The 57,671-nt window shown below is 61.8% G+C and carries 41 protein-coding genes (1 of these 41 running past the window's edge); 14 read left to right on the plus strand and 27 right to left on the minus strand.

Features of this window, described 5'->3' with window-relative positions; translation table 11 throughout:
- Positions 1-225: 225 nt before the first annotated feature.
- From VJR68_RS09640 to VJR68_RS09660, 5 genes are all read right to left on the minus strand, one after another.
- Positions 226-1,635 carry a GGDEF domain-containing protein gene (locus tag VJR68_RS09640; protein WP_324147458.1) on the minus strand — a complete coding sequence of 470 codons (1,410 nt, stop codon included), beginning with the start codon at positions 1,633-1,635 and terminating at the stop codon, positions 226-228.
- A gap of 456 nt (positions 1,636-2,091) precedes the next feature.
- A complete protein-coding gene (locus VJR68_RS09645) occupies positions 2,092-2,397 on the minus strand; it encodes a DNA-binding transcriptional regulator (protein WP_324147459.1) in 306 nt (101 codons plus the stop codon).
- 4 nt (positions 2,398-2,401) lie between these two features.
- Positions 2,402-2,764, minus strand: a complete 363-nt coding sequence (locus VJR68_RS09650) for a type II toxin-antitoxin system RelE/ParE family toxin (protein WP_324147460.1) — start codon at positions 2,762-2,764, stop codon at positions 2,402-2,404.
- Positions 2,765-2,966: 202 nt separating this feature from the next.
- Positions 2,967-3,794, minus strand: a complete 828-nt coding sequence (gene fghA, locus VJR68_RS09655; protein WP_324147461.1) for an S-formylglutathione hydrolase — start codon at positions 3,792-3,794, stop codon at positions 2,967-2,969.
- Between the two features lie 66 nt (positions 3,795-3,860).
- Positions 3,861-4,970 carry an S-(hydroxymethyl)glutathione dehydrogenase/class III alcohol dehydrogenase gene (locus tag VJR68_RS09660; protein WP_324147462.1) on the minus strand — a complete coding sequence of 370 codons (1,110 nt, stop codon included), beginning with the start codon at positions 4,968-4,970 and terminating at the stop codon, positions 3,861-3,863.
- 316 nt (positions 4,971-5,286) lie between these two features.
- Between VJR68_RS09660 and VJR68_RS09665 the strand changes: the two genes are divergently transcribed.
- The 3 genes from VJR68_RS09665 (at position 5,287) to VJR68_RS09675 (ending at position 9,338) form a co-directional block, all read left to right on the plus strand.
- Positions 5,287-6,630 carry a hypothetical protein gene (locus tag VJR68_RS09665; protein ID WP_324147463.1) on the plus strand — a complete coding sequence of 448 codons (1,344 nt, stop codon included), beginning with the start codon at positions 5,287-5,289 and terminating at the stop codon, positions 6,628-6,630.
- Between the two features lie 93 nt (positions 6,631-6,723).
- A complete protein-coding gene (locus VJR68_RS09670) occupies positions 6,724-8,091 on the plus strand; it encodes an ectonucleotide pyrophosphatase/phosphodiesterase (protein ID WP_324147464.1) in 1,368 nt (455 codons plus the stop codon).
- Positions 8,092-8,318: 227 nt separating this feature from the next.
- On the plus strand, positions 8,319-9,338 hold the full coding sequence (locus tag VJR68_RS09675) for a glycoside hydrolase family 16 protein (protein ID WP_324147465.1): 1,020 nt from the start codon (positions 8,319-8,321) through the stop codon (positions 9,336-9,338).
- A 30-nt stretch (positions 9,339-9,368) separates the two neighbouring features.
- Here VJR68_RS09675 and VJR68_RS09680 read toward each other — a convergent pair whose 3' ends face one another.
- The 4 genes from VJR68_RS09680 to VJR68_RS09695 all read right to left on the minus strand — a co-directional run bounded on the left by VJR68_RS09680 (position 9,369) and on the right by VJR68_RS09695 (position 15,259).
- Entirely contained in the window at positions 9,369-10,904 is a 1,536-nt protein-coding gene (locus VJR68_RS09680) for a glycosyltransferase family 39 protein (protein ID WP_324147466.1), read from the minus strand.
- 286 nt (positions 10,905-11,190) lie between these two features.
- A complete protein-coding gene (locus VJR68_RS09685; protein ID WP_324147467.1) occupies positions 11,191-12,492 on the minus strand; it encodes a cytochrome c in 1,302 nt (433 codons plus the stop codon).
- Complete coding sequence (locus VJR68_RS09690) at positions 12,489-14,759, minus strand: xanthine dehydrogenase family protein molybdopterin-binding subunit (protein ID WP_324147468.1); 2,271 nt, start codon at positions 14,757-14,759, stop codon at positions 12,489-12,491. Before VJR68_RS09690 ends, VJR68_RS09685 begins: the two co-directional genes overlap by 4 nt.
- Entirely contained in the window at positions 14,756-15,259 is a 504-nt protein-coding gene (locus VJR68_RS09695) for a (2Fe-2S)-binding protein (RefSeq protein WP_324147469.1), read from the minus strand. Before VJR68_RS09695 ends, VJR68_RS09690 begins: the two co-directional genes overlap by 4 nt.
- 232 nt (positions 15,260-15,491) lie before the next feature.
- On the opposite strand from VJR68_RS09695, the gene VJR68_RS09700 reads away from it, so the two are divergent.
- The gene (locus VJR68_RS09700; protein WP_324147470.1) at positions 15,492-16,589 is read left to right on the plus strand and encodes an XdhC family protein; all 1,098 of its coding nucleotides are present in this window, start codon (positions 15,492-15,494) and stop codon (positions 16,587-16,589) included.
- Between the two features lie 114 nt (positions 16,590-16,703).
- Here VJR68_RS09700 and VJR68_RS09705 read toward each other — a convergent pair whose 3' ends face one another.
- On the minus strand, positions 16,704-17,819 hold the full coding sequence (locus tag VJR68_RS09705) for a hypothetical protein (protein ID WP_324147471.1): 1,116 nt from the start codon (positions 17,817-17,819) through the stop codon (positions 16,704-16,706).
- A gap of 136 nt (positions 17,820-17,955) precedes the next feature.
- On the opposite strand from VJR68_RS09705, the gene VJR68_RS09710 reads away from it, so the two are divergent.
- The 4 genes from VJR68_RS09710 (at position 17,956) to VJR68_RS09725 (ending at position 21,670) form a co-directional block, all read left to right on the plus strand.
- On the plus strand, positions 17,956-18,732 hold the full coding sequence (locus VJR68_RS09710) for a helix-turn-helix transcriptional regulator (protein WP_324147472.1): 777 nt from the start codon (positions 17,956-17,958) through the stop codon (positions 18,730-18,732).
- 63 nt (positions 18,733-18,795) lie between these two features.
- The gene (locus VJR68_RS09715) at positions 18,796-19,413 is read left to right on the plus strand and encodes a nucleotidyltransferase family protein (protein ID WP_324147473.1); all 618 of its coding nucleotides are present in this window, start codon (positions 18,796-18,798) and stop codon (positions 19,411-19,413) included.
- A gap of 221 nt (positions 19,414-19,634) precedes the next feature.
- Positions 19,635-20,213: an acetate uptake transporter gene (locus VJR68_RS09720; protein WP_324147474.1), complete on the plus strand. Its 579-nt coding sequence runs from the start codon at positions 19,635-19,637 to the stop codon at positions 20,211-20,213.
- Positions 20,214-20,242: 29 nt separating this feature from the next.
- Positions 20,243-21,670: a hypothetical protein gene (locus VJR68_RS09725; RefSeq protein ID WP_324147475.1), complete on the plus strand. Its 1,428-nt coding sequence runs from the start codon at positions 20,243-20,245 to the stop codon at positions 21,668-21,670.
- A 99-nt stretch (positions 21,671-21,769) separates the two neighbouring features.
- Here the strand turns inward: VJR68_RS09725 and VJR68_RS09730 are convergent, their stop codons facing one another.
- From VJR68_RS09730 to VJR68_RS09755, 6 genes are all read right to left on the minus strand, one after another.
- Positions 21,770-24,112, minus strand: coding sequence for a winged helix-turn-helix domain-containing protein (locus VJR68_RS09730; RefSeq protein ID WP_324147476.1), 2,343 nt, complete (start codon positions 24,110-24,112; stop codon positions 21,770-21,772).
- A 230-nt stretch (positions 24,113-24,342) separates the two neighbouring features.
- Entirely contained in the window at positions 24,343-25,788 is a 1,446-nt protein-coding gene (locus tag VJR68_RS09735; RefSeq protein ID WP_324147477.1) for an efflux transporter outer membrane subunit, read from the minus strand.
- Between the two features lie 7 nt (positions 25,789-25,795).
- Positions 25,796-26,818, minus strand: a complete 1,023-nt coding sequence (locus VJR68_RS09740; RefSeq protein WP_324147478.1) for an HlyD family secretion protein — start codon at positions 26,816-26,818, stop codon at positions 25,796-25,798.
- Positions 26,819-26,843: 25 nt separating this feature from the next.
- Positions 26,844-27,041 carry a DUF1656 domain-containing protein gene (locus tag VJR68_RS09745; RefSeq protein WP_324147479.1) on the minus strand — a complete coding sequence of 66 codons (198 nt, stop codon included), beginning with the start codon at positions 27,039-27,041 and terminating at the stop codon, positions 26,844-26,846.
- Positions 27,031-29,157 carry an FUSC family protein gene (locus tag VJR68_RS09750; RefSeq protein WP_324147480.1) on the minus strand — a complete coding sequence of 709 codons (2,127 nt, stop codon included), beginning with the start codon at positions 29,155-29,157 and terminating at the stop codon, positions 27,031-27,033. Before VJR68_RS09750 ends, VJR68_RS09745 begins: the two co-directional genes overlap by 11 nt.
- An 11-nt stretch (positions 29,158-29,168) precedes the next feature.
- Entirely contained in the window at positions 29,169-29,660 is a 492-nt protein-coding gene (locus tag VJR68_RS09755; protein WP_324147481.1) for a MarR family transcriptional regulator, read from the minus strand.
- 659 nt (positions 29,661-30,319) lie between these two features.
- On the opposite strand from VJR68_RS09755, the gene VJR68_RS09760 reads away from it, so the two are divergent.
- Positions 30,320-32,149 carry a hypothetical protein gene (locus VJR68_RS09760; protein WP_324147482.1) on the plus strand — a complete coding sequence of 610 codons (1,830 nt, stop codon included), beginning with the start codon at positions 30,320-30,322 and terminating at the stop codon, positions 32,147-32,149.
- 133 nt (positions 32,150-32,282) lie between these two features.
- On the plus strand, positions 32,283-35,258 hold the full coding sequence (locus VJR68_RS09765) for a TonB-dependent receptor plug domain-containing protein (protein WP_324147483.1): 2,976 nt from the start codon (positions 32,283-32,285) through the stop codon (positions 35,256-35,258).
- A gap of 216 nt (positions 35,259-35,474) precedes the next feature.
- On the opposite strand, the gene VJR68_RS09770 is transcribed toward VJR68_RS09765, so the two are convergent.
- Both VJR68_RS09770 and VJR68_RS09775 read right to left on the minus strand, forming a co-directional pair.
- On the minus strand, positions 35,475-36,881 hold the full coding sequence (locus VJR68_RS09770; protein ID WP_324147484.1) for a sensor histidine kinase: 1,407 nt from the start codon (positions 36,879-36,881) through the stop codon (positions 35,475-35,477).
- On the minus strand, positions 36,878-37,537 hold the full coding sequence (locus VJR68_RS09775) for a response regulator transcription factor (protein ID WP_324147485.1): 660 nt from the start codon (positions 37,535-37,537) through the stop codon (positions 36,878-36,880). The genes VJR68_RS09770 and VJR68_RS09775 overlap by 4 nt, the downstream gene beginning before the upstream one ends.
- Before the next feature lie 281 nt (positions 37,538-37,818).
- On the opposite strand from VJR68_RS09775, the gene VJR68_RS09780 reads away from it, so the two are divergent.
- Positions 37,819-39,279, plus strand: a complete 1,461-nt coding sequence (locus VJR68_RS09780; RefSeq protein WP_324147486.1) for an MFS transporter — start codon at positions 37,819-37,821, stop codon at positions 39,277-39,279.
- Positions 39,280-39,668: 389 nt separating this feature from the next.
- Here VJR68_RS09780 and VJR68_RS09785 read toward each other — a convergent pair whose 3' ends face one another.
- A complete protein-coding gene (locus VJR68_RS09785; RefSeq protein WP_324147487.1) occupies positions 39,669-40,658 on the minus strand; it encodes an LLM class flavin-dependent oxidoreductase in 990 nt (329 codons plus the stop codon).
- Positions 40,659-41,218: 560 nt separating this feature from the next.
- Between VJR68_RS09785 and VJR68_RS09790 the strand changes: the two genes are divergently transcribed.
- Entirely contained in the window at positions 41,219-42,196 is a 978-nt protein-coding gene (locus VJR68_RS09790; protein WP_324147488.1) for a hypothetical protein, read from the plus strand.
- A gap of 91 nt (positions 42,197-42,287) precedes the next feature.
- Here the strand turns inward: VJR68_RS09790 and VJR68_RS09795 are convergent, their stop codons facing one another.
- From VJR68_RS09795 to wecB, 4 genes are read right to left on the minus strand one after another with little or no spacing between them, the layout of a single operon-like run.
- On the minus strand, positions 42,288-43,190 hold the full coding sequence (locus VJR68_RS09795; protein ID WP_324147489.1) for a DUF4434 domain-containing protein: 903 nt from the start codon (positions 43,188-43,190) through the stop codon (positions 42,288-42,290).
- Positions 43,184-46,087 (minus strand): NfrA family protein, encoded by a 2,904-nt coding sequence (locus VJR68_RS09800; protein WP_324147490.1) that lies wholly within the window; start codon positions 46,085-46,087, stop codon positions 43,184-43,186. Before VJR68_RS09800 ends, VJR68_RS09795 begins: the two co-directional genes overlap by 7 nt.
- Complete coding sequence (locus VJR68_RS09805) at positions 46,084-48,309, minus strand: glycosyl transferase family protein (RefSeq protein WP_324147491.1); 2,226 nt, start codon at positions 48,307-48,309, stop codon at positions 46,084-46,086. Before VJR68_RS09805 ends, VJR68_RS09800 begins: the two co-directional genes overlap by 4 nt.
- Before the next feature lie 16 nt (positions 48,310-48,325).
- Positions 48,326-49,441 (minus strand): non-hydrolyzing UDP-N-acetylglucosamine 2-epimerase, encoded by a 1,116-nt coding sequence (gene wecB, locus VJR68_RS09810; protein ID WP_324147492.1) that lies wholly within the window; start codon positions 49,439-49,441, stop codon positions 48,326-48,328.
- Positions 49,442-49,850: 409 nt separating this feature from the next.
- Between wecB and VJR68_RS09815 the strand changes: the two genes are divergently transcribed.
- Positions 49,851-51,644, plus strand: a complete 1,794-nt coding sequence (locus tag VJR68_RS09815) for a polysaccharide deacetylase family protein (RefSeq protein ID WP_324147493.1) — start codon at positions 49,851-49,853, stop codon at positions 51,642-51,644.
- Positions 51,645-51,789: 145 nt separating this feature from the next.
- On the opposite strand, the gene VJR68_RS09820 is transcribed toward VJR68_RS09815, so the two are convergent.
- Positions 51,790-52,812, minus strand: a complete 1,023-nt coding sequence (locus VJR68_RS09820) for a cupin-like domain-containing protein (RefSeq protein ID WP_324147494.1) — start codon at positions 52,810-52,812, stop codon at positions 51,790-51,792.
- 175 nt (positions 52,813-52,987) lie between these two features.
- Here VJR68_RS09820 and VJR68_RS09825 point away from each other — a divergent pair, with 175 nt between their 5' ends.
- Entirely contained in the window at positions 52,988-53,479 is a 492-nt protein-coding gene (locus VJR68_RS09825; protein WP_324147495.1) for a DUF6496 domain-containing protein, read from the plus strand.
- Positions 53,480-53,552: 73 nt separating this feature from the next.
- Here VJR68_RS09825 and pgm read toward each other — a convergent pair whose 3' ends face one another.
- From pgm to VJR68_RS09840, 3 genes are all read right to left on the minus strand, one after another.
- A complete protein-coding gene (pgm, locus tag VJR68_RS09830; RefSeq protein ID WP_324147496.1) occupies positions 53,553-55,202 on the minus strand; it encodes a phosphoglucomutase (alpha-D-glucose-1,6-bisphosphate-dependent) in 1,650 nt (549 codons plus the stop codon).
- Positions 55,203-55,433: 231 nt separating this feature from the next.
- Positions 55,434-56,117: an HAD family hydrolase gene (locus VJR68_RS09835; protein WP_324147497.1), complete on the minus strand. Its 684-nt coding sequence runs from the start codon at positions 56,115-56,117 to the stop codon at positions 55,434-55,436.
- On the minus strand, positions 56,114-57,671 hold the final stretch of the coding sequence (locus VJR68_RS09840; protein WP_324147498.1) for a GH36-type glycosyl hydrolase domain-containing protein. The gene runs 7,070 nt beyond the window's last position; 1,558 of the gene's 8,628 nt are visible here — the last part of the coding sequence; its start codon lies beyond the right edge, outside the window — the gene reads right to left on this strand; it ends in the stop codon at positions 56,114-56,116. The genes VJR68_RS09835 and VJR68_RS09840 overlap by 4 nt, the downstream gene beginning before the upstream one ends.

A 57,671-nucleotide genomic window follows, 5' to 3' on the forward strand; every position in this document is an offset into this window, starting at 1 on the left:
AGGAACATCTGCGGTGCGCCGCCGCTGATGTATTGGCATTCGCGGCAATGGCATTGGCCTTTCATCATCGGCTCGCCTTCCGCCGCGTAGCGCACCGAACCGCAATAACATCCGCCTTCGAACGTCATGGTGTTTCCTCGAGCCTGGTTTGAGAGGAGTGCGAGTGTAGTGCACGTGTCCACGGGCCGAACGGATATTTCGGGCTACGGCGAAACATCCACCGATTCAGGGCTCGCCGTGCGACGGTTGCGATTCAACACGCTCCGGTTCGACCAGCACGTGCTCGGCGCGCTGGCGTTCGCGCCGCATGATGCCGGCCCTTTCCACCAGCTCGCGAAACGATTCATGGGCATCGGGATGGCTGGTGGCTTCGCCGACGCTGAAGCGCGTCTTGTACGAGCCGCCTGCCGCATTCAATGCTTCCATCGCCTCGCCCATGCGCATCAGGGCGATCACGCCGCCGGTGTTTTCGTCCTTGGTGATCACCGTGAATTCGTCGCCGCCGGTACGCGCAATGATGTCCGCCGGCTCGAAGCTCTCGCGCAACATGCGCGCCATGTCCTGGATCAGATGCGCGCTGGCTTCGGGGCCGTAGGTATCGCTGATGTCCTTGACGCCCTCGACGTGGAACACCAGTACCGTCAGCACGGTGTGGCTGCGCTGCGCCTCGCGGAATGCCTGCTCGCCGAGCAATTCAAACCCGCGGTAGTTGAACACGCCGGTGGGCTGATCGCTCAACGACAGTTCGCGCAGTTCTTTCTCCAGCGAGTTGATGCGCCGCCCCATCAGCGAGACCAGCGCAGCCAGGGCAGCCGCCATCACCGCGACAGACAAGCCCGCGGCCACCGGCGGCGAAAGCCAGCCCACGCTGGCCATGGCGGTACCGGCAAGCATCAGCACGAACGGCAACAGCAAGGCAAAGGGCATCACCTGGCGCGCGAGCCGGCTGCCAAGCCCACTCCCGGCCAGCACGAAGAAATACCCATGCTGCATGCGCCAGATGATCAAGGCGCCAGCCAGCAACAGCATGCACAGCAACGTGTGGGGCGAGGTACGCGTGGCCATGCTTTGCCCAAACAGCTGCGCTGCCTTGAAGCAGTAGCCGGAGAAAATGATCAGGGCATGCAAGCTGAGCAGCATCGTCAACACCGCCACCGTCATGCCGTAGACCGGATGCCGCAACGTGGCAAGCAGCAGGCTCGATGCAAACAACAACAGATAAAACGCCGTCTGCACCGACATCACGCCAGGTTCGGCATTGCCGGGGTCCGCCACGATCAACGTGTCGAACCCCGTAAAGTCGCCACTGAGATGCTCATACAGCGGTACCACCGCCAGCAACAACACCAGCAGCGCCAGCGCACGGCCACAGCCCACGCGCCATGGCGAGGGTGTCGCAGACAGCAGCGCAAGGCTCACCACGCTCAACAGCATGCCGGCGGCCGTGTCGAACTTCATCAGATCCCAGCCGTGCGGATAACCCGGTCGCAGATCCTTGAAGAGCCACGCGAGCAGAATGAGAAACGCAATCAGCGCCGCAACAGCCAGGCAAGCGCTTTGCACGACAGCCAGGCGTTTGAGAAGAACAGCGTCGGACTGGTTCGTTGGCAGGACGATCAAGTCGTTTATGTTCATGGGCATGGCCCTGGCAGTGGGCGGTGCTTCAGCTGGAACGCTCGAACCGACGCGACCCTAGAACACTGCTTTCTTCCCCGCTGGGTCGCTGGCGTAGCATACATCCAGCAAGGATGGGCGAATGGTGTGCGAGTCGTGGATTGGGGCGCGTAATGTGAAGGTTTTGTGCAGGCCGCGCTGCTTTGTAGGCAGGGGTGAAATCCCAGCATGATCATGCATGGCGATGCTGGGGTTCGCACCCCAGCCTACATTCACTCCAGCCTACGCAGGCATTACCGCGGATTGTGGATGGCGATGTTGGAGTTTGCACCCCAACTGTCATGCCGCCATCCGGCACCCGCCAAGATGAAAGTTTTCCGGACCGTCATTCCGGCGAAGGCCGCCGGAATGACGACCACCGAGATCGCGTTCTTTCATGGCAACCTCGTATCTATGCGCTTCTTGCGAAGCGTGTGATCAAATCAGAATCTCCAAGCCTTTGTTGGCTACCAGATTCAGCAGCTTCAGCGACGGGCCATTCGGATGCTTCTGCCCCTGCTCCCATTTCTGCACTGTCGATGGGCTTGTATTGAGATAAGCCGCAAACACCGCTTGACTGGCACGGCAGCGCAAGCGCAGCCGCTTGATTTGTGTCGGAGTGAAATTTTTGACCGGCGGCAGGCACAAAGCGTCGAACTCACGCATGGTCTGCGCGTCGATCAAGCCACTATCGGCCAGTCCCTGAGTGGTTTGATGAAGGGTTTTCAGCAGTCGGCTTGCCATGGTTTCATACCTCGATCAATTCTTCTTCGGATTTCGCCTTTTCCAATCGTGCGGCGTCAAAACCAAGATAGATGGCAGCCAAACGCTTCAAGGCCTTCAGTTCTCTATCGCTGATATTGTCGCGTTCGTTCTTGGTGAATCCATACACAAAGATGGCGCGGTCGCGTAAACGATAGGCCAGGAGGGTACGTGCGCCGCCACGCTTGCCACACCCAGCCAGTGCCACCCGTTTCTTGACCACATGACCTCCCAGGTCAGCATCAATCAAGCCTGCTTCCATCTCGGCAACGGCCGTTCTCAGTTCGCTGTCGGTCAGGCCCTCCTTCAGTGCCCATTTGGAGAACTGTCGGGTCTTATAGATCTGCATACGCGTCCGTGTCGTTTTTCGGGTGAAAGTGTAGCACGTAGTGCCATGCTAATAACTTGGTCCATTATGTAACCCACTGGATTCAGGCGCAGAAAAGGGTTTTAGTTGATTCCATCCGACCGCAGGTTGGGGCCAGGCGCAGCCGAACCCCAACCTGCGTGCGGATGGCCGAGCGTTGGGGTTCGCGTTCGCTCACCCCAACCTACGACAGCGCTGCGGCGTGGTAGGCGATGTGCTCGCCGATGAAACTCGCGATGAAGTAATAGCTGTGGTCGTAGCCGGCGCGCATGCGCAACTCGAGTGGATGTCCCACGGCCTTGGCGGCTTCCTGCAACCGTTCCGGCTGCAATTGCGTGGATAGGAATTCATCTGCGTCGCCCTGGTCGATCAGCAGCGGCAGTTTTTCGTTGGCGGTTTTCACCAGTTCGGTGGCGTCGTAGGCACGCCAGGTTTCGCGGTCGCTGCCGAGATAAGCGGTGAAGGCTTTTTCGCCCCAGGGCACGCGTGAGGGTGCAACGATGGGCGAAAACGCCGACACGCTGCTGTAGCGGCCGGGATTCTTCAACGCGACGATCAATGCGCCATGGCCGCCCATGGAGTGCCCGCTGATGGCGCGCTTTTTCGTTACCGGAAAATGCTGCTCGATCAAGGCAGGCAACTCGTGCGCCACGTAGTCGTACATGCGGTAATGCTGCGACCAGGGCGACACGGTTGCATTGACGTAGAAGCCGGCGCCCTGCCCCAGGTCATACGCATCATCGTTCGCCACCTGCTCGCCGCGCGGGCTGGTATCGCATGCGACGATGGCCAGGCCATGCTCGGCGGCATAACGCTGCGCGCCAGCCTTGGTGATGACGTTCTGCTCGCTGCAGGTAAGGCCGGATAGCCAGTACAGCACCGGTACCTTGCCTTGCGCAGCCTGTGGCGGCAGATAGATGGCGAAACGCATCTCGCCGTCCACCGCTTTTGAACGATGGCGATGAACCTCTTGCCAACCGCCGAAACAAGCGTGACGTTCGATGCGTTCCATGATGCTGCCTCTCAAAAATACATGACGGTGTTGTAGCCCTCTCCCAAGGGGAGAGGTGGGCTTCGCTTAGAAGTAAATAACCGTGCGGATCGACTTGCCTTCATGCATCAGGTCGAACGCTTCGTTGATCTGCTCCAACGGCAAGCGATGCGTGATGAACGGATCGAGCCGGATCTCCCCGCGCATCGCCTGCTGCACCATGCCCGGCAACTGGCTGCGCCCCTTCACGCCGCCGAAGGCGCTACCGCGCCACACGCGGCCGGTGACCAACTGGAACGGACGCGTGCGGATTTCCTTGCCCGCGCCGGCCACGCCGATGATGATGCTTTCGCCCCAGCCTTTGTGGCAGCACTCCAGTGCAGCGCGCATCACCTCGACATTGCCGATGCACTCGAAGCTGTAGTCCACGCCGCCGTCGGTCATCGCCACGATCACGTCCTGGATCGGCTTGTCGTGATCCTTGGGATTGACGCAATCGGTAGCGCCCATGTCGCGCGCCAGCGCAAACTTATCCGCGTTGATATCCACGGCGATGATGCGCGCGGCCTTCGCCTGCACCGCACCTTGAATGACCGCCAGGCCGATGCCGCCGAGGCCGAACACCGCCACCGTCGCGCCCGCTTCCACCTTGGCCGTGTTGTGCACCGCGCCGATGCCGGTGGTAACGCCGCAACCGAGCAGACATACCTTTTCCAGCGGCGCCTGCGTGTCGATCTTGGCCAGCGAGATTTCCGGCACCACGGTGTATTCGCTGAAGGTGCTGGTGCCCATGTAGTGGTAGATCGGCTGGCCCTGGTAGGAGAAGCGCGTGGTGCCGTCCGGCATCAGGCCCTTGCCTTGCGTGGCGCGTACCGCCTGGCACAGGTTGGTCTTGCCGGAAAGGCAGAACTTGCACTTGCCGCACTCGGCCGTATACAGCGGAATCACGTGATCGCCCGGTTGCAGCGTGGTCACGCCCTCGCCCACTTCCACCACGATGCCGCCGCCTTCATGGCCTAGCACGGCGGGAAAGATGCCTTCGGGATCCTCGCCGGACAGCGTGAAGGCGTCGGTATGGCAGACGCCGGTGTGGGTGATCTTCACCAGCACTTCGCCGGCCTTGGGCGGGGCGACGTCGATCTCGACGATTTCCAGGGGTTTGCCGGCGGCGAACGCAACGGCGGCGCGTGATTTCATCGTGGAGCTCCTGCATGCCGAGAGATAAGGCGGGGATTATCGATGATGCGGCGCGATGGCCGAATACATAAAACTCCGTCGTGCTCCCTCAAACCCCGTCGCCCCGGCAAAGGCCGGGGCCCAGTGACTTTGAGGATCAAAGAAGTCGCTTACGTCCCAGCCTTCGCCGGGACGACGAGTGAAGATTTTTCGTCGTATTCAAGCGGAGCGCGGCCGCGCAAAATGGCTGTGCCTGGCCGCGCAAAAGTGGCTATTGGGGCCACGATTCCGGCAAGCGCATCATGTTGGCGAGCCGCCCAGGCGAATGGAGAGGGCCATGAGCTTACGCCGCAGCATCCTGTTGGGGTTGATCGGGCTTGCCGGCACCGCGCCGGCCGCACATGCGCAATCGACGGCCGAATGGCAGGCACAGCAGGTGGCCGCCGAAGCCAAGGCGGACCGGATCATGGTGGAAGCCAACCAGCAGAAAGGCTTGCTCAGCCAATACATGACGATGCGCCAGGCCTATGCCGGCGACGACTCGCCGGCGTTCCGGATGATCTTCGGGCAGTACATCGGCTGGTATCTGAGCTTTCTCGGCGACTACCCGCTGGCGGTGCAAAGCTTCTCCATCGCGGAACCGGCGCGGCCCGGCGACAACGCTTCGCCGCTCGATGGCGGCTATGCCGCGCGCCCGGCGCTGGATGAGATTCCCGCGCTCGCCAGCAACTACCAGATCGTGATGCTCAACGAGGCGCACAACGTCGCGATGACGCGCAGCCTTACCGTGGCGCTGCTCAGCCGCCTGTATGCGCAAGGCTTCCGTTATTTCGCCGCCGAGACCTTGTCGCAAAAAGATGCCCAGCTGCAGACGCGCGGCTATCCCATCGACGACAGCGGTTTCTACACGCAGGAGCCGGTGTACGCGGAAATGGTACGCACGGCGCTCAAGCTCGGCTACAAGGTCATTGCCTATGAAGCGACATCCACCATTACCCGCCCTGACCAGCGCGAGGCCGAGCAGGCGCGTCATATCTACGAGCAAGTGTTCAAAGAGGACCCGCACGCGCGGCTGGTGATCAATGCCGGTTACGAGCACATCGTGAAAGCCGGCGTCTATCTTGGCGGCGAATCGATGGCCGAGCATCTGCACAGGCTGACCGATGCACCGATCCTGGCCATCGACCAGACGGCCATGTACCCGCGCCCTTCCAGCCAGAACAATCATCCGTATTACACGGCGGTGATGAAGCAGCTGCATCCGGACGCGCCCATCGTCTTCGTCGATGCGAAGGACAAACCATGGTCGCTGCGCTCCGCGTACGACGCCAACGTGTTCTTCCCACCGGAAAAACTGGAACGCGGACGGCCGACGTGGCTCACCTTGTGGGGCTTGCGGCAACCGCATTGGGTAAGCGGCGACGGTTGCCGCGGCCATTACGCCTGCCTGGTGGAAGCGCGCTACAGCAACGAGGGGCCGGATGCGATTCCCGCCGACCGCATGCTGCTGCAGCAGACGCCGATGACGGTTTCCATTTCCGGCGTGGAGGCATACAGCAGCACGCAAGGGGTGCCATCGGGCGTGTTGTATCTACGGCCGGGCAGCTATCAGATCAGTTTCATCGTGGGCGGGGAGAAAGTGCTGCACAAGGACACCATCACCGTGCCGCCCCAGCCCTGAGCGATGCAGCACAGGGCGCGCAGGCACCCGTGAGCTGTTCTGCAAAACTCGTCCGCTAGAATCGGCCTGTTTTTGCCCAGCCTCCGGTGAATCATGCGCAACCTGCTCGCCCTGGCCTTCGCCCTTGCGATGGCTTCCATCCAGCCTGCCCACGCCCAGACATCCCATAACGACGGCACCGCTGCCACGCATGGCCCGATCGTCGTGCTGATCACCATCGACGGCTTTCCCGCCCGCGCCCTGCAGGACCCACGCTTGCCGATGCCCGCGCTACGCAAGCTGATGCACGATGGCGCGTATGCGCAGGGCATGCAGCCGATCAACCCTTCGGTGACCTGGCCCAACCACACCACGCTGATCACCGGCGTCAACGCCAGCGAGCATCACGTGATGGCCAATGGCCTGATCACCTTTCCGCAGGACGGCAGCGTGCCCGAAGTGAAACCGTGGACGCCGAAGGATCAGCTCGTGCATGCCCGCACGCTGTACGACGTGCTGGCGGAAAAAGGCATGAGTACCGGCCAGGTGGATTGGGTGGCGATCTACGGTGCGAAAAACGTGCAGTGGGCGTTTGCCGAACAGCCTGAGGTCGACAGCCCCATTGCGCAGGATCTGATCGCACAAGGTCTGGTTACGAAAGAACAGGTCGCAAGTTTTGGCGACGACAGCACGCCGGCATGGCGCGATGAAATATGGACGGATGCCGCGATCGACATCCTCGTCCATCACACGCCTAATCTGTTGCTGTTCCATCTGCTGCAAACCGATACGCTGCAACACGAATACGGCGCGCTCTCGCCGGCGGCCTATGCGGCGTATGCGTATGCGGATACGCGCATCGCGAAGTTGATCGACGCGGCGCGCAAGGCCGGCCTGCTGGATCGCATCACCTTCGTCATCGCGTCCGATCACGGCTTTACCGATTACACCCACGCCGTGCATCCGAACGTCGAACTGGTGCGCGCCGGTTATCTGCATCAGGAAAAAGGCAGTTATCGCGGCGATGTGTGGATTCAACCGGAAGGCGGCGAAGCATCGCTGTATATCCGCGACAGCGCCAAGCGTGCGGAGCTGTTGCCGAAACTGAAAGCCGATTTCGCGAAGGTACCGGGCGTTGCCGCGATCTACACCGCCAGCGAGGCGAATCAGCTCGGCCTTCCGGCGCCAGGTTCCACCGACCAGGCACCTGATTTGTATCTCATCGCCAAAGCCGGCTACTCCTTCACCGATGGCACGGACGAGCCGCTGGTGACGGATTTCGAAAATGCACGCGGCGCGCACGGCTACCTCAACACCAACCCGGACATGCAGGCGCTGTTCGTGGCGTCCGGGGCGCATATAAAACACGGCGTGAGGCTGGGTGCCATCAGCAACCTGCGCGTCGCGCCGACGATTGCAAAGCTGCTTGACGTGTCATTGCCGGCAGCCAGGCAGGCGCCTCTCACCGACATATTGCAGTGAATAGCTTGCCGTGAGACCTGTGCTGCAGATTTGCCTGTGAAAGGCGGACACATTAAAAACCGTGCAGGGGCGTATCATTCCCGTGTTTTTTTCGCAGAACGCGGGATATTTCAGTCACGGGAAACCCCCATTCGTCATTCCAGCGAAAGCTGGAATGACGGATTTGGGTTCTGAGGCGACTGGAAAAATCTTAAGTTCGGAGCATTGTTCCTCATCCTCGGTAGTCTATGCAGATCAAACTTTTTTTCTCCCGCACCATCGCTGCGATTTGCGCCCTCAGCGTGGGGCTCACGGGCTTTGCCAATACCGCGCAAGCCATCGACATTCCTGCTCCGGCCGGTTGGCAGTTGCAGTGGGGCGACAATTTCGCCGGCGCCACAGGGTCCCTGCCTTCGTCCACCAACTGGCGCATCGATACCGGGCACGGTTATCCGAACGGACCGATCAACTGGGGCACATCGGAAATCGAGAATTTCACCAACGATCCGGCCAACATCCATTTGGACGGCCAAGGCCATCTGATCATCACGCCGCAGCGTGATGCCGCCGGACAGTGGACCTCCGGCCGCGTGGAAACCGTGCGCGGTGATTTCGCCGCACCCGACGGCGGCGAGCTGCGCATGGAAGCACGCATCCAGATGCCGGACGTGACCGGCCCGCGCGCGCTCGGCTACTGGCCCGCTTTCTGGGCGCTAGGCAGCGATTACCGCACCACCATGGTGTGGCCCAAGTCCGGCGAGTTCGACATCATGGAAAGCGTCAATGGACTGGACGCGGTGTGGGGCATTTTGCATTGCGGCGTGAATCCCGGTGGCCCGTGCGGCGAGCCGATCGGCATCGGCGCGCGCCTGCCCTGCCCGCACGAAGCCTGCACGGCCGGCCCGCACACCTTTACCTTCGAGTGGGATCGCAGCGTCACGCCGGAACGGTTGCGCTGGTTCGTCGATGGCCAGCAAATCAACCAGGTCGCGGAGAACCAGCTTTCCGCCGATACCTGGCGCGAACTCACCGGCGAACACGGTTATTTCATGTTGCTGGACGTCGCGATGGGTGGTGGGTTCTCGTTCGTGATGGCCGGCTGGAAACCCACACCGACGCCGGAGACGGAACCGGGGCATTCGATGGTGGTGGATTACGTCGCCGTGTGGACCAAGCCTGGCACCGGCAAGAAAACACCGCAGCCGGTGCAGCCGGAGATGTCGGCGGATGCGAAGAAGCTGGGGCAGAAGGCAGCAGCGAAGAGTTGATGCGTAGGTTGGGTTAGCGAAGCATGCGGCTCATCCAAAGCGTCGATCTTTCTGCCAAAACTCAGGCCACGGCATGCGCGGCGCGCCACAGACAAAAATATCCGGATGATCCCGGCTCTCTTCGTTCTGCATGCCATACGGATGGCTGATATGGCCGGCCAAATGGCAATCGGTGAGGTAATGCTCCGCCCATTCACGCGATGAACCCAGCACGATCAACGTCGTCGGCGGTGGTACGGGATAACCGCGCAACCACGCTGAATTGGTGCGACTGATCGGGGCGGGCAGGTGGTAACGCGATCCGAGCATTTCGACCGCGCCCTGCTCGCCATAATTGCCCACCAGTATGCCGGCATGCGCTTGTTGTGCGGGCGGCAACTTATCGCGAATGCTCGCAACGGTCTGCACGATATCGCCCCAACCGAGTTCTTCGCGCAGATCGCCGTTGTAATGGAGCGCAAAACGCATCAACGGGCCGGTGGCCGAGAGTGGAAGAATCGCCGCCGCGGCGCCAAGCCCGTACGCCGAAAACCCGACGAAGAAAACACCGGCAAGCACCCGTCGCAAACGTTGCGGCCGCGACGCCAGCCAGCGCAGCACCAGCACCGCGCCCATGGCAAACAGCATCGGATACGCCGCGCCCAGGTAATACCCTCTTCCCTGCCCAGCCACCAACAATGCGAGCGGCATGAGGTACATCCATGCCAGCAGGCGATAGCGTCGTTCCTGCAGGTAGCCATACAAACCGGCCAGCCACAGCGGCAGCGTGAACGGATTCGTGCACCTCGTCACTTGATTGAAGAAGAAATGGTCGGCGCGCCCTTCACTCACGTCGCGCGCGTGAATGGCCTGGAGAAAACGCCAGTAAACAAAATCATGCCGCGCCTGCCAGATCAGATTGGGCAGGAAGATCAGCAGTGCAAGCGCGATACCCGCCCAAAGCCAAACGCTGCGAAAATAGCGACGCGACGGCGTGAACAGCAGCCCGGCAAATATCCCGGCCGCAAGAAAGAAAATGGTGTACTTGGTCTGCGTGCCCGCACCCATGGCTGCACCGATTGCCAGCCACCAGCGCGGGTTTTCCGTCGTCAGCAGGCGAATCACGAAATACGCGGTCAGCACCCACCACAAATAATCAAAACTGGTGTATTGGAATTCCGTGCCTTCGAACAAGGGCAGCGGCGAAAGCGCCACGGTCATCGCCGCCATCAACTGCCCCTTGCGTCCACCGCCGAGTTCGCGCGCCATCAGGCCCGAGACCACCACCACGATGGCCTGCGCGATCACGGAAAATAGACGCAGGCCAGGCAGCCATAGACCGAACAGCATCAGCCCGATACGCTCGATGAAAGGCGTAAAGGGCGGATACGGCACGAATCCCCAATCCAGATGCAACGCGTCGCTCAATACCTGCCATTCATCGCGATGAAAACCGAAGCGCACATTGGTGAACAAGTGAACGAGCGCGACGATGCCTGCGCATAAGAGCAACCATGCCAGGTCCGACCGCGCGCCTTCCTGTGTCGATACCAGGCCTTGTTGCTGTGAAACGACGCTGATCTGCATGAGGCTTGGCTATGGCATCCGCCGTGTGCGAGGCCTCTGCATGGTCCGACATGGCAGCGCATGCCGGAGTGAAAACCAAGCTTGTGAAACGCTGATCATTCATAGGCTGGGATGACAATCCCAGCTTGAGGATGGCGGTGCTGGGATTGTCATCTCAGCAGAGGGGCTGAGGTATCCCCACGTTTTCTTTCCGCCAGCCCGCGTAAATCCAGCGATCACAACGACGGCAAAAACGTGGGAATACCTCAGGCCTATGGGATCATTGTCACCCGACCTTCACGGCAACCTATTGGGCTCGTCGCTGTGCCACGTCATCCGGCGTAACGGTGCCTTGCTTGTTGCCGAAATGACCGATCACATAATTGCTCAGCTCGGCAATTTCCGTATTCGAATACGCATCGCCGAAACTCGGCATGAACACGTCAGCGTTCATGCCGCTCAAGCTGGAGCCGTGCAGCAAAATTTGCGTGACATTGTTGCCGCGCACATCGTTCACGCCACGCGAGCCAAGCAATGATGCATACGGCGTCTGCTGCCCCTTGCCGTTCCATTGATGGCAGCTGGCGCAGGCACCTTCGAACACCTTCAAGCCTTGCGCATCGGCGTGTGCATCGCCGCCAGGTGCGTAGTCGCTGGAGGCAAGCGCAGGCGCAGGCTTGGCGTCGATCGCAATCGGATCGGTGCCCGCACGCGCCGGCACGCTGCGCAAATAGGCAACCAACGCACTCGCGTCCGCCGGCTGCAGGAAACGCAGGCTGTTTTCCACCGCCTCGGCCATCGGGCCGGACGCGGAACCATGGCCATCGGCATGACCGGTGGTGATGTAGCTGACAAGATCGCTATCGCTCCACGCACCAATGCCATGCACCGGATCGGAGGTGATGTTGTAAGCGCGCCAGCCTTGCAGCACGCTGCCGGCCAGATCATTCTTGCGGTCCAACGCAAACGCGACATTCCGCGGCGTGTGGCATTCCGCACAATGGCCGAGCGCCGTGGCGAGGTACTTGCCGCTGTTCCACTGCGCCGATTGCGAAGCATCCGGCTGGAAGCGCTGGCTCTTGAAGAACCCGGCGTTCCAGAAGCCCATCACCCAACGCTGGTTGTACGGGAAGGAAAGATCGTTGATCCGGTTCGGCTGCGAGATCTTCGGCAGGCTGAATAGATACGCCTTGATCGCCAGCACGTCGCTGCGGCTCAGCAATGTATAGGAGGTATAGGGAAACGCGGGATAAAGATGCTCGCCGTGCTTCCCGATGCCATCGTGCAGGGCGCGCACGAACTCATCGTCGCTCCAGCCGCCGATGCCGGTCGCTTCATCCGCCGTGATGTTGGATGAATAAATGGTGCCGAATGGCAAGCGGAACGCCACACCGCCGGCAAACGCTTTGCCGGAACCCGGCACGGTATGGCAGGCCGTGCAATCGGCCGCCTTGGCGAGATATTCGCCACGCGCCAGCACGTCGGCCGACGGCGGTGTGCCGGCCATGGCAGGCGAGGTGCCCTCCGAGCTGTCGGAGCGGTTCAAGTACAGATACACGCCCGTGCCGATCAACAGCAGGATCACGATAACGAGCAGGAAGCGTTTCATGCGGTCTCCCTCCTCTCAGGCGCGGCAGCGGATGCGACGGACTTGAGTGCATCCGGGCTTTGCACCAGCAGGTTGCGATCCACCGGCAGCTGGTACAGCCGCACGCCGGTAGCGGCGAAGATGGCGTTGGCCAGCGCGGGCGCGGCAATGGCGGTGCCGACTTCGCCCATGCCGCCCGGTGCTTGCGTATTGACCACGCGGTGCACTTCCACCACCGGCGTTTCATTGATGCGCAGCACGCGGTAGTTATTGAAGTTGCTTTGCTCGACCGCACCGTTCTTAATGGTGAGCCCGCTGTACAACGCCGCGCTGAGCCCGAACAGCACGCCACCCTGCACCTGCGCCTCGATCGAACTGGTGTTGACGGCAATGCCCACGTCAATCGCCGCGACGACTTTGCGCAAGCGCACTTCGCCTTGCGGCGTGACTTCCGCTTCCACGATCACGCACACATGACTGCCGAACGGATCGCCCAGCGCGATGCCGCGCCCGACGCGTGCCGGCAGCGGTTGACCGCCCCAGCCGATTTTCTCGGCGGCAAGATTCAACACACCCAGCGCGCGCGGGTTTTTCTGCAGCAGCGCGCGGCGGAATTCGAGCGGATCCTTCTTGGCATGGTTCGCCAATTCGTCGATGAAACTTTCCACCACGAACAGATTGTGTGTCGGCCCCACGCCGCGCCACCAGCCGACGATAAAACCAGGCGGCATGTCGTGGCGGATCCATTCCACATGCGCCTTGGGAATGTCGTAAGGCGTTTCCACCACGCATTCCACCGCATCGCTGTCCAGGCCATCCTTGCCCATCGCGCCCGGCGCGAACCGCGCCAGCACCGAGCCGCCGCTGGTGCGGTAGCCGTACCAGATGGGTTTGCCGCTGGCATCGAGCACGGCCGAGATCACGTCGTGATACATCGGCCGCATGTGGTCCTGGCCAATGTCTTCTTCGCGCGTCCATACCACTTTCAGCGGATACGGCACCTGCTTGGCCAACGCGACCGCTTGTTCCACCCAATCGGTTTCCAGCCGGCGCCCGAAGCCGCCGCCCAGATACTGGTTGTGCAGCACGATTTTCTCGATCGGCAGGCCGGTGATCTTCGCCGCCTCCTGCGCCGCACGCATCGGTACTTGCGTACCGGTCCAGATCTCGCATTGATCGTGCGTGACATGCACGGTGCAGTTCATCGGTTCCATCGTGGCGTGCGCGAGCATCGGCGAGCTGTATTCCGATTGCACCAGCGTACCTTGCGGACGCTCGCCATCGTCGCGCGCCACGATGCCTTTGCCGTTGCGCGCGCTGTCGGCGATGGCGTCCTGCAATTGCTGCGTGGTGAGGTTGGCGTTCACGCCGCGATCCCACTCGATCACGAGCGCCTCCATGCCTTTCTTCGCCGCCCAGAAATGCTCGCCCACCGCCGCGACGGCGTTATCCAGGCGCAACACATCCACCACGCCAGGCAACTTGCGTGCAGCCTTGTCATCGACGGAAGCCAACTTGCCGGCGAAGGTCGGGCATGCCTTGACCGTAGCCACCTTCATGCCCGGCACACGCACGTCGAGCCCGAATTGCGTGGCGCCTTTGATCTTGTCAGCGGCATCCACGCGCCGGATCGGTTTGCCGATCAGCTTGAAATCCTTGGGGTCGGTGAGTTGCACCTTGTCGGGCATCGGCAGGCGTCCGGCGACGTCCGCCAATTCGTTGAAAGTGGCGCTGCGTCCGGACGGCGCGTGATGCACCACGCCGCGATCCACCGTGCAGGTAGCCGGGTCCACGTGCCATTTCACCGCCGCCGCGCTGACCAGCATGCTGCGCGCCACGGCGCCCGCTTCGCGCAATACCGACCAGGTGGCGCGCGTGCTGGTGGAGCCGCCGGTGATCTGTCCGCCCAGCGCGGGAATGCCGTACAGATCGTCGCTCGGCGGCGAGTGTTCCACCTTGATCTGGTCCAGGCCGACGCCAAGTTCCTCGGCCAGCAGCATGCTGCAACCGGTATAGATGCCCTGCCCCATTTCCACGCTGGGCATCACCAGGCGCACCGGGCCCTCGCTGTCGATGCGGATAAAGGCATTGGGCGCGAACGGCGGATTGCCGTCGGCCATGGCCGCGGCGGTATCGGCCGGTTGCCGGCGCGCACTCATCATGGCGGACGCCGCGCCGGTGCCGCCCAGCCACAGGAAGGCGATCGCCAACCCGCCGTGTTTCAGCACGCTGCGGCGTTGCAGATCGATGCTTTCCGTGGGTTCCGGCGTGAAGGATTCGGTGCTCATGACGCAGCTCCTTCCGGCGCGCTGCCGATCGTCTGCAGGATCTCGATCTTGCCGGTGGCGGCCTGCTTGACCGCCGCGCGAATGCGCACATAAGTGGCGCAACGGCAAAGGTTGCCGGACATGGCGGCATCAATGTCGTCGTCGGAAGGATTGGGCGTGTGCGCCAGCAGCGCCGCCGCCGACATGATCTGGCCGGATTGGCAATAACCGCATTGCACCACATCGACATCCAGCCACGCCTGCTGGATTTTCTGCCCGGCGGGCGTGTTGCCCACCGCTTCGACGGTGGTGATGGCGCGATTGCCGATGGCGCCCACCGGCAGCACGCACGAGCGCACCGCCTGGCCATCCAGATGCACCGTGCAGGCCCCGCATTGCGCGATACCGCAACCGAACTTGGTGCCAGTCAGGCCGATGACGTCGCGCAACACCCACAAGAGCGGCATGTCATCGGGTACATCGACCGGGTAAGACTGACCGTTGACGGATAAGGACAGCATGAAAGCCTCCGTACTGCATCAGGAGTGGCGTGTATTGTCTAAAACTGCAGCGTTTGCCTAAAACGCGCACGCTTTCAAAAGCACGCAACCGAACATGATCCAAAATGACCTATTCAACACCGCCGACGTGATAACGGTTGCCGGCAACCCCACGACAGGATGGCATCGAACGGTAAAGGCGTGACACCATCACGGCCATCGATTCTGCTCCTTTTGTTTGTCGACAGCAAAGATGAATTCAGCCCACGAGCTAACCACCTTGATTGCGGCATTGCGCGATCTGCACGGCGAAGCTACGCCGAAAGCAGCCCTTGCCACGCTCACGCGAACGCGCGGTTCCACCTTTCGGCGCCCCGGTACGCGCATGCTGGTATTGGGCGATGGCCACGTCGTGTGCGAACTTTCCGGCGGCTGCCCGCAGCGCGATATCGTGGCGCGCGCCTTGGAAGTCATCGACAGCGGCGAGCCGAAACTGGTCAGCTACAACGCGGAATCAGGCCTGGATGTCCTGATCGAAATGGGTTGCGGCGGCGAACTGGAAGTACTGATCGAACCGCTGCTGGCGATTCACGACATGGACTTCATCGACACGCTTGCACGCTGCCTCGACGAGCGCCGCACGCTGCACATGGCCACGCTGTTTGTCGTGAATGGCAAAACCGTATTGCCGCGCCGGCTGGCGTGGAATGGCAACGGGGTGGCATACGATGGCATCGGCGATGCAGCGCTGGTGCAAGCCATGATGATGCACGCACCGGCTTGCGCAGGGCGGCGCGCCCGCACGGTGAACTTGCCTTCTGCGCAAGGTACGGTCGACGTGTTGCTGGAAGCCATCGCGCCACCGCATGCCTTGGTGGTGATCGGCAGCAGCGCCGCAGCGCGTGCACTCCTGCCGCTGGCGAGTGCGTTGGGATGGCGTACCACGCTGGTGGATTACGATCCCGCCCGGCTACGTGCCAGCGATCTTCCGGCGGGCTTGCATACGGCTTGTGCCACGCCGCAGCAACTGACGGATACCATTGCGCTGGATGCGCATAGCTCCGTCGTAGTGATGACGCATAACCTTGAACAGGACATTGCGTACCTCGGCGCGTTGCATCATGCGCCGGTCGCGTACATCGGCGCGCTCGGCTCGCGTGAACGAGTCGCACGCATGCGAAGCAGTGCCGCGCTTGAAGGTTTGCACGTGCATGCACCGGCCGGCCTGGATATCGGCTCGGAAACGCCGGAGGAAATCGCCTTGGCGATTGCGGCGGAGATCATGGCGGTGATCAACGATCGCAGCGGCGGCCATTTGCGCGACAACGACGGTGCGATTCATCCCTCGTAGGTCTCCATGAAGTGCGCGTTTCCTCTGATCCGTCGCCCCGGCGAACGCCGGGGCCCAGTGTCTTGATAGCCAAACAAAGTCGCTAGGCCCCGGCGTTCGCCGGGGCGACGAGTATCAGGCAATTCCATCACATGCGGAGATGTTGGGGTTCGCGTGCCATTTCACTGCAACCTGCAACGTCAACAGATCATCATGCGGATGCGTTCCAAACGGCGCCGCCGCTCCCAACCTCAACGCAGCGGCGACATATGCCCATAGCGCCTCGGGAGGCGGCGCGTCGTCGGGCGGCGAGCCATCGGGACGCTGGCGGCCTGCCGCACCCGTTTTCACGTATTTGCCGATAACAGTAGCCGTACCGCCTTTGGCGTGATCCGCGCCGGGCAACGTACGGCTGAATTCACCCGTGAGCAGCGTGACAACGTTTTGTCCAGGCAAGGCCATCACGCGGCGAAGAAATGTATGCAGCGCGGGGGTGATGGGCGCCATGATCTGACGCGCGGCATCGCCCGCATCATCGTGGTGCGTATCGAATTGCCGGTCTTGCCTGCCGGTATACGCAGGCTGTGCGAAAACAACCCCGGCGCCTTCGCGTACCAGCGCTTCGACGGCCGCGAACGTGTTGCGCTGGTTGTCGATCATCGCGTTGGCGCCGAACGCGCCATACGCCTCGCGGATGTCATTGAATTGCGCGATGGAGAGGGCGCGGCGTGCGTCGTCCAGTTTCACGATGTGCTCGAAATCGATGCCGTGTTCCGGCTCGGGACGAGCGGGGACGCCCACCGGCAAACCCAGATTGTTGACGATGGCGCAACGCACGGCGCTGGGTGGCATCGCCGCGGCCATGCGCAACAGCTGGCTGCGTGAACCGGCCTGCAGCACCGCGGCGCGCGAATCATTGTGCGAATAAAGACCATGCCTGAAATGCACCGATGCCATGTGCTGCAAGGCCACGGCGGGCAACGCGCCCAATGAACCGGCATCGACATAAAGCCCGTTACCCACGGATCGGATGTTGTCCGCCGTGACGCCGAAGGCACCGTTGGCAAGGAAAGCATCCGCGCTGTTGAAAAGGCCGGCAGGGCCGCCGTTCAACCAGAACACCACCAGCGTTGGCCGTTCGCTGCCATCGCGACCTTTTGCCAGCAGCCTGGCGTCACCGAGTGCCAGTGCGCCGGCCGCGGCCATGCCGGCTTTGAGCAGATCGCGGCGTGTCATCGAATACGCAGCCATGGGGTGCCTCGTTTCTGTTCGGCGTAGGTGGGGAGTTCAAGCAAGCGGGTCAGTACGCAGTGATCGCCGCGTTATTGCCCGCACTGCCAGTCCGGGCTTAGCCTAGGCCGTCCGTTTTTCGAAAGGTGGTCATCCTGTGTCGCGTTTCGGACAACCTCTTCGCTACTCTTCGGCCTGGCCGATCACCGCGCTTGCCAAGGAATACCCGCAGGGCTGGCACGTGGCGGTGCATCGGCATCGACGTGGCCAGCTGATCTACGCCACATCGGGCGTGATGCACGTGACCACCCGGGAAGGTATCTGGATCGTGCCGCCGCAGCGTTCGCTATGGATACCGGTCGGGATGCCGCATGAAATCCATATGGAAGGACAGGTGGCCGTACGCATGCTCTACCTCGATCGCGCCACGAGCGCATCGTTCGGCACGCATTGCAAGGTGCTGACAGTGTCGAACTTGCTGCGCGAACTGATCCTGGCGGCGGTGCAGGCGCATGCGGAAAAACATCGGCAGCGCATAGGCATGCTCGCACCGCTGCTGCTGCATGAATTGCAAACGGCAGACGAAGTCGCCTTCCATATTCCGATGCCTTCGGATCCCCGCTTGAAGAGCGTATGCCAGCGCTTGCTCAACGGCACGTCGCATGCCGAAACATTGGAACAATTGGCGCTACGCGCAGGAGCAAGTAGCCGTACGCTGGCGCGCTTGTTCGAAAGCGAACTGCACATGTCGTTCGTGCGCTGGCGGCAGCATGTGCGGTTGGCCAGGGCGCTTAGCCAGATGAGCCGCGGATTCTCCATCAAGGCCGTTGCGCGCGACGCGGGTTATGCCAATTGCAGCGCCTTCAGCAGCATGTTTCATCGCGTGCTTGGCGTGACGCCTACGGACTATATGCGGCATGCGGTGAAGTTGTGACGGCGATGGCAGATGGATGGCGTTGGGGTACGCTGCGCCAACCCAGCTACGATGCGTTGCCACATGCACTACGACTCGCCCGTCATCCTCCTGCTCGCCGCCGGTGAAGGCAGCCGCTTCGGCGGCGCCAAACAGTTGGCGGAGATTGCCGGCGAGCCGATGGTTCGGCGCAGCGCGCGTGTACTGATGGAAACGGACATGCCGGTGCTGGTGGTAACCGGTGCTTATGCCGATGACGTCGAGGCCGTGCTCGACGATCTGCCGCTGAGCATGGTTCGCTGCGAAGCGTGGCAGCTGGGCATGGGCCATTCGCTCGCCGCGGGCGTGCGCGCCATGGCGCATACCTTTCCACAGGCATCGGCGGTGCTGGTGTGCCTGGCCGACCAACCCTTGCTCGACAGCGTGGCGCTTCAAGCCATGCTGCAACGACACCAGGCCGCGCCCCGGCAAATTCTGGCCAGCGAACACAACGGCGTGCAGGGCCCGCCTGCCCTGTTCCCTCGCGATTGTTTCGAGGCCTTGGCGTCGCTTTCCGGTACGCATGGCGCGCGCCAACTGCTGCGACAGGAAGCAGCACGCGTCGAGCTTTTCAGCCCACCGGCATGGGTGGACGTCGATACACCGGAAGACCTGCAGCGGATACGAGCCATCCTGGCCAAATCCGGAGGCAGTCTTGGCTGACGACAAGCAGTCTGCCGGGACATCTGTTCTTTTTGCCGCATCTGAGTAAAGTCTTGAGTAGCTAGACGTTTCGCTTGCCATAATTGCTGCATCGCAATAATCCACGCAGGGCGGCGCACGATCGCGGTGTGAGCCCTTGAGGAACAGGTTGTTTTGCGGAGCCACACGCGAGGGACGAATCGGAGCACGCACTCCATCCATTTCTTTGGGGAGTTCCGGCAATGAGCAGCGAGCAAAGCATGGCGCGATTCTCGAATCCGGCGCCGTTGGGCCTGGCGGGTTTCGCGTTGACTACGTGGTTGTTGAGCATGATCAACGCTGGCTGGTTCAGCGGCGACGCGATGAACATGGTGTTGGCGGTCGCCATGGCGTATGGCGGCACGGCACAGATGATCGCAGGCGTGATGGAGTTGCCGCGTGGCAATACGTTTGGCGCGACGGCGTTCGTGAGTTACGGCGCCTTCTGGTGGTCGTTCGCGCTGTTTGCTCTGTTTCTGCATGACAAGGTGCCGGCCGCTTTCGTGGGCTGGTACCTCTTCATGTGGGGCGTTTTCACGTTCTACATGTGGCTTGGCACGCTGCGTGGCGTACGCGCGGTGCAGCTGATTTTTCTGGCGCTGTGGATCACCTTCTTCCTGCTCGCCGCCAGCGAGTGGACCGGCATGAAGAGTCTGCACGTGGCCGGCGGGTACACGGGTCTGATCACGGCGCTGCTGGCGTTTTACGTATCGGCGGCGGAAATCATCAACGAGTCGCACAAGCGGGAAGTGCTGCCGGTGGGGACACCACGCGCCACATAAAACACAGCGATAACGATAAGGAGCACACCATGAAACGACATGCCTTGTTTCTTGCTCTTGCCACGCTGGGACTTACTGCCACCGCGCCCGCTTTCGCACAGAAGAACGACAAGCGGGATGCGGAAATCAAAGCGCTGAAAGCGCTGGTCGAAAAGCAGCAGCAACAACTCAATCAACAGCAACAGGACCTGCAGCAACTGCACGATGCGCTGACCCAATTGCAGAACCAGCAGACGCAACAGCAGACCCAGATCCAGCAAACACAGCAGGTACAGGCAGCGCAGGCAAAAACCATTGCGGCCGTGCCTGCCAAGCCAACCTTTACCAGTTCGCCGGGCGTATCCGTGGCGCTGCATGGTTTTATCAACGCCACTGCGTTTACACAAAGCAAGAGCTTCACCTACGGCAATGGCCAGAATGCCGAATATCCGATCCCCGGATCGAAGGGGCAGCTCAGCGGCGTCGACGTGCGCAATACACGTTTCTGGCTGGATTTGACCGGCGGAAAGATCGCCGGCGACTGGATCGGCGGCGGGCATCTGGAAATGGATTTCTTCGGCGGCAACAACGGCACCGGCGGTTATTCGATGGAGCAGCCCCTGCCGCGCCTGCGCCAAGCCTACATGACGCTGGAAAACCCGGTGACCGGCAGCAGCTTCAAGATCGGTCAGATGTGGGACCTGATCTTCCCGCTGGATGACTTGCCGATATCCATCAGCCATATCGCCTTCCCGCTCGGCTATGGCACCGGCATCATCGGCTGGCGCTTCCCCGGCATCATCTTCTCGCAGGATCTCAATCACGGTACCGCCGGCCCGCTTTGGCGCCTGGATCTGGCCGCGTTCTCGGGTACCTGGAATGGCCCAGGCAGCCCGATCAATTACATCAGTGCCGGCAATGCCAACTTCCGTCCGCAACTTGAAGCGAAGCTGCACGTGGAGCAACCGAAGGAGTGGCTGCTGTTCGCGGCGGCGCATTGGAGCCAGATCAACCTGGCCGGTGTCGGCGGCAGCTCGCCGACACCGATCAAGCGCGAGTTTGCCAGCACGGCGTTCGAAGTCGGCGGGCAATGGACACCCGGCGCGTGGACGTTCAAAGGGGTGGGTTATACAGGCCGCGGCATCGGGCAGATCTTTGGCGATCTCTCGCAATTCGGCGACATCAAGGACACCGGCGGCTACGTGATGGGCGGCTACAAGTTCACCCCGAACTGGAGCGCCAACCTGTTCTATTCGATGAGCAAGCCCGATTCGAACGACGTGATCCGCTGGTTGAACAACGGCGCCACCGGCTTGCTGAAGAACCGCCAGACGGCGGCGAACCTGATGTACAGCGTGGGCGATTATTCGTTTGCGCTGGAGTGGATTCACGCGATTCTCAATGCCACCACCAATGGAAAGAATCGCGCGCAGACGAGCGGAAATCAGGTGAATGTGAGTGCGTATTACAAGTTCTGAGGATTAGCCAGGACGACGCCCGTAGGTTGGGGGGCAAACCCCAACATTGCCATCCTCATCGGCATGGCGATGTTGGGGTTTGCACCCCAACCTACACTACTAATACAAAAACACCGACGCCTCCGACGGCAACACGCGATCACCCGCAAGCTGGCGCGCCTTGCTCTGATATTGCTCCGCATATGGCATCTGGCCCAGCGCGCGATACACGCAGGCTTGCGCCCACGCCGCGCGCCAATCCACCTGGCTCCAGGTCGACAGCTTGCCGCTGATGGAGGCGGCGTCTTCCACTTTGCCGGCGGCGATCAACGCCTGCGTGTAAACCTGGGCGACGTCGACGATGAGTTCCGGCACGCCGTATGCATCGGCCTTGCTCATGGCTAGCTTCAACTGATCCAGCGCTTGATCGTGCCGGCCTTCGCTCCACGCCTCAGCCGCTTGCGCGCGCAACAGCAGGATATCGATCCATTCGTCCCGCGCTGGTAGCCCGGCTGCCCAGGTCTGCAAGGCATCGACGGCATCTTTGAATTCCTTCGTCTTGCCGGCGCGCTGCATCACCAGCGCGTTGGTAAGCCACGCAGAGGCGTAATCGTGGTTGTCGTTGTTTCTTTCCAGCAGTGGCTTGTCCATCGCCTTGCCGATCCAGGACTGGGCGGCCTGGATATCGTTGCGTTGCAAGGCGAGCTTGGCCAACAGGACGTAGACCGTATCCTGCAAACCCGGCTCGCCCTGGGGATCGCTTGCAATCTGCGTGAGCACGCTTTCGAGCAGGTCGTTCGCTTCGGCGGTGCGGCCGTTGTTGGCCAATGCCTGCGCCCGCTCGTAGGCGAGGAGGTGACGGGAAATCCGATCCTCGATACCCCAATGCTTCTGCTGCAATGGCCAATAAATATCCGTGGCGGCCAGCTCCTCGGCATACTGCAGCAGCATCCGCCGCGCGATGGCCAGTTGCATCAGTATGTCGGGCATCTGCCGGCGCATGCCCATGCGTTGATATTCATCATAGGCACGCTGCAACACTGGAATGGCCTGCGCAAACTGTCCTCGCCTCATCGCCACTTCTGCTATGGCCCCATCCATATCGAGCGCTGCCACGTCATAGGAGTCCAGTGCATAGTTGGCGCGAGCAAGACCGAAATCCGCCTGTGCCTGGTCGAGCTTGCCCTGGACTTTTTCCAGTTCACCGCGCTGGGCGTAAGCAAAGGCCAGATAGGTTTTGTTGGACTGCTTTTGCAGGAGCGCTACCGCTTCGCTCAAGGCGACGACGCCTTCGGCATATTTGTGTTCGCGATAATAGACGTAGTACTGCTGCGCCAGTACCCTGCCGCGCAACGTGGGTTGTTCGTCGGCTGGCAGACGTTGCAACAGATCGGCCAGCCCCTGCTTGCAAGGAGCGAGTTCGTCCTCGCTGCAATGAAATACAGCTTTGGCATAGTCGAACTCAGGCATCTCGCGAATATTGGCCGGCGCCTTGTCGATCAGCTCGCGCGCGACGTCGCTGGAACCGGCATTGGTCGCCACGTCGATGCGCATCAGGTATTCCTCCTTGGCATCATCCGTCGTCGGCGCGGCGGGTCTTACCGCCACGCCCATCTGCGCCAACAGCCGGGTATTGGCCCAGCGCGCAGCGTTCAGCACGTTGTCGGTCGACGATTCCGCCTGCCATGTGCGGCCGTCGGCCGTGCGGGCATCCAGGTGCACATGCCACTGTTTGTCGACCAGGGTGACCCGTGGATGGATCACCAGGGCGAAGGTGTCCAAGTGCGGATTGCCGCCGGGCTGGTCGAGCAGGCTCAGCACGGTCTGGCTGCTTTCGACGGGAATCCGTGCGTCGTGCAATTCGTTGGAGAGCAGGCCCATCAGCCCGAAGCGCAACCATTTCCAGTCCGCCGGCGCATTCACCTCGGCCGGCAGCACGATCGCCACGCCTTGCCCAAGACGCAAGGGTTGGCGCACGGCCGACCAGCGCCAATATCCCACCGCGGCGGCAAGCATGCATAGCGCTGCGATCCACAGCGCACGACCTCGCCACGGCGATGGCTGTAAACCTGGCGCAGGCAACGGTTCGACCAGCACATCTGGAGAGGACGCCGGCACCTGCTCGGCAGTTTCGCCGGGCATGTCCGCAACGACCGTGTCGAGCATCCAACGATAACCCACGCGCGGAATGGTGCGGATGCAGCGTTGCCCGGCACCGGCATCGCCCAGCGCGCGCCGCAGCCGGACAATGGTTTGCGCCAGCAGGTTGTCACTGACGTCCACGCGCCCCCACACTGCGGACACCAGCTCGTCCTTGCCGACGGCGCGTTCGCGATGCTCGATCAGATACGTCAGGCAACCGAAAGCGTTGGCCGCGATGGTGACCGCCTCGCCGTTGCGCGTCAGCTCCCGTGCAACGGGGTCAAGGCAAAAGTCGCCAAAGTAATAGACTCGCTTCCCCATGCGCGGACCTTGTCGTTGAAGGGCACCTGACCTGCGCGTTGGATAGCCAAACGGCGGGATGGTTTTGTTGCGTGATACATATCGCAACATTGTTGGGGGATTATCGCAAAGTGTACGCGACCTAGGCCGATGTCACGGGGACGAAGCACGCATCTCAATCACGCCAAAAACAGCTCCCTCCCCTGTTTGCAAGGGGAGGGCTGGGGGCGAATACCAAGTGCACATCTACGTTACTTCTCGCTGTAACCACCACCCAGCGCATCAATCAACCGGATCGAAAGATCCGCCTGCTGGCTCTGCAACAGCGCCAAACGCTGGTCGGTCAGCAGCAATTGCTGGCGGCTGGTCAACGGCGTCAGCGGACCGCTTACGCCGCCCTTGTATGCCGCCAACGCATCGCGCCAGCTCTTCTCGGCGTCCTGTTTCGCACGCTGTTCCAAGGTGATCTGCGTACGCACGGATGCCAGTGCGGAAACCAGATCCGACACTTCGTTCACCGCACCGATCAACTGGCTGTTGTAGTGCGCTACCGCCGCGTCGTAACGCGCATCCGCGCCGGCAAGATTAGCGCGCAAACGGCCGCCATCGAAGATCGGCAAGCTCAAGGCCGGACCGACCGAATACGTGCGCGCCGGCAATTGAAACACGTTGGTGCTGCCACCCACGGCAAGAAAACCGGCCATCGCGCTCAGGCTGATGTTGGGCAGGAACTGCGTCTTGGCGGCCTTGATGTCCTGCGAGGCGGCCTCGACTTGCCAACGTGCAGCAACCAGGTCGGCACGGCGGCCGATCAAATCCACTTGCAGCTGATCCGGTATCGCCACCAGGCCTGCATCAAGCATATGTGGACGCGCAATGCTCAAGCCGCGATCCGGCCCCTGCCCCAGCAATACAGAAAGAGCGCTGCGCGCGGCATCGATGGCGCGATCGGCCTGTGCCTTCTGCTGTTCGGCGCTCGCCGCCTGCGAATCGGCGAAGGCTTCCTGCTGTGTCGTGCCGAGGCCGCCGGCTACCAGCCGACGCGTCAGCCTCAAGGTCTGCGAGGTGCGTTGCAGTTCGCCTTCGGCGACATCCTGCTCGGCGAAGGCATAACCCAATTGCACGTACGCGCGCGCCACGTTCACCGAGAGCTGGATGCGCGCCGCGCGCGCTTCAATCTCCGCCGCACGCGTACGGCCGAGTGCGGCTTCCCATGCATCGCGCTTCCCGCCCCATAGATCGATATCCCAGGAGAAATTCGCGGTCACGGATTTGCCCCAGGCGAAATGGCCCAGCACATACGGCGGGTAGATCGGGTCCTTCAGGGACAAACGGCTGCCCTCCGCACCCGCTTCGAGATCGGCGCCCGGCAACCGCGCGGCATAGGCTTCATCCGTCACCGCCTGCGCCTGCCGTGCACGCGCTTGGGCTTCGTCCAGGCTGGGATTGTTCTTGAGCGCTTCCTCGATCAGCGTGCTCAGCTGCGGATCGCCGAAGCGGGTCCACCAATCCTGCGCCGGCCATGCGGTCGGGCTGAGCGGGACGTTGGCGAAACTTTGTTCGCTCTTGAGACTGCGCGCGTCGAGCGTCTTGCCGGTGGGATGCAAACCGCCCGGTGTGGCGCAACCGGCGAGCGCGCCGCATAACGCCAGCGTGGCGGCAATGGATAAACGGAAAACGGGATTCACGTTACGCATGGCCGCTTCACCGTGACTCCGCCAGCGCATCGCCATGCCCGCCAGGGTGCACGATCAGGGTGGCGGTCTGCCCTGCCACCAGCACCGTGCCGGCCGGCATGTGATCAGTGTCGATGCGCACGCGCACCGGTACACGCTGCGCCAGGCGCACCCAGTTGAAGGTGGGATTGATGTTGGCGAGCAGATCATTGCCAGTGGGATCTACCGCGCCTGCAATGCCGCGCGCCACGCCTTCCACGGTGCCGCGCAGATGCAGGCCGCCGCTCATCAGGCGGATGTCGACCGGATCGCCCACGTGCAGGTGCGGCAGCTTGGTTTCTTCGAAATAGCCGTCCACCCAGAACGAGCGGCTGTCGATCACCGCAAGACGCGGCGCGCCAGCGCTGGCGTAGTCACCCACGCGCACCAGCAGGTTGGTGACGTAGCCATCCACCGGCGCGCGCACTTCGGTGCGCTGCAGATTGAGCTCTGCCGTCGCCAACGCTGCCTGCGCCTGCTTCACCGCAGCCTGTGCCTGCTGTTGGGCGGCCGTCGCCTGCTCGATGCCCGCGCGCGCTTTTTCCCAGGTGGCGCGCGCCGCGTCGGCCGTCGCGCTGGCGTTGGCGATGTCTTCGCTGGATACGACATCCCTCAGGCTCTGGCGGCGCCTGGACTGCGCCTCGTACATGGCGAAGTTGGCCTTGCTTTGCGTGGTGGTGGCTTTGGCCGCGTCGATGTTCGCCTGCGACGCCACCACGGCGGCTTGTGCAGCGGCGAGATTCGCCCTGGCCTGCTCGGCGGCATCTTCATAACGGGGGCGATCGATCACGAACAGTACATCGCCTTTCTTCACCTGCTGGTTGTCCACCACGTTCACCGCGGTGACCAGCCCGGAGACATCCGGTGCGATGCGCACCACGTTGGCACGGATGCGGCCGTCACGTGTCCAGGGCGAATACATGTAGTGCCGCCACATGCCATAACCGATGAACGCGGCGATCAGCACGATGACGGCAGTGATGGCGATGCGGATATAGAGAGTGTTTTTCATGGGATCAGCGATGAATCATTCAGCGTCAAAAGGTCAGCAGCGCAAGGCCGCCGAATACGCAAATCAGGAAGGCCAGGCGCAACAGCGCCGGATGCCACACGTAGCGGTACAGGCCATAACGGCCGACCACCCAGTCGAACAGCAGCAACAACACCACGGCGAGCAGGAACCAGATCAAAAGTCCAGGCACCAGCACGCCACCGAGGGCGATTTCACGCGGCATGGGCAACTCCTTGTGCGTTGGGGCGTGCGGGCATGTAAGCGCCGAGCACGGATTGTTCGTCCAGCATGGCCAGGCGCAGCACGTTCAAGTGATTGAGTAGCGGCCACATGGCATCGTCGCTGCCGATCATCGCGGTGGTCGCGGCCAGCGCATCGCGCGCATAGGCGTAGGTAGCGGTATCCGGATGCTCGTAAAGCTGGGCGATCGCATCGATGGTCCGCTCGATCGCTTCGTGCACGTCTTCGGGCAGCGGGCGGCCGGCCATGTCGTTGCGCAACTCGATCAAGGTCCGCCCGACTTCGTTGATGGACAGCATCCATGCCACCTGGTTGCGCGACGCCTGGCTGCCGCGTTCGGTCTGCGCCACGATCTGCCCGAACAAATCGTGATTGACGCTTTCGAAGCGTGCGCGCAACCCCGGCAGCGGCGCTGTGGCAGCAAGACGCACCTGGCGGCGCAATTGCTCCAGCTGGCGGCGGCGGAGCCACAGGCTGCCGATGGCCGGCGGAATAAGAGTGAAGGCCAAACCCGTCACGCCCAGGCCGATGAACTGCGCCAAGGTATCGTTCCAGAAAAACACCACGTCGTAATTCATCTGGTTGTGCACGACCAGCGTCAGCGTGAAACCCATGCAATAACCCACGCCCTCGCGAGCCGTCATGGGCCACGCCATCATCGCCATGCCGATCATCAGGAAGGGCGCGGAGGTCGCTACCAGCAGGCCGAAACCGTCCATCAGCGGCAGCACGAAGAACTGGCAGACAAAGCTCGCGCACGTACCCAGTACGAAGCCCAGCGAGGTGTGCAGCACCCACTGGGTAGGATTGGGCGCGGCAGCAAACAGGCCGGCAAACACCGTTGCCAGCAGCATCGCCGATGCACCGGACGGCCATGCGGAAACAATCCAATAGAAGCTCAAGGCGCCCATGACGAGCGACGTGCGCACCATCGCCAACGCCGAACCGAGATAGTCATTGCCACGCTCAAAGCGCACGCGTTCCGCCACGGCGCCGAACAGCCTGGGTGCCTGCAATTGCGATGCCGTTTCGACGTATGCATAGAGTTCATCGACGAAGCGATCAACCAGCGTGGCGCCGGTATCGAAATCGAGCATGTCATAGGCGGAACTCATTTTCGCGCGCAGCATCGCCCGGCGTTCCCGGATCACTTGCCGCGCACTGTCCATACGCGGCAACAACACGCGCGCCGCGGCGCCAGCCTCGATCGGTGCATCGAGCGCGTCGGCCAATGGCCGGTACAGCTGGATCAGTGCATCGGCTGCTATTTCATGCCCTTTGCGCTTCAGGCGATTGATCAGGTGATGCAGGGTCTGCAGCGTGGTGGACGTCGCCATGAAGCGCTGGTTCAGCAGCAGCATGTGGCCGCTGCGCGCACGCGCTTCCGGATCTTCGAAAATCACCGAACTGCGCAAGTCTTCCACCGCAACCGCATCGCGCACGAAGCGCAGATGCGCGTTCTCCAGATCGGCACGCGCCACCTTGCCGCACATCGCACGCTGCACGAAATCGATGAAGTTGGCGAACTGGGCGCGACAGATGCGGCGCAGATCGTCGCGGATACGGCTGGGAAACACCACGTCGCTCACGGCGGCGGAAACGCCGATGCCCAGCAATACCTCGCTCAGGCGCCACACCACGGAGTGGAACACTTCCAGCGGGTTGTTGATCACCGGCAATGCCACGATCGCCGCAGTGTAACCGGCCAGCACGAACGCATAGGATTTGAAATTGCGATACAACGTGGCGCCGCCCGCGCACGCACCGATCCACAGCGACAACGCGGTAAGAAACAACACGCGCTGCTGCGGAAACAAGGCCACGATCAGGAAGCCCGCCAACGCCCCCACCACGGTGCCGATGGCGCGGTAGAAACTCTTGGCCAGCACCATGCCGCTCTGGCGGTTGGCCACGATGATGGTGGTGAGCATCGCCGTCGACGGCTGCGGCAGATCCAGCCGCATCGCCAGCCAGCCGGTGATGTAGAAGGCGAGCAGCGATTTCGCCACGAACAGCCAGGTGGTGCTCTCCTCGCGCAGGGTCGTCACGAAAACATCGCGCGTGGTGGGGACTGCCGTCGGGATTTCGGTTACAGACATCGGGAATCGCCTCAGTCCGCCAATCCGCTCAGAAACTTCTTCAACAGCTTTTCGAGCTGAACCTGCTCGGAAACCTTGAGGTGACGCCCCTGCTTCGCCAGCAACGTACAGATATCCGGAAGAAGACTGTCGAGCAAAGCCTGTCCTTGCGGCGTCAGGCTCAGTTCGATCTTGCGACGATCATCGGCGCTGCTGTTGCGGTCGATCAGGCCCTTGTCACACAGCTCGTTGGTCAAGCGCGTGATATTGGCAGACTTCTCGCCCGCGGCATCCGCCAGCTCCGACGGCGACATCGTACCGCTGCCCGAGCCGTACAGCATCATCAGCAGGTTGTATTCCGGATGATTGATGCCGTAAGGCTTGAGGCTGGCGTTTGCTTCGTCGTGCAACATCTTGTGGATATGCTTGATCAGCCGCACCAGGGTGGCCGGCCGGCGCGGGAAAGCCGGGTAGCGGCGGCAGGTGACGGCGAGGCGCTGTTCGGTAAGGGCGAAGTCGGCCATGGTGTTGCGACCCCTGGGTTGATAAGGCATGGACTTATAGTACAGATATATATAGTACATAAATGTACTATTTAGTTGCAAACGACATCGTCCTGCGTCGCAACCTCAAGGCCCATGGTACTCACTCAGGCATCGTCGTCCCGGCGAAAGCCACGTCTCTTGATCACATCTTTTCCAGCTTGTGATCATGCCCGATAACCGCAAAACGCCACAGACCAGTTCCCTCCCCTGCTTGCAGGGGAGGGTTAGGGTGGGGTGCGAGCGCAGCGAGCGGCGGGAGTTACCCGCCGCCGCAGGTTGATGTTCGCCACATGATTCACACCGCGGCACTCATTGCGACGCTCGGCGGCACGCTAAAGCCCAAGCACCCCCACCCCAACCCTCCCTTACTCCCGCAGGGAGAGGGCGATCATCGCAAGGCGGGACGCTGGGGCAACATCGGATTTGTGATCTAGAGACAGGCGAAAGCCAGGACGACGGGTTCAAGGTTTTTTTACGGCAGTCAAGCGAACACCGCCTAAGTGAGTGCCATTGGCCTTAATCCTTTTTAAGACGCGCTACAGGAACACGTCAGGTTGAAGGTTTATCTCTATGCCATCCGGGCTCGCCACCGCGAACATCCAACAGCCACTACCACCCGCCACCTGGAATCCGACACCATGATTCGTCGCGTGCTTGCTGCTGCGATTACCCTCTCGGCACTACCGCTGTACGCCCAGACGCCGTCCAAGATCTATGCGCAGGAATTGGTCGACCAGACCATCGCCGCCCATCCTGACATCGTCGTGATGGCGATCCATGCCACGCCGCCCAAGCAGAAGGACAACGTCATCATCGCCTCCAACATCGGCCGCATCGGCAAGAAGGCCGATGACGACGACATGGGCGTGGTCAATACCGGCAAGCCGCTGGTGGAAGTCAACAAGGCCGGCGACAGGCTGGAAGTGGAGGTACCGCTGTTGGACACCACCGGCGACACGCTCGGCGCGCTCAGCATCGTGTACCCGTATCACAACGGCGATGACAAGCAGGCCCTGCAACAGCGTGCCGAGCAGATCCGCGATCAACTGGCGCGGCGCATTTCCAATCCTGGCAATTTGACCCAGCCTTACCGTTACGACACCGCCACCCCCACCAACACGCTCGCACAGCAGCTGGTCGACCAGGCCATGGCGGCGTATCCGGACGTCATCATCCTTGCCATGCATGCCACACCGCCTGGTCAGCACACCAACGTAATCGTCGGCTCAAGCATCGGGCGCATCGGCAAGGCGGCAGACGATGACGACATGCGCGCCATCCGTACCGGCATCCCGAATCTCGAGGTGAACGGCAATCGCTTTGAAGTGGAAACCCGTTTGCTGGATGCGGGCAAGCAGACCATCGGTGCCATCGGCATCGTGTTTCGCTACAAGCCCGGCGACGACAAGAAAGCACTGGAGCAACGCGCCTACGCGATTCGCAACGAACTGGCCACCAAGATTCCCTCGCTCGCCAAGCTGACGGCGCCGCCGGCTGGCGCGGCATCAGCGGCAGCCCCCGCTACCCTGATCGGGCGCAGTACCGCGTGGAAGCCGGAATACTCCGGCGATTTCGATCACTTCGGCGTGGATACCAAGCGTCATAAATTGCTGCTTGCCGCCGAAGACCACGGCACGCTGGAAGTATTCGATCTCGATAGCGGCGCGCACGAGAAGACGCTCACCACCTTCAGCACCCCTCACGCGATCCTTTACCTGCCGGAGAAAGACCGGTTGATCGTGACCGACAGCGGCAAGGGTGGCACGCGCGTGCTGGATGCCGGCACCTACAAGGTGCTCGGCTATATCAACACCGCGCCGGGCGCGGATTCGATGGCCTACGACGCATCCACGCACCTGCTCTACATCGTGAGCGGCGGCAAGGACGTGGACATGAAGGAGTGCTACCTCAACGAGATCGACCCTTATTCCGGCAAGGTTTATCGAAAACTTCGCTTCGATTCCGATCACGTCGAGGCAGTACGTGCGGAAGAACATGGCCATCGCCTGTTCGTGAACGTGGCCGACAAGAACGAGGTCGACGTGGTGGACAAGAAAACCCTGCAGGTGATCGCGCGTTGGCCGTTAACGGGTGCGCAGACGAACCTGAGCATGGCGCTGGACGAAGCGGACCATCGGCTGTTCATCGGCACGCGCAATCCCAGCAAGCTGATCGTGCTCGATACGGAGACCGGCAAGCAGGTCGCAAGCCTGGATGCACCGGCCACATCGGATGGCTTGTTCTACGACAGCGTGCACAAGCGCATCTATGTGCCCGGCGGCGATGGCTACCTTGGCGTATTCCAGCAGAACGATGCCGATCACTATGCCGAACTGGCACGCGTGCCCAGCGCCAAAGGCGCCAAGTCCGGCATGTTGTGGAAGGCGCTCGACCGCATTTACCTCGCAGCATCGCCCGGCGAAAAGGGCAAAGGAGGAGAAATCCTGTGGTATGCGCTCCATCCATAGGCGCACCCCGACAACACTCACGCTCCATACCAACGACAACGGTGTACGACCATGCAAGCAAATCGAAGCGGAACTACATGACTGCCATTTGAAAACCAGTCGCTAACGTGTCGTCCGGGGAGGGATAGACGCTATGCAGAGTTTGACCGTAAAACCATTGCTCGGCGCATTGCTGATGGCAATGGGTACCACCTGCGCAACCGCGGTTTCCACCAATCTGCATGCGGACGAACCGCCCCAGCAGCAAAAACCGGACGCGTCCGCGGGCACGAAACCCAAAGCGGATCAGCCGGACAAGGCACAAAAGCCGGCCACCCTGGCAACCGTGGTGGTCACCGGTTCCAACCTACCGGTAGCGCCCGATGAGGTCATGGTGCCCGTGACCTCGGTCGACAACGACGAGATCAAAGGGGCCGGCGTCAACTCCAATGCGCTCGATCTCTTGCGCAAAGTGGTGCCCTCGTTTGCCGGGCGCAGCAACACCGGCACCAGCAACGCGAACAACAACAACCAGAACACCGCCGGCGGTTCCCAATTGCAGTTGCGCAATCTCGATACGCTGGTGCTGGTGGACGGCCTGCGTGTCGCCACCAGCGGCATCAATGGCATCGGCGGCAAGAACTTCGTCGACGTAAACCAGATCCCGATCTCGGCAATCGACCATATCGAGGTATTGACCGATGGCGCGTCGGCCATCTATGGCTCCGACGCGATCGGCGGCGTGGTCAACATCATCTTGAAAAAGGACTACCAAGGCGCAGAAGTCGGTGTGCGCTACGGTGCCGCCAGCGGAAACTACCGCGAGAAGTCGGGTTATTTCGTGGCGGGCACGACACTGCATGGCGTGCACATCACCCTGACCGGCAGCGAAGCGAAGACCGACCCGCTGTATCAGGACGCCCGCAGCTTCACCAGCCCGCTTTACGGACGCATCTCCAACCTGCCCGGCACCGTCGGCGCCAATGGCCGTTTTCCGGGTGCCATGCTGGCCCCTGGACTCAGTTCGCCCGCGCAAGACAATCCGACCGGTACGCTGGCCACCGCGCCGAACATCAATAGCCTGATCGCCAACGGCACCTATCTGCCCACCACGCCTACTGCCGTGGCAGACGGCTTCGACGTCTCGCGCTATCAGACCTTGCTGGAGCGCCAGGATCAAAAAGGCCTGAGCCTCAACCTTTCCGCCGATTTGTTGGACGACAACAAACTCACGGCGTTCGGCAACATTCTTTATTCGCGCACCAAGAGCTTTACGCAATGGTTGCCGATTCGAACCACGGTCTCGCTGCCGGCGGGTTCGCCCTACAACCCGCTGACCACCACGTTCAATCAGGCGGTGTTCGGTTACCTGCCCAGGCCGCAGCAGTTCGTCAACAACGCGGAAGGTTTCCGGATCGTGGCCGGCTTGCGTGGCGACATAACTCACGACTGGAATTGGGAAGCCTCGGTCGACCACAGCGACAACACGCTCGAGCAGGACCAGTTCAACCTGATCTATGCGCCCAACGTCACCCGTGCCATCGCCGGCGGCTACGACGCGCAAGGCAATGCCGTTGCCGGTGATGCTTACAGCCGCGTACAGACGGGCTTTTCCAGCACGGGATCGTTCGTCATCCAGCCTGCGCTCAATCCTTTGGCGGTGACATCCGGCATCAATCCCGCGTCGCTGGCCAACCTGTATGGCACGGAATCCATCCATGCCGAAAGCAAGCTGGATGCTTTCGACGCCAAGGTAGTGGGCAAGCCGTTCGAATTGCCGGCCGGCAAGGTGGGCTTTGCCTTTGGGGTGGAAATGCGGCGCGAATCGCTCTCCGCGTATACCGATCCCAATGGCCGCAACACCGGCCCCACCGCGCACGATTGGATCGGCGGCACCGCAGCCGACCCGTTCTCGCGCGGGCGCGACATCGATAGTGCGTACAGTGAAGTACGCGTGCCGATTACCAGCTCCGGCTGGTCAGCACCAGGCTTCCACGACTTCGACCTGATCGCTGCCGCACGCTACGAGCATTACAGCGATGCCGGCAATTCATTGGTCCCCAAGTTCGGATTCCGCTGGCAACCGTTCGACAACCAGGTCACGTTGCGCGGATCGTTCTCGCGGGCCTATACCGCACCCACGCTGTATGCGATGTACGGACCCACCGATACGCGGCTGGTAGGCAGCAGCGTGATTCAATCCGTTTTCAATCTTCCCGGCCTCGGCTTCAATGGTGAAGACGGCAACAATCCGCACCTCAAACCGAGCACCGCCGTCACCCGCTCGATGGGCATTACCTTTACGCCGCAAGCACTGCCCGGATTGACGGCATCGCTCGATTACTCCTCGGTGGACCAGCGTGGCTACCCCGGTGGCATCGGTTTTACCAACATCCTGCAAAGCGTGAACCAGCTGGGTGCGGCATCGCCGTTCGCGTCCAACCTGGCGCTGGGGAATTTCCCCGGCCAGCCCGGTGCGACGGCATTCACCGCACCCGGGCAAGTCGAAGCCTATCTGCGCTCCGGCGGCGATCCGTTGAACCTGTATGCGATCGACCGCTTCACCAACCTGGGCGGCTTGCACGTGCGTTCCGCGAACATGACGGCGGAATATTATTTCGTCAGCGATCACGCCGGCACGTTCACGTTCTCCACCAACGGGGCGATGTTCTTCAAGTATCAGTTCCAGGCGCTGCCCGGCCAGCAGTATTACAACTACGCCGGATTCGCGACCAACGGGGGCACTGGCGTGCAAGGAACCATCCCGCGCTTCAGCTTCTACACCACGGCCGATTGGCAATACGGCAACTGGGATCTCACGGTCGGCAACAATTACATGTCGGCGGTTACGGATATTGGCCCCGGCGGCATCGTCTACGCGCAAAGCACCACGCTGAAGCGCCTTCCCGTCAGCAGTTATCTCACCTGGGATCTGCGGATTGCGTATTCGGTCGACCACTCGGCATCGCACGACATTGTCAAGGGATGGTCGTTCGCATTGGGCATCAACAACATCGCCAATCGCATGCCACCGCTTGCACCGCAGGCATTCACCGACAACAACGCAGACGTGGCGACCTATTCGCCGATTGGACGGCTGATCTATGGCACGGCATCGATCAAGTTCTAGCGTTTGACCGCGTCAAGGCGGGCGATTCACTTCCTTACCCCAAGCGCCTCTATGAATCGCCCGTCTTGACGCCCCCTGCTACGCATTTGCAAACCCATCTGGATGACTCGTGCACACCTGTGCCTTGCGTCGTAGGTTGGGGTAAGGCGTCGCCGAACCCCAACGTGACCCGCGGATATCCGAATACGTTGGGGTTCGCGTTCCGCTTACCCCGACCTACGTTCCGAGTAAGGGCTGCACCATGGCATGCAAAGGCTCTGCTACTGTCGGCGGCACCGGGAGCGTGAAACTCACCCGCAAGCCCTGCCCGCCTTCCCGCGGTTGCGCACGAATGCTGCCGCCGTGCAGCTCGATGATGCTGCGGCAGATGGTCAAGCCCAACCCGCTGCCCTGATCCTCCCCTTCCCGCACGTTGAAACGCACGAAACGGTCGAACATGCGCTCGCACTGTTCTTCTGTCAGGCCTGGGCCTTCGTCTTCAATGCTGAGACACCAATGGCCATCCGCGACGAAGGACGCCATGGTGATCAAGCCGTTCGGTGGCGAGACGCGCAGCGCATTGGTCAGCAGGTTGAAGACCACCTGGCGCAGCCATTTCTCCTCCATCGCCACCAAGCCATCGCCTTGCTGCACGCAGCGCAAGCGCCGTCCGCGATGCTCGACCAGGGCATGCACGTCCGGTTCGACGCCGCGCACGAAATGGTCCGGATGCTGGTTGACGAGATTGAGCCTCACCCCGTTCACTTCCGCACGCGATATGAACAACAGCTCGTCGATCAGCTGGTTGATGCGGGCCAGTTCATCCAGTTGCACCAGCACGGCGTCTTCCTGCCGCCGTTCGAGCTTGCCTTCGACGAGCAACCGCTCGGCGTGCAGACGCACCAGCGAGAGCGGCGTCTTCAATTCATGCGATACCTCTTCGGAAAACTGGCGTGCTTGCTTGAATGAGACTTCCAGGCGATCGAACATCTGGTTGAGCAACCGCACCAGATCGAAGAGTTCGTCCTCGCCGGCGGGAACGGCGATGCGCTCGGCCAGATTATCCGAGCGTATGCGGTTTGCGGTTTCGCCGATCAGCCGCACCGGACGAAGGATCAAGCGACTGGTGACGATGCCGATCATGCCACTGGCCAACAGCATGATCGCCAGCAAGGCGATACACACTTCGACGTACGCGGTCAGATCCTGCCGCATCTGCCGCATCGGCGTGCCGATCGTCACGTCGAATGGCCGCATGATGAATTCGCCGACACGCAACTCCCCCACGCCCGGTACGAAGGTGTTGTAGACATGCTTGCCCGGCACGTCGGGAATCGGCTTGCCGTCCAGGTTGTTCGAATAGAACAACATGTCGTGGGGTGGCTCGTCGATGTTGATGTAGAACAGCACCGAGGCGTAGTCGGCGGTTTCGTGAATGCGCTGGTCGACAATCTGCGGCGTCAGTGCCGCGTAGTTGGTACCCAGGCGCGCCCGGATCTGCTCGAATTCGCTTTTATTGAGAAGATCCAGATCGCCCTGCATATGGCTTTCCAGCAGCACGTAGCCCACCCCGAAGAGCACGGCCAGCGTGATCGTGGCACTCAGCGCAAACCACAGGCTGATGCGTGCCCGCAGGGATTTCATACCAGTTGATAACCTATTCCGCGCAGCGTCTTGAAAAGCGACGTGCCGGCGCCATCCTCGAGCTTGGTGCGCAGCCGACTCATATAGACGTCCAAAAGATTGTCTTCGACCAGCCCCGGCCAGATGCGCTCGGAGATGTAGGAACGGGTCAAGGTGCGCCCAGCGTTCTGCATGAAGATTTCCAGCAAGGCGAATTCCCGGCTGGTCAACTCCACCGGCTGGCCGCGCAAGCGCACGGTGCGGCTCAACAGATCGAGCTTGATGCTTTTGTGCTCGAGCATGGTCTGCTTGACCGCGCTTTGCCTGCGCATCAGCGAACGCACGTGCGCGAGCAGCTCCTCGAAGCTGAAAGGCTTGGGCAGATAGTCGTCGGCACCCAGGTTCAAGCCGGTGATGCGGTCGTCCACCGTATCGCGTGCGCTCAAGATCAATACCGGCTCGTTGAATCCGCACCGGCGCCATTCGCACAAGAGTTCCAGGCCATCGCCATCCGGCAAACCCAGATCGAGAATGATGACGTCGAAGTTATCGTCCGCCAGCGCGTCTCGCGCCGCATGACAACTCTGCGCCCACTCTGCCGTGTAGGAACGCTCGCTGAAACCCCGCTTCAAAAATTGACCAAGTTTGTACTGGTCTTCGACGATCAGGACTTTCATGGACAAGACCCGCCACCCCGTGCCGCGATCGAGTCTACGCCAAACGACAAGGCTTGCTTGATGCGACGCACAAGCTTGTTTGGATGGCTGCGCTTACCTGAAAAATTTTTAAGGAAGCTTTCATGAGCACGACAGGAAGCAGTTCTATGGTCATACCGTAACTTGACGCAGCACGCGTTTATCCCGGTGAGCCACGACCCTCGACGATGCTGAAATTCCACGCCCACCCGGAATGCTTTTTAATGCACAGTGATACCTCCAACCACCGCATCGAGGCCCTCATGAAGTTATCGGCAGGCACATCCACGCACACCGATCCTGCCACTGGCGTGGACGCCCTGCCCGCCGCCAGCGCATCGGCCGCGATCGCCGCGCGCCTGGATCGACTGCCGGCATCGCGTACGCTGTGGAAAATCATCGCGCTGATTTCGCTGGGTGGATTGTTCGAGTATTACGATTTGTTCTTTACCGGCTACGTAGCGCCGGGCATGGCCAAATCCGGTTTGTTTTCACCCGATTCCCTCGGCTTTTTCGCCAGCCTCGCCGGCATCAAGGTGGCGGGCTTCGGCACCTTCGTGTTCAGCACCTTCGCCGGGCTTTGGCTGGGCGTGGTGCTGCTTGGCCAGCTTGCCGACCGCTACGGCCGCCGTCCCGTGTTTACCGGTTCACTGGTCTGGTACGCCTGCAGCACCACCATCATGGCCTTCCAGCACACGGGGGAAATGGTCAACGTGTGGCGTTTCGTCGCTGGCGTTGGCTTCGGTGTGCAACTGGTCACCATCGACGCCTACATCTCCGAACTCACGCCGCTGGCTTTGCGCGGGCGGGCGTTTTCGGTCAACCAGTTCGTATCGTTTTGCATTGTGCCGGTCGTCGCCCTGTTCGCGTGGCTGCTGGTACCGACCGCGCCGTTCGGACTCGATGGCTGGCGCTGGGTGGTACTGATCGGCTCTGCCGGCGCTGCTGTCGCCTGGTTTCTGATTCGGCAGGTGCCAGAAAGTCCGCGCTGGCTCGCCTTGCATGGACGCGCCGCGGAAGCCGACGCCATCACAACCGCTATCGAACGCCGGGTCGAGGCGGAAACCGGCAAAGCGCTGCCAGCGTTGCACGTGGAAGCGCCGGAGGAAGAAAGCACCGGCCAGTTCCGGGAAATCTTTGCTTCGCGTTATTGGCGCCGCACGGTGATGCTGTCGGTGTTCAACATGGCGCAGGTGATCGGCTTCTACGGCTTTGCCGCATGGGTGCCGACGCTATTGATTGCGCGCGGCATCAACATCACGCACAGCCTGCAGTATTCCTTCATCATCGCCATCGCCAATCCGTTCGGCCCCTTGGTCGGCACCTATTTCGCCGATCACCTGGAACGGAAAACGCAGATCATCCTTGGGTTGAGCGTGATGGGCGTGGCGATGCTCGGCTTCGCACATGCCACCTCGCCGGTGGTGCTGATTGCGCTCGGTGTCGTGTTTACGCTGGCCGCGAACATCATGTCCTACGCGTACCACAACTATCAGGCCGAGCTGTATCCCACACGCATTCGCGCACGCGCCGTTGGCTTCGTTTATTCGTGGAGTCGTTTTGCTGCCGCGTTTGCGGGGCTTGCGATTGGGTATTTCCTCAACCTGGGCGGTGCGCTTGCTGTTGCTACCTTTATTGCGATTGCGATGGTGGTGGGAATTGCGGTGATTGGTGTTTTTGGGCCGTCGACGAAGGGGGTAGCGTTGGAGCGGATCAGTCATTGAGCATAGCTCCATGCATGCCGATGTCATTGGCTTTTGTAGGTTGGGGTGCGAACCCCAACAGCGTGATGCATGCGGGCATGGCGATGTTGGGGTTTGCACCCCAACCTACGAGAGCGCGTCGTGCGCCCGCATCGCCCATTCAAATGAACGCTTGCGCGCGTCGTGATCAAAAATGTTCGCGGTGATCATCAGCTCATCCGGCCGGTGCGCCCCACCATCGCCTTCTCGTGCTTGGTGTTTTCGGGCCATCGACGAAGGTAGCGTTGGAGCGGATCAGTCATTGAGCCTAGCTCCATGCATGCCGATGTCATTGGCTTTTGTAGGTTGGGGTGCGAACCCCAACATCGTGATGCATGCGGGCATGGCGATGTCGTGGTTCGCACCCCAACCTACGAGAGCGCGTCGTGCGCCCGCATCGCCCATTCAAATGAACGCTTGCGCGCGTCGTGATCAAAAATGTTCGCGGTGATCATCAGCTCATCCGGCCGGTGCCGCGCGATAAACGCCGCCAAACCTTCTCGCACCGACTGCGGATCACCCACCACGGCGCATGCCAGCGCACGCTCCACCATCGCCTTCTCGTGTGGCGCCCAATACGCATCCATATCATCGATCGGGGGCGGGATCAGCCCAGGACGCCCACGGCGCAAGTTGACGAAGCTCTGCTGCTGCGAGGTGAACAGACGACGCGCCTCACCATCCGTTTCCGCTGCCACCACGTTGACGCCAAGCATCGCGTATGGCTTGTCCAGGCGCGCAGAAGGCTTGAAATCACGGCGATAGAGCATCAGCGCTTCGTCCATCGCATCCGGCGAAAAGTGCGAGGCAAACGCGAACGGAAGGCCTAGCGCGGCAGCGAGTTGCGCGCTGAACAGGCTTGATCCCAACAGCCACACCGGCACCTCGATGCCGGCGCCCGGCACGGCACGCACCGCTTGACCAGACACGGCAGGTTCGAAATAGGCGAGCAATTCCTGCACGTCCGTGGGAAAGGTTTCCGCCGCTTCGTAATAACGACGCAGTGCGCGCGCGGTCGGCTGATCCGTACCGGGCGCGCGCCCCAACCCCAGATCGATGCGCCCCGGATACAGCGAAGCCAGCGTGCCGAATTGTTCGGCCACCTGCAGCGGTGCGTGATTGGGCAGCATGATGCCGCCCGCGCCGACGCGGATAGTGGACGTGCCGCCCGCCACGTGGCCAATCAGCACCGCGGTGGCCGCGCTGGCGATGCCGGGCATGTTGTGGTGTTCGGCCAGCCAGTAACGCGTGTAGCCAAGCTGCTCGGCCCAGCGCGCGAGATCCAGCGTGTTGGCGAAGGCGTGTGCAGGCGTATGGCCTTCAGTAACGGGAGCGAGATCAAGTACAGAAAACGGGATCATGCGTAAGTCCCATGCAAGGAAGCCCACAAGGTGGGGACGGTTATGCGCATTGCCAGGGGCGCGTGCCTCGACCGCGTGGCTGTCTGCTTCCGAAACGGAGAAGGCTTTTCAAGGGACGCGCCTGTGATACGCATCACAAAAAATCAGGCGCATGGCTCCGCCTAACCAAATTTTGATTTCCAACCAGGCTCGATCGCTAGACTCCCAAGCGCCAGCGTTATCCCGGTGCACTACTCCCAGGATAGGTACCGCAAAGGGTTCCCCCCGGAATCGCCGCGCGGCATAGCGAATGGTGGTCGGCATGTCGATCATTCGCGCAGTACTCGATGTTTCGCAGGCACTCCAAAGCGGCTGCTGCCCATCGTCTTTTGTGCTTCGGCACTCAGGGGAAGACGATCAAGCCGCTCTACGGACGACCTTCATGGTGCTCGGATCAGCACGACCAAGCCCGGTTCCGCATCTTTTATTTGCGGCGCCGCCGTCATGTTGTGGCCAAACCGTTGCGGTCAGCCACCACTCTAATCAGGCGAAGGAACGCCAACGTATGCGAACTCGAATCGATGAGAAAACTTGCACCTGTAACGAAAAAACTGCTTGCACCACTCGCTGCTTCCATTGCCCTCTTCGCCGCCTCCGCACCTTTTTCGTCGAATGTCGACGCGCAGGCTGCCACCACGCTCAAAGCGCCGATCTACGGCGTCACCCTGGATGATCTTTCCAACCTCAGCGCCATCATCACCTCGTTGAGCAAGCTGCCGTACCGCCCCACCGTTCGCGTGGTGTTCGATCCGGGCACCAGCGCCGCCGAGTATTACCCTTCACTAGTGAAGCTGCATGCTGTCGCCAACGTGATGGGCGAAATCATGGACTCGTATTACTTCCCGACCGACATCAACACCTACACCGCACGCACCAAGGAATTGGTCAACGGCTTGAACGGCACCGTCGACGTCTGGGAGATCGCCAACGAGATCAACGGCGAATGGCTGCGCCAGAATCCGAATGGCACCAATAGCGTGGTCAACTCGGAAGAAACCCAGATCGGCCAGATGGTCGCTGCCGCCAGTTCCATCGTAAAGGCCGCGGGCGGCAAGACGGCCGTGACGCTGTATTACAACGACGACAGCAAGGGCAACAATTGCTGGGAGAAACCCCAGGATTACTGGAAGACCTGGCCCACCACCTTCCTGCCGGCCTCCGTGCGGCAGAGCGTTGACTATGCACTCTTCAGCTACTACCCGTACCAGGATTGCCCGGGACTGTCGCCGTCGTGGAGCAACGACTTCACGGCCTTGGAAGGCATCTTCCCGAACGCGAAAGTCGGCTTCGGCGAGATCGGCACCTCCAGCACCGGCGCACCCGCGTCCGTGCAGACAGGCCTGATCAAGACGTACTACCCGATGGTCAACAGCTTCAAGGATCCGAAGTTCGTCGGTGGCTTCTTCTGGTGGTACTACGCCGAAGAAATGGTGCCCTACACCAAGACGTACTGGAGCACGCTCGATCAGACGATCGCGCCATTGAAGGTGCCGCAGTAAGACTTAGCGACAAGCAGGCGGACGGAGGCTCGCCCCGAGCCTTCGTCCGCGATGCTGCCCCGCGTGAAGCAAGCGCTTCGGGCGCCGTGCCCTAACGCTTCATGATGCCTGCCGCCTCCGGCAGGTAACGCAACTCGAAGAACACGCTGTCGCCGTTGCAGGGGGCGCGCTGTGTCAATGCGGCACTCGCTTGGGCAGTGGCAAGAGGGGTGGCACTGAACGCCTTGTCTGCGCCGGTCTGATGAAAGATTTCAAACACGATGCCGCTTGCATGCGCGGACGTGCATTGGCTGACGGCATCGAGATACAGCTTGCGCTCCCCACCGCCCAGGCGTGCCGTGCCGGCGCCGTCCTGCACCCACACCAGCACGCCGGTGTGCTGCACATCGTCGAGCAGTTCCGCGTAGCGCTCCGGCGTCATGTTGCCGGCGAAAAAAGAGCTGACGTACACCGGCCGCTGCGCAATCCGATCGAGTTGCCGGTACTCGGTGGACAGGTAACTTTGCAACTGTTCGCGCGCCTTGGGATCGCGCCAGCGCCTGTCGTCGATCTCCAACGGCAAGTACCAGCCTTCAATGGCGTCCACGCCCAGATCGTCCGCCCATTGGTGCGCCACGGTGTCATTACGGCGCGAGAGCGCGTGCAGGTAGTCGCTCAAGGCAGCCGTTGATGCCTCCTGGCGCTGAAAGAAGGCCGGGTCGCTGTTCAAACCCAGCACGATGTGCAGCCCGGAAGCACGCGCCATGCGCACTCGCTGCAACAACCATGCATGGCCGGCGGGGTCGCTGAACGCATCGCCGTATACCGTCCATTGCACCACCAGCGTGTCGAAACCTTGCGCGCGCACTTGGGCGAGAAGTATCGACCATTGCGCTTCAGTGACAGACCGGTCGCGCCATTGCGGCTGATAGATGATGGCCGTCGACGCGCACGCCAGGCATGGCATAAGCAGCCACAGCAGCATCGTGATACGGAGCCATGCGCGCGTCACCATTGCGTCCTCATGATCAGGAATACGGCGTTTTTGTCGCGCAGATAAGTGGTGAAAGCGTGCTGCCCTTCCACCGCGACACTGAAGCGGTGCGGATAGGCATCGTAATGCGTTTGGCCGTACCACACGTTCCATTGCACGCCGAGTCCGGCGCGTCCATCACGCAGGTAGGTCAGGCCCTGCGTGCGACTGATACCGGTGTATTGCACGTGGACATAGGGCTCGATGGTTTGCCCGTTGGCAATCTTGTCGTGCAGCCCGAACCGATAATCGAGCGTGATGACGCTTTCCTTGGCGCGCAGGTAATGCGCCACATCGACATAGAAATTCTGCGTCGGCCAACCCCACCCGCTGGCATGCCAGTCGTCGCCGAGCTTGGGACCAAACGACCACGAGCCGCTGGCGCGCAACAGAGTGTCGTTGCGGGTATCGCGGCTGTTGTCCGCCGGTGTCTGCTGTTCGATCGACAGCAGGATGTTTTGCGAGATCAGCGGTTTCCAATGCACGCCGATGCCCAGCATCGCACCGTGCACCGGCCATACCGCACCGCTGGCGCCGCTGCCGGCAAACAGCCGCGCATAGGCGGTCAACGTATTGAGATCCCCACCGGTCAACTGCGGATCGAGATGGTATTGCGCTTCCAGTTGCGCGTAGCTTCGGTAGGAAACACCCGGCGCCACGGAGTTGGCGGCGGAAGATACGGTGTCACCTAGCGACATGTCGGCATTGAAGCTCCATGTACGGCCAAGGTTTTCGTGCAGTCGGCGCAGGCTGTAGAGATCGTCCTGGTCTTGCTTGCTGTCAACGCTGGTACCGCCAGGATCTACCGCATCGAATTGATCGATGGCCTGCTCGGCATAGTGCCGCGCCTGGGTGTTGTCGCCCAATTGCTGATTGACGTACAGCAACTGGCGCGTCACGGCAGCATTGTCCGGATCGGCCTGGTGCGCGCGCTCGAATTGCGTCAGCGCGTTTTGCGGCTGACCGGCTTGCAGATAGGCATAACCCAGCGACGTCGCCATGCGGCTGTCATCCGGAGCAAGCGCGCTGGCGTGCTGCCATGAAAGCAACGCGCGCTGTGAATCACCCGCCTGGGTTTCCAGGGTGGCGAGGCGTGCGTAATAGCGCGGATCGGGCTGCACATCCACGGCGTTTTCCAGATCCGTCGTCGCCAGCACGGGATCGCGCGGTTCATCGGCTTGCGCGCGCAGCCACCAGTAGTTGCCATCCTGCTTTCCGCCCTGCGCGGCATACGTGTCGAGCCACGCGCTCGCCACGGCGGTTTCGTGGATGGTGAGCGCGGTGGTTGCGGCGGCGATCAGGTCAGCCTGCTGCATGTGCGCGGCAGGCACGGAACGCCAGGCCAGCAAGGCGGTTTTGTAGTCCTGCGCGCTATAGGCTTGATAGGCCAAGGCACGCGTGGTATCGGTGCTCGGCTTGCGCTTGCCGGCTTGCGCATAGGCGTATTCGGCCAGGCCCGGATGAGCCTCGCCATAGCAGTCGCCCAGTTGCCGCCACAACTCGGCGGGATAGTCCGGCGACAAATCCGCCATCACGTGATGGATGCCTTCGCAATCGCGCAACGCGCTCAGGATTTGCAACTGCGCAATCCGCAACGTCACGCTATCCAGCGGTCGACTCAAGCGTGCGCGGTCATCGACAGTGAAAAGCGCAGGCTGCTCACCCGCCAGCACGGCCAGGCGGGCCAGCAATGCCGCCGCATGCGCATGACCTGCAAAGGGATACGCATCGAGCAGCAATTGCTTTGCTTCGTTCGTCGCGCCGGCCGCCATCAGGCGATAGCTGAGTGGATCGAGCAGACGATAACCATCCGCTTGTGCGATCAGCGCGCTGGCCTGCTGTTGTGCGTCGGCGTAGCGGCCTTGCTGCAGGTCGAGATTGAAGCGCTCCTCGCGGAAGCTGTCGGGCGGCAGGCGCGACAGCATGTTGGCCGCGGTGGCGCGGTCGCCGCGCGTCATAGCCATGGGCAGCGCCACGCGCGCCAACCACGCCGCATTGGCGGGAAAACGCACCCTGTAATGATCGAGCAGCGCTGGCTGCGTGCGCGCCGCCTGCGCCAGCAGGTTGATCCATTGCCGCTCGTCCTTCACGTTGGCGAATGCCGGCTGATGCATCGCCATGTACGAGGCAAGCGCCTTGCGTTGACCGCTGCCGTCCATCGCCTGCGCCAAGGCCAATTGCTGCGTCGGTGTGCTCCATCCCTCGCGTGATTGCAGTTGTTCGGCCATATCGAACTCGCCGTGCTTCAGCAACAGTGCAAACCATTGATCGCGTTCCTGCTGGCTGAGCTTGTCGTGTGCATCCAACTCAGACAGCTGCGCGATGGCGCGCTGGTCGTCACCCAGATAAATCGCACGTTGCGCAAGCGCATGACGCAAGTCGCGGCCTTGCGGGCTGGCGGCAAAATCGGGCGCATCGAGTTCGGCTTGCGCACGTGCAAGATCGCCCGCCTGCAGATCGCCGAAGCCACGCTTGGCGCGACACACAGGCAGGTTATCGCGGCTGCAGTCGACGGCTGGCGGCGCCGGCGGTGTCATCGCGGCGCGCAGGTGGGCATCGTTCGGCGTATAGCGCATCTGCTCATCCAGCACCGCCTGTGCTTGCGCTGCCAGGCCAAAATGCCGATACGCTTCAGCCAGATCCAGCGCGGTATCGACGCTCTGCGGCGCCAGCTCGCGTGCACGCGTGAATTCGGCGATGGCCGTACGCTCATCGCCCACGCGCAACGCCGCATAGCCCGCCTGCCGGTGCGGATAGACCATGAAATGCCGGTAGCGGCTGCCATCGCCGGACGACGCCTGGCTTTCCGCACGCAGCGGCCATACCGCCACCATGATGCACAGCGCCAGCGCACAGCGGCTCGGCCCAGGCTGTTTCATGAGGCACGCTCCAGTTGCTCGAAGCCTTCGCATTCCTGCTCAAGCAGACTCGTCACGCTGGGCTGCAAGGTGGCCTGCAATCGCAACAGACGATGCAAGGTGTCCGCACTGATCACGCCCTGCCCGATCAGGAAATCGCCGAGTCGCTGCTCGCTGCGCGCGTGGTTGAGCAGCAAGGCCCGAAAAGCCACTTCGTCCACATGGCCTTGCGCCACCAGGATTTCGCCGAGCATCACCTGGCGCGACACGTAGTCGTTCCACAACGGCGCCACGCGCTCGCGCGCGATCAAGCCGCGATCGGCGGCCATGTCCAGCAAATGATGCGGATCGCGCTCGCCCTTGGGCGCCTGCGCGTACCAGCGGCGCAGGCCAACCGTGACCTGGCCCTTGTACGCGAGCACGTAGCGCACGCGCCGGCCAAGCTGGCGCGCGATGGCGGCGAGCGACACCGGATCGATATACGACTCGCTGGCCAACACCAGCACGCCAGCGTCGATGCGCAGCGGCAGCACCGCGTAATGCAGTGCGATAGGCCGCGGCACCATCCGCATCAATTCACGCGGCAAGCTGATCGCATCCACCGATTCGCAACTCACGCCGATCTGCTGCGCCATCGGCATCGCCAATTGCTCCGCCGTGATGCGGCCCTCGTGAATCATCGAACTGCCCAGTTGCAGGCCGTCGATGCGATGCCGTTGCGCGTCGTGCAACTCCGTCGCCGAGATCACGCCATTGGCCACCAGCAACTCGTCCAGCGAGCGCTTGGCCTGGTTGTTGCCACCGATGCTGGGAAAATCGTGCGTAGTCTTGTCCCAGGCCACGCGTCGCGGATCGCCGCAGCGGATGATCTGGCGGATCGCACGCCAGTTCGCCATGAAATTGATCAGGTTGCCCCACAGCAAGCGCGGAATCGACAACAGCCCCTGCTTCACGCCGTAATAGCCGGACACGAAGATGATCCGCTGCAGCATGCGATTGCCCATCAGCGCGATGTTCGCGACCAGCACGATGTCGAACCAGCCTTGCCCTTCGAAGATCGACACGAAGCGCGGCGCGCTTGGCCATACCAGTTGCAACATGCCGATCATGCTGAGCTGCAGCATGATCAGCATCGCCGCGAAACTCACGAAATTGCTGATGGCGCCTTTACGGTCGCGCCACAGGAAATAATTGAGCACCAGGCTGCGCTTCCAGCCATGCGTGCGATAGCCCTGGTACACGATGCCGATGATCCAGCGCGACTTCTGCCGCACGGCCGTCGCCAGGCGATCGGGGAAATATTCGCGCACGCACACCACGTTGGCTTCGTATCGGCTCTGCCCGAATTTTTCGGGCTGCCGCGGATGGCGCTGGTAACGAAGCACCGGGAAGCGCACGAAGATCTCTTCCATGCCGCGCGCTTTCAGGCGCAAGCCGATGTCGTAATCCTCGGTAAGGCTCTGCACGTCGAACGCAATGCCGTTGCCCTCTTCGATCAAGGCGAGCACGGCGCGCCGGCTGAAACACGTACCCACGCCCGCGCTGGGCACCTGCCCGGCCAGCGCTTCGCGCACCGGCACGTCCTTGCCGTGCAATTCGGCGAATTCATCCAGGTAATGCAGGCTGGTGAAATTGTTCCACTGCCGTTCGAACGGATAAACCGGCACCTGGATCAGGTCCTTGCGGTGCACCAGATAGTTGAACAGGCGCAACTCGTGTTCGCACACCACGTCTTCGGAATCGTGCAGGATGAAGCCTTCGAAGGTCATGCGCGCACGCTGCTCGAATTGCAGAATCGCATCGAGCACGTTGTTGAGGCAGTCGGCCTTGCTGGTCGGGCCTGGCCGCGCGCACACCACCTTGTGCACGTTGGGAAAGCGCGCGCACACCTCGTCCACGTCGCGCTGCGTATCCGGATCGTTCGGATAGGTGCCGACGAAGATGTGGTAGTTCTCGTAATCCAGCGTGGTGGCCACCAGCTCGGCCATGTTGCCGATCACGCCGGTTTCCTGCCATGCCGGCACCATGATCGCCAGCGGTTTTTCCGCGGGACGATACAACTGGTGGTACAGCGTGTGCTCGCAGGTGTTGTAGACGAACAGCGACCGCCACAACCGCCGCGCCCAATACACCGCATCGATAAAGAAATCATCCAGGCCGCTGACCAGAATCAGCACGGCAATAATGACGACCAGCGCGCCCAGCGCGTAGAGATAAGTCGAGAATGCGTCCAGCCACCACATGTGGCACCTCGCTGGCTCAGCTTGCTTCGCGCCTGCGCTCGTTACCCGCTGCCAGAGCTCCCCTGAGCACATCCACCACACGCGCACTGGCCGTGCCGTTGCCGAATGGATTGCCCGCATGCGCCATCGCGCGATAGGCATCGCTGTCCGCCCATAACGCTTCGATCTCCTGCACGATCGATGCCCGTCGCGTGCCTGCCAGGCGTGCGCAGCCGGCATCGATCGCCTCCGGCCGCTCGGTTTCCGTGCGCAGCACCAGCAGCGGAATGCCGAAGGTGGGCGCTTCTTCCTGCAAGCCGCCGGAATCGGTCAGTACCAGCCAGGCATCGAGCAAGGCTTGTTGCATCTGCAGGTAATCCAGTGGCGGGCTCAGTTGCACGTTGGGCAAACCGCCCAGGATCGCGTGCACCGGCTTGCTCACCACCGGATTGAGATGCACCGGAAACAGCACCTGCAACTCCGGGTGATGGCTCGCCACATCCGCGATCGCATAACAGATATCGCGCAGATCGCTGCCCCAGTTTTCGCGGCGATGCGCGGTCACCAGCAGATGCCCGCGCCCATCCAGGCGGCGCTGCAGGCGATGGCGCCGGACCACCCAGTGCTGCGCATCGATCACGGTGTTGCCGGTAACGCTGATGCGCTCCTCGGGAATGGCTTCGCGGCGCAATGCCAGCGCCGCGCGTTCGGTCGGCGCAAAGTGAAAACTGGCGATGCGGCTGACCATCTGCCGCAATCCTTCTTCCGGAAATGGCCGCGCCAGGTCGTAGGTGCGCAATCCTGCTTCGACATGCGCAACAGGAATGTGCCGATAGAACGCGCACAGCGCGCCGAGGAACGTGCTTTCGGTATCGCCCTGCACCAGCACCAGCGACCATGTACGGTCCGCCAGCATGCTGTCGAGCAGTTGGCGGCAGTAGGTGCTGAATTCGCACAAGCCATCACCGCCGCGCTCAAGCGCCATGTCAGGGACGATGTCGAAACAGGCCAGCATCTGCTGCGCCATCTCGCCATGTTGTCCGGTATGCAGCCAATGCGGTCGCGCCCAACTGCTGGCCAGCAAGCAGTGATACAACGGTGCCAGCTTGATGATCTCCGGGCGCGTGCCCGACACGATCAGGATGTCCTGCATACATCCCCCTCATCGGCAGGATGGCGCCGCCACCCTGCTGCTCGAACGTCCTGTCCTCGCCCCCTAATGCCCAATCGCGAGCAGCGGACCGCGCATCTTCCGATTGGACGGAATCGGTTGCTGCGCTGGTAGTTCGACGCAAGAAGCTGCGCTGTGCGCCATATTGCCAACTACAGGTTAAAGATACACATTTATTTCATTATATTTTTATTAATAGCATATTGACTCGATCAAAATTATTTGCTAGTCGACAACCGACCCGCATCGACGTACTCTCTCTCACGGCGAGGCGTTCCTATCACGGGACAGGGGCCTGGGCTTTCGGGATTGAATCGCATTCACAGCCATGCGCGCAGGGCGGTAGAGCGGCTGTTGCGCGTTGTCTTCGTCTTTGTGCGAGGAGAATCCCATGCTCAGACCATCACTCTGTGGGCCATCGCGTTTTCAATCGTTCCTGATCGGCATCGCCGTGACATTGGTGGCTGCGTCCGGCTCGATACCCGTTGCAGCGCAAGTCACGTTAACGCCGAGCTTCAATAGCGTCGCCTTGCCTGCACCGCCGCCGCCACCCGGCGCGGCGCTGCCGAAAGTGAAGACGACAAGCAAACAGGTACCGACCTCATCGCTGTCGACCACGTCAAAAACGCTCACGCTCTCCCTCGCTGCCGCAGCAGTGTCCGCACCGAATGCGTTCGCTGGTGCGCCTGGTGCAAATGCCAACCAGAACACGCTCGTGCTGTACGACACGACTGGCCAATGGGGTTGGCTGGGCGAAGCCTATGCCGTGATGGCCGCCAACCTGGTCACGCATGGCAGCAAGTACAGCATGCATGCCGCCGTGAACTACGCCGCCGGCGAGATCAACAGCTATACGGGATTGATCTACATCGGCTCGACCTATGGCGAACCCCTGCCCACCGCACTACTGGACGACGTGCTGGCGACCACCAAGCCGGTGTTGTGGATGAACGACAACATCTGGCAGTTGTCCGCACGCGCCTCGAATTTCGCCGGGCAATACGGCTTCACGCCGATGTATTTCGACTTCTCCAACACCTTGACGGTGACTTACAAGAACGTTGCCTTGCAGCGCAATGCGCTGGCAGTGCCTTCCGGCTTGCTGCAGACGGTGATCAACGATGCCACCAAGGCGCAGGTACTCGCCATCGCTACCAACGACACCGGCGGCACCATCAATTGGGCCACGCGCGGGGCCAACCTCACCTACATCGGCGAAATCCCGTTCGCCTACACCGGGCCAAACGATCGCTACCTTGCCGCCATCGATCTGATCGGCCAGGTATCCAATCCCGGCATGCTTGCACGCAAGCGCGCCTTGGTACGCATCGAGGACGTCGGGCCCGATGCGGATCCCACCGAGCTGCGTGCGATCGCCGATTATCTGTACAGCAAGAATGTGCCTTTCAGCGTGGCAGTGATTCCGTACTACGTGGACCCCAACGGCTACTACAACAACGGCGTGCCGCAGTTCATCCACATGTACCAATCCAAGGGCGTTGTCAGTGCACTGAAATACATGCAATCGAAGGGCGGCACCTTGATCATGCATGGCTATACGCATCAGTACTCGAACATCGACAATCCCTACAGTGGCGTCAGCGCCGATGATTTCGAGTTCTATCTCGCGCACATCGATTCCAACAACTATGTCGTGTTCGATACACCGCCTCCGGTCGATTCCATGTCGTGGGCGCAGGGACGCATCACCAGCGGCTTCCAGGAATTGAGCAAGGCGGGCCTGCTCTCGCCGACCATCTTCGAACCGCCGCACTACGCCGCGTCGGCGATCGACTATCAGGTCTTTCACACGCAGTTCGCCGCCTTGTACCAACGCGGCCTGTTCGCTTCCGGCTGGTGTCCGAACGGCGCGTGTGGAACCGGCACGCCGGACTACACCAAGATCTACGGCCAGTTCTATCCGTATCTGGTGCGCGACATCTTCGGCACCGTAGTGATACCCGAACAGCTCGGCAACGTGGAACTGATCGAGTTCAACAACAATCCGCCGCGCTTTCCGGCCGATATTCTCTATAGCGCCAACTGCAATACGGTGATCAAGGATGCGGTGCAGAGTTTCTTCTTCCATCCGTACTTGAACATCAGCTACCTCCAGCAGATTGTGCAAGGTCTGCAGGCGATGGGTTACACCTTCGTGCCCGCAAGCGTGGTCAAGCAGGGCTGACGGTTCATCGCCGGCGGCCACCCTGCAGACCCCGGCATGAAGAGCCCCTTTCCCTTCGGGGGAAGGGGCTCCCTGTAGGCTGGGATGACCATCCCAGCACCACCATGCTTGGTCATGCTGGGATTGGCATCCCAGCCCACGGTGATCAGAACGTCTGCTGCTGCGGATACTCCGCCGTGAAATCGTTATCCCACAGGAAGTTGGTAAACGACACCGTTACCGAGATATCCAGGCCTTCCACGAAATGCCAGCAACCCACCGGCAGGAACAGCACTTCGCCCGGATTCAACGTGCACGACAGCACCTGCACGCCTGCCATGCGCGGATAGCGGTGCAGATCGATGTTGCGGCCATCCACGTGGGTGAAGCAGTGTTCGTGGTTGTAGACGTGCGCAATCTCGCAAGCCGGCATCAGCAGGATGCGCTTGCGGCCGAGCACCTGCGCCATGAAGTTGTTGGTGAGGTCGTGATGGAACGGCGTGATCGTGCCGGGCGGCCCGAACCATAGAAAACCTTGCGTTGATCCGCTGCCGTCCAGGTACTCGGGAATCTGCACGATGTCCTGCCACAATACATCGAGCGCCGCGCGATTCTTGCCCTCGTTGTAGGCGGTCATGTAGAAGTCGTTGCTGCGTTCGGCGTGGCGCACCATCTCGACGTAATCGCCAAACAGCATCGTCTTGCGGTGTGCGGTCTTGCGCAGTTCGTATTGCGCATCCGCATCGCGGCCGAACTGGATTTCCACTTCGCGCTCGCCGCAGCGTTGCTTGAAATAGTCAAGATTCCACTTCGCCATCGCGGGCCAGTCGTCCATCATGCCGGTGATGATCACCGGACGGCCGGCGCTGTAGTACGCATCAAGGAATTCCTCGCGCGACAGCTTGTGCCGGCGCGGCACTTCCGTAGCGCGCAGACGATTCATGTGACGCTGCGTTTCCAGCACCCAATCATGTTTCGCCAGGCGATTGCGCAGACGTTGCGCGCCGGCGATGTAGGGGCTGGTCATGGCCTGTTGGATTTCCTGCACGGCTTCGTCGTGCGCAATGCCGGCATGCAGCATCTGTTCGTAGATGCTTTGCGGTGGACCATCCAGCAACAGGTTTTCGGCTATCCACCGGCGCCACTCGTTATCGACGTGGACCACCGGCCTCAACTCGACGTTCGCCATGACATCCCCTCACGCGTTACGTGGCAGCGGCCATTGGAAAGCGAGCCTAGCGCAGGCCCGCCTGCAGCAATGCGATTGTGTCGACGAAATGACAACGATGTCTAGCCCTTTTGACGCCCGGTCGACCCGATAGGTGGAACATGGCGCAGGTCCATTCCCAGCCAGGAGCATCGCCATGCCCGAACAACGCACCCTGCGCGCGGCTGAAGAGGATCGGCGCGAAGGCAAATCACCCAGCACGCAAGCCGGCGAATTCGTGAAAGAGGAAATCGAGCACGTCCGCGAAGGCAGGCATGGCGTGCGCTCGACCAAGCAGGCCATCGCCATCGGCTTGTCCAAGGCCCGCCGCGCCGGTGTCGAGTTGCCGGCGCCCAAGAAGAACGTCAGCAAGCGCGTGCAGAAAAAGGCCGAGCAGGATCTGGAGGCCGGCGCGAGCCACCGCCGGAAATCGCCACGCCGCGCACGCGCGACCGAAAATGCCTTGAAGCGCGAAAGCCGGGAGCCGGTGTCGAAGAGCGCGCTGTCGAAACAAGCGAAGAAGGCGGCGGCAAAGCGCAGCAGCGGCGCACGTTCGGCTGCCGCCAAAAAAACGGCGCGCACCAAAGGCGCGAGCAAGCGGTCAGCCGCGGCAAAGAAAGCCGCCCGGACCAGAGCGCGAAAAACCTAGTCCCGCCACCACCGCAAACATCCGGAACCGTTGGGGTTCGCGTTCGCTCACCTCAACCTACACGTGAAATGCGTTAATCAGCCAGCGCGGCATCCACGATGCCTTGCGCCTCGCGCAAAATCGCCTTGAGGTGTTCCTCGCTGCGGAAGCTCTCGCCGTAGATCTTGTAGATCTCCTCGGTACCGGACGGGCGTGCCGCGAACCAGCCGCTTTCCGACATCACCTTGATGCCGCCGATCGGCGCGTTGTTGCCGGGGGCGCGGTCGAGCACGTCGGTGATCTTTTCGCCGGCAAGCTCCTTGCTCTGCAATTGCTCCGGCGAGAGCTTGGCGAGCCGGGCCTTCTGCTGCGCGTTGGCGGCGGCGTCGACGCGGCTGGAATACGGCTTGCCCAGTGCTTCGGTGAGATCGACATACAACTCGCCGGGGTCCTTGCCCATGCGCGCGGTCATTTCCGCGGCGAGCAGCGAGGGGACGATGCCATCCTTGTCAGTGGTCCATACCTTGCCGTCATGACGCAGCATGGACGCGCCCGCGCTTTCCTCGCAGCCGAAACCGAGTACGCCATTGAACAGGCCGTCGGCGAACCATTTGAAGCCGACCGGTACTTCATAAAGCCGACGGCCCAGGCGCTCCGTCACGCGGTCGATCAGCGAGCTGCTCACGACCGTCTTGCCGACGCTGGCCTTGTCGGTCCATTGCGGGCGATGGCGGAACAGGTAATCCACCATCACCGACAGGTAGTGATTCGACGGCATCAAACCCGCGCTGCGCGCAACGACGCCGTGGCGGTCATGATCGGTATCGCAGCCAAACGCTACGTCGTAGCGATCCTTCAAGCCGATCAGGCGCTGCATGGCGTACTGCGAGGAGGGATCCATGCGGATCTTGCCGTCCCAATCCACCGTCATGAAGCGGAAGGTGGGGTCGACCGTGTCGCTGACGATGGTGAGGTCAATGCCATAGCGCTGCGCGATCGGCTGCCAGTAGTGCACGCCTGCGCCGCCCAGCGGATCGACCGCCATGCGCACGCCGGCATGGCGGATCACGTCGAAGTCGATGATGTTTTTCAGGTCATCGACATAGTGGCCAAGATAATCGTATTCCTGCACCAGGCTGGAACGCCGCGCCGTGGGGTAGCCGATGCGCTTGACGCCATCCAGGCGGCTTTCGAGCAAGGCGTTGGCGCGCTGCTGGATCCAGCTGGTGACGTCGGTATCGGCCGGGCCGCCGTTGGGCGGGTTGTACTTGAAGCCGCCGTCGGCGGGCGGATTGTGCGACGGCGTGACCACGATGCCGTCGGCCAGCCCATCCACGCGCTGGCGGTTGTAGGTGAGGATGGCGTGCGACACCGCGGGCGTCGGCGTGAATTCGCCGCCAGCGGAAATCGCCACGGCCACATCGTTGGCGACCAGCACTTCGACCGCGCTCTGGAACGCCGGCTGGGACAGCGCGTGCGTGTCGATGCCGATATACAGCGGGCCGGTAATGTTCTTCTGGCGGCGGTAATCGCAGATGGCCTGGGTGATGGCCAGTACGTGCCATTCGTTGAAGCTGCGGTCGAGCGAAGAGCCACGGTGGCCGGAAGTGCCGAAGCTCACGCGCTGAGTGGGTTCGGAGGGATCGGGGCGCAGCGCCGTATAGGCGTCCAGCAGCTTGGTTACGTCTACCAGCATGGATTCCGGGGCGGGTTTTCCGGCAAGCGCGTCGATGTTGGGGCTCACGTGTCTAGGTTCCTCGTCGAATGGCATCCACTCCCTTCCCTGCTTGCAGGGGAGGGTTGGGGTGGGGTTGCATAGGCTTGCGGCACAGTTTGAATTCACCGCGAGATTCGCTTCACCCCGCCCCAGCCCTCCCCTACTACACGTAGGGGAGGGAGCAAATCAGGCAGCGGCAAATTATCGGTGACGAAGCATCAATCCTTCGTCTGCGCCGCGTTAGCGGTCGCGGTCCATTCAGGCCGCGGCTGCCCCCACCAACTCGGCCGCCAGCGCTGGCAGCTCGCTGATGGAGCCGATGATGTAGTCCGGCGCGGGATCGAGCTCGTCCAGGTTCGCGATGGAGGCGTAGTGGCCCTGGCGCACGAACACGGTGGTAAGGCGCTCGCCGAGCTTGCGCTTCATCTTGGTCAGGAGGTTAGGCTTGTCGTCCGTCATCACGTAATGCGCGGCGGGATAGCGCGCCAGCATTTCGTCCAGCGCCAGTTCCTTGTGCACGAAGATCAACACCTCGCCGCGCACCGCCCCGCGGATGCCGGCGCGCTCGATCTTGTGCGGCTGGAACACGACGTCGCCATCGGAAAGAATCGCCGCGCGTCCCAGCTGGTTGAGCTGGTCGATGGTTTCCAGCGCACCGGGATACAGCCGCTGCTCGAACGGGTAATCGAGTATCCAGTACGACAGAGTAAAAATGCCCGGGCGCGTGTCGTTTTCCAGGCGGAAGTGCTGCAATGCCCCGAGGTAATCGACGTAGCCGAGCGAATCGCGCAGTTGTTCGTAGATCGCCCAGTAGCGATCACATTCCGCCTGACCGAATTCACGTGTGAGATGCGCGCGCAGGTCGGCGCCGAAGCGGTCGTTGTCGAGCAAGGTGTTGTCGACATCCAGCAAAAATACGTGCGAAGCGTTGGCTTGGTTCACAAATAGACGTCCACTTGGTGCTCGCCGCCATCATCGATCAACGTCAACCGGTCGCCTTCGACCGGCTTGCCGTTGAACAGGATGCGGCGCGGTTCTGCCCTGCCCTGCGCCGCGTGCACCACGATCTGGTAGTCGGTCTCGCGGTGCCGGTAGCTCAGGCGATAGTCCGGCCAGTCTGGCGGAAGCACGGGGTCGATGTACAGGCTTTCCCCCTCCACGCGCAGGCCCAGCAGGGATTCCACGATCAGGCGGTACATCCAGCCGGCCGAGCCGGTATACCAGGTCCAGCCGCCGCGGCCGTCGTGCACGCCGCCGTAATACACGTCGGCGGCAACCACATAGGGTTCCACCTTGTACACGTCGATGCGCTCGCCGCTGCCGTGGCTGATCGGGCTGATCATGTGCAGCATGTCCCACGCGCGGCGCGCATCGCCCATGGCGGCAAAAGCCATCGTCGCCCAGATCGCCGCATGCGTGTACTGGCCGCCGTTTTCACGCACGCCGGGCACATAGCCCTTGATGTAGCCGGGGTCGAGCGGCGAACGATCGAACGGTGGATCGAGCAACTGGATAATGCCGGCATCGCGCTTCACCAGATGCTTGTCCAGCGATTCCAGCGCCTGCCGGCGGCGCTCCATCGGCGCGGCGCCCGACAGCACCGACCAGCTCTGCGCGATGGAATCGATGCGGCATTCCTCGTTCTGCTTGGAACCCAGCGGCGTGCCATCGTCGAAATACGCGCGACGGTACCACTCGCCATCCCATGCGTGTTCGTTGAGTGCATCGGCCAGCTTGCGCGCTTCTTCTTCGCAGCGCCTGGCATAGGCTTCGTCGTCGTGACGCCGCGCGGTTTCGGCGAACGACGTCAGCACCTGGTACATGAAAAAGCCCAGCCACACGCTTTCGCCGGTGCCCTTCTCGCCGACCTTGTTCATGCCGTCGTTCCAGTCGCCAGTGCCGATCAAGGGCAAACCATGCGGGCCGCGCGCCTTGATGCCGCGTTCGATCGCCTGCACGCAGTGCTCGTACAGCGTGGCGCTCTGCTGCGAACGCAGCGGCAGGTCGTAATAGGATTCCTCCTCCGGCCGCACCGGGCGGCCTTCGATAAAGCCGATCCGCTCATCCATCACGCCGGTGTCGTGCGTGGTGTGTACGTAGCGGCTCACCGCCAGCGGCAACCAGAGGTAATCATCCGAGCAATGCGTACGCACGCCGCGGTCGGAAGGTGGGTGCCACCAGTGCTGCACGTCGCCTTCCACGAACTGGTGCGCGGCGCACAGCAACAGGTGCTGCCGTGCGCTGTAGCCGCTGGCGTGCACCATCGCCATGGAATCCTGCAGCTGGTCGCGAAAACCGAATGCGCCGCCGGATTGGTAATAGCCGCTGCGCCCCCAGAAACGCGCGGCAATCACTTGATACATCAGCCAGCCGTTGGCGAGCGCGTTCACGGCCACATCCGGCGTTTTCACTTGCACGCGGCCCAGCGTCCAGCGCCAATGCATGCGTACTTCTTCCAGTGCCGACATCGCCGCATTCGAACCGCGATGGCGATGC

The organism is Dyella sp. (assembly GCF_035277725.1).
Lineage (GTDB): Bacteria > Pseudomonadota > Gammaproteobacteria > Xanthomonadales > Rhodanobacteraceae > Dyella_B.

Coding starts and splice junctions, on each gene's coding strand:
- VJR68_RS09815 (WP_324147493.1), top strand. CDS start 49,851: ATGCTCAGACCATCACTCTGTGGGCCATCGCGTTTTCAATCGTTCCTG.
- VJR68_RS09805 (WP_324147491.1), bottom strand. CDS start 48,309: ATGTGGTGGCTGGACGCATTCTCGACTTATCTCTACGCGCTGGGCGCG.
- VJR68_RS09680 (WP_324147466.1), bottom strand. CDS start 10,904: ATGCAGATCAGCGTCGTTTCACAGCAACAAGGCCTGGTATCGACACAG.
- VJR68_RS09820 (WP_324147494.1), bottom strand. CDS start 52,812: ATGGCGAACGTCGAGTTGAGGCCGGTGGTCCACGTCGATAACGAGTGG.
- VJR68_RS09775 (WP_324147485.1), bottom strand. CDS start 37,537: ATGAAAGTCCTGATCGTCGAAGACCAGTACAAACTTGGTCAATTTTTG.
- VJR68_RS09670 (WP_324147464.1), top strand. CDS start 6,724: ATGCGCAACCTGCTCGCCCTGGCCTTCGCCCTTGCGATGGCTTCCATC.
- VJR68_RS09700 (WP_324147470.1), top strand. CDS start 15,492: ATGAATTCAGCCCACGAGCTAACCACCTTGATTGCGGCATTGCGCGAT.
- fghA (WP_324147461.1), bottom strand. CDS start 3,794: ATGGAACGCATCGAACGTCACGCTTGTTTCGGCGGTTGGCAAGAGGTT.
- VJR68_RS09690 (WP_324147468.1), bottom strand. CDS start 14,759: ATGAGCACCGAATCCTTCACGCCGGAACCCACGGAAAGCATCGATCTG.
- VJR68_RS09800 (WP_324147490.1), bottom strand. CDS start 46,087: ATGAAACAGCCTGGGCCGAGCCGCTGTGCGCTGGCGCTGTGCATCATG.
- VJR68_RS09685 (WP_324147467.1), bottom strand. CDS start 12,492: ATGAAACGCTTCCTGCTCGTTATCGTGATCCTGCTGTTGATCGGCACG.
- VJR68_RS09740 (WP_324147478.1), bottom strand. CDS start 26,818: ATGAAAAACACTCTCTATATCCGCATCGCCATCACTGCCGTCATCGTG.
- VJR68_RS09780 (WP_324147486.1), top strand. CDS start 37,819: ATGAAGTTATCGGCAGGCACATCCACGCACACCGATCCTGCCACTGGC.
- VJR68_RS09675 (WP_324147465.1), top strand. CDS start 8,319: ATGCAGATCAAACTTTTTTTCTCCCGCACCATCGCTGCGATTTGCGCC.
- VJR68_RS09765 (WP_324147483.1), top strand. CDS start 32,283: ATGCAGAGTTTGACCGTAAAACCATTGCTCGGCGCATTGCTGATGGCA.
- VJR68_RS09795 (WP_324147489.1), bottom strand. CDS start 43,190: ATGGTGACGCGCGCATGGCTCCGTATCACGATGCTGCTGTGGCTGCTT.
- VJR68_RS09650 (WP_324147460.1), bottom strand. CDS start 2,764: ATGCAGATCTATAAGACCCGACAGTTCTCCAAATGGGCACTGAAGGAG.
- VJR68_RS09755 (WP_324147481.1), bottom strand. CDS start 29,660: ATGGCCGACTTCGCCCTTACCGAACAGCGCCTCGCCGTCACCTGCCGC.
- VJR68_RS09720 (WP_324147474.1), top strand. CDS start 19,635: ATGAGCAGCGAGCAAAGCATGGCGCGATTCTCGAATCCGGCGCCGTTG.
- VJR68_RS09660 (WP_324147462.1), bottom strand. CDS start 4,970: ATGAAATCACGCGCCGCCGTTGCGTTCGCCGCCGGCAAACCCCTGGAA.
- wecB (WP_324147492.1), bottom strand. CDS start 49,441: ATGCAGGACATCCTGATCGTGTCGGGCACGCGCCCGGAGATCATCAAG.
- VJR68_RS09790 (WP_324147488.1), top strand. CDS start 41,219: ATGAGAAAACTTGCACCTGTAACGAAAAAACTGCTTGCACCACTCGCT.
- VJR68_RS09785 (WP_324147487.1), bottom strand. CDS start 40,658: ATGATCCCGTTTTCTGTACTTGATCTCGCTCCCGTTACTGAAGGCCAT.
- VJR68_RS09825 (WP_324147495.1), top strand. CDS start 52,988: ATGCCCGAACAACGCACCCTGCGCGCGGCTGAAGAGGATCGGCGCGAA.
- VJR68_RS09705 (WP_324147471.1), bottom strand. CDS start 17,819: ATGGCTGCGTATTCGATGACACGCCGCGATCTGCTCAAAGCCGGCATG.
- VJR68_RS09645 (WP_324147459.1), bottom strand. CDS start 2,397: ATGGCAAGCCGACTGCTGAAAACCCTTCATCAAACCACTCAGGGACTG.
- VJR68_RS09715 (WP_324147473.1), top strand. CDS start 18,796: ATGCACTACGACTCGCCCGTCATCCTCCTGCTCGCCGCCGGTGAAGGC.
- VJR68_RS09640 (WP_324147458.1), bottom strand. CDS start 1,635: ATGAACATAAACGACTTGATCGTCCTGCCAACGAACCAGTCCGACGCT.
- VJR68_RS09770 (WP_324147484.1), bottom strand. CDS start 36,881: ATGAAATCCCTGCGGGCACGCATCAGCCTGTGGTTTGCGCTGAGTGCC.
- VJR68_RS09730 (WP_324147476.1), bottom strand. CDS start 24,112: ATGGGGAAGCGAGTCTATTACTTTGGCGACTTTTGCCTTGACCCCGTT.
- VJR68_RS09735 (WP_324147477.1), bottom strand. CDS start 25,788: ATGCGTAACGTGAATCCCGTTTTCCGTTTATCCATTGCCGCCACGCTG.
- VJR68_RS09750 (WP_324147480.1), bottom strand. CDS start 29,157: ATGTCTGTAACCGAAATCCCGACGGCAGTCCCCACCACGCGCGATGTT.
- VJR68_RS09695 (WP_324147469.1), bottom strand. CDS start 15,259: ATGCTGTCCTTATCCGTCAACGGTCAGTCTTACCCGGTCGATGTACCC.
- VJR68_RS09725 (WP_324147475.1), top strand. CDS start 20,243: ATGAAACGACATGCCTTGTTTCTTGCTCTTGCCACGCTGGGACTTACT.
- VJR68_RS09665 (WP_324147463.1), top strand. CDS start 5,287: ATGAGCTTACGCCGCAGCATCCTGTTGGGGTTGATCGGGCTTGCCGGC.
- VJR68_RS09745 (WP_324147479.1), bottom strand. CDS start 27,041: ATGCCGCGTGAAATCGCCCTCGGTGGCGTGCTGGTGCCTGGACTTTTG.
- VJR68_RS09760 (WP_324147482.1), top strand. CDS start 30,320: ATGATTCGTCGCGTGCTTGCTGCTGCGATTACCCTCTCGGCACTACCG.